At 46.4% G+C, this 57671-nt stretch carries 65 protein-coding genes (2 of these 65 cut by a window edge); 63 read left to right on the top strand and 2 right to left on the bottom strand.

Annotated elements, in window-relative coordinates; translation table 11 throughout:
• The 15 genes from ACW5MY_RS10685 to fni form a co-directional block, all read left to right on the top strand.
• Positions 1–293 carry the 3' portion of a CPBP family intramembrane glutamic endopeptidase gene (locus ACW5MY_RS10685; RefSeq protein ID WP_193350362.1) on the top strand. It extends 295 nt beyond the left edge of the window, so 293 of the gene's 588 nt are visible here — the last part of the coding sequence; its start codon lies off the left edge, out of view; the stop codon is at positions 291–293.
• Positions 271–1047: a LysM peptidoglycan-binding domain-containing protein gene (locus ACW5MY_RS10680; RefSeq protein ID WP_193350361.1), complete on the top strand. Its 777-nt coding sequence runs from the start codon at positions 271–273 to the stop codon at positions 1045–1047. Before ACW5MY_RS10685 ends, ACW5MY_RS10680 begins: the two co-directional genes overlap by 23 nt.
• Before the next feature lie 63 nt (positions 1048–1110).
• Positions 1111–1569, top strand: a complete 459-nt coding sequence (locus tag ACW5MY_RS10675; RefSeq protein ID WP_013352708.1) for a YpbF family protein — start codon at positions 1111–1113, stop codon at positions 1567–1569.
• 86 nt (positions 1570–1655) lie between these two features.
• Positions 1656–2504 carry a metallophosphoesterase gene (locus ACW5MY_RS10670; RefSeq protein ID WP_289393697.1) on the top strand — a complete coding sequence of 283 codons (849 nt, stop codon included), beginning with the start codon at positions 1656–1658 and terminating at the stop codon, positions 2502–2504.
• 87 nt (positions 2505–2591) lie between these two features.
• Entirely contained in the window at positions 2592–3176 is a 585-nt protein-coding gene (locus tag ACW5MY_RS10665; protein WP_013352706.1) for a genetic competence negative regulator, read from the top strand.
• A gap of 161 nt (positions 3177–3337) precedes the next feature.
• Complete coding sequence (gene gudB, locus ACW5MY_RS10660; protein ID WP_013352705.1) at positions 3338–4612, top strand: NAD-specific glutamate dehydrogenase; 1275 nt, start codon at positions 3338–3340, stop codon at positions 4610–4612.
• Positions 4613–4717: 105 nt separating this feature from the next.
• Positions 4718–5701 (top strand): YpdA family putative bacillithiol disulfide reductase, encoded by a 984-nt coding sequence (locus tag ACW5MY_RS10655; protein WP_193350359.1) that lies wholly within the window; start codon positions 4718–4720, stop codon positions 5699–5701.
• Positions 5702–5796: 95 nt separating this feature from the next.
• Positions 5797–6453: a glutamic-type intramembrane protease PrsW gene (gene prsW / locus ACW5MY_RS10650; RefSeq protein WP_014470043.1), complete on the top strand. Its 657-nt coding sequence runs from the start codon at positions 5797–5799 to the stop codon at positions 6451–6453.
• A 130-nt stretch (positions 6454–6583) separates the two neighbouring features.
• A complete protein-coding gene (gene sleB / locus ACW5MY_RS10645) occupies positions 6584–7453 on the top strand; it encodes a spore cortex-lytic enzyme (RefSeq protein WP_289393695.1) in 870 nt (289 codons plus the stop codon).
• Positions 7454–7477: 24 nt separating this feature from the next.
• Positions 7478–8827, top strand: coding sequence for a germination protein YpeB (gene ypeB, locus ACW5MY_RS10640; RefSeq protein ID WP_193350358.1), 1350 nt, complete (start codon positions 7478–7480; stop codon positions 8825–8827).
• A gap of 87 nt (positions 8828–8914) precedes the next feature.
• Positions 8915–9571, top strand: a complete 657-nt coding sequence (locus tag ACW5MY_RS10635; RefSeq protein WP_193350357.1) for a flagellar brake protein — start codon at positions 8915–8917, stop codon at positions 9569–9571.
• 46 nt (positions 9572–9617) lie between these two features.
• The gene (locus ACW5MY_RS10630; protein ID WP_013352699.1) at positions 9618–9794 is read left to right on the top strand and encodes a YpfB family protein; all 177 of its coding nucleotides are present in this window, start codon (positions 9618–9620) and stop codon (positions 9792–9794) included.
• 79 nt (positions 9795–9873) lie between these two features.
• Complete coding sequence (cmk, locus tag ACW5MY_RS10625; RefSeq protein WP_013352698.1) at positions 9874–10548, top strand: (d)CMP kinase; 675 nt, start codon at positions 9874–9876, stop codon at positions 10546–10548.
• Positions 10549–10775: 227 nt separating this feature from the next.
• A complete protein-coding gene (rpsA, locus tag ACW5MY_RS10620; RefSeq protein WP_013352697.1) occupies positions 10776–11924 on the top strand; it encodes a 30S ribosomal protein S1 in 1149 nt (382 codons plus the stop codon).
• 14 nt (positions 11925–11938) lie between these two features.
• A complete protein-coding gene (fni, locus tag ACW5MY_RS10615; protein WP_013352696.1) occupies positions 11939–12988 on the top strand; it encodes a type 2 isopentenyl-diphosphate Delta-isomerase in 1050 nt (349 codons plus the stop codon).
• Between the two features lie 33 nt (positions 12989–13021).
• On the opposite strand, the gene ACW5MY_RS10610 is transcribed toward fni, so the two are convergent.
• On the bottom strand, positions 13022–13153 hold the full coding sequence (locus ACW5MY_RS10610) for a YpzI family protein (RefSeq protein ID WP_013352695.1): 132 nt from the start codon (positions 13151–13153) through the stop codon (positions 13022–13024).
• Positions 13154–13228: 75 nt separating this feature from the next.
• Between ACW5MY_RS10610 and ACW5MY_RS10605 the strand changes: the two genes are divergently transcribed.
• The 35 genes from ACW5MY_RS10605 (at position 13229) to ACW5MY_RS10435 (ending at position 45102) form a co-directional block, all read left to right on the top strand.
• Entirely contained in the window at positions 13229–13831 is a 603-nt protein-coding gene (locus tag ACW5MY_RS10605; protein WP_013352694.1) for a YphA family membrane protein, read from the top strand.
• 191 nt (positions 13832–14022) lie between these two features.
• Entirely contained in the window at positions 14023–15333 is a 1311-nt protein-coding gene (gene der, locus ACW5MY_RS10600; protein ID WP_013352693.1) for a ribosome biogenesis GTPase Der, read from the top strand.
• 17 nt (positions 15334–15350) lie between these two features.
• Positions 15351–16388, top strand: a complete 1038-nt coding sequence (locus tag ACW5MY_RS10595; protein WP_013352692.1) for an NAD(P)H-dependent glycerol-3-phosphate dehydrogenase — start codon at positions 15351–15353, stop codon at positions 16386–16388.
• Positions 16389–16706: 318 nt separating this feature from the next.
• Positions 16707–16910, top strand: coding sequence for a DUF2768 domain-containing protein (locus ACW5MY_RS10590; RefSeq protein WP_014470045.1), 204 nt, complete (start codon positions 16707–16709; stop codon positions 16908–16910).
• Between the two features lie 21 nt (positions 16911–16931).
• Positions 16932–17666 (top strand): hypothetical protein, encoded by a 735-nt coding sequence (locus tag ACW5MY_RS10585; protein ID WP_013352690.1) that lies wholly within the window; start codon positions 16932–16934, stop codon positions 17664–17666.
• 185 nt (positions 17667–17851) lie between these two features.
• The gene (spoIVA, locus tag ACW5MY_RS10580) at positions 17852–19330 is read left to right on the top strand and encodes a stage IV sporulation protein A (protein WP_003153438.1); all 1479 of its coding nucleotides are present in this window, start codon (positions 17852–17854) and stop codon (positions 19328–19330) included.
• 375 nt (positions 19331–19705) lie between these two features.
• Positions 19706–19984, top strand: a complete 279-nt coding sequence (hbs, locus tag ACW5MY_RS10575) for a non-specific DNA-binding protein Hbs (RefSeq protein ID WP_003153447.1) — start codon at positions 19706–19708, stop codon at positions 19982–19984.
• A 186-nt stretch (positions 19985–20170) separates the two neighbouring features.
• Positions 20171–20743 (top strand): GTP cyclohydrolase I FolE, encoded by a 573-nt coding sequence (folE, locus tag ACW5MY_RS10570; RefSeq protein WP_003153448.1) that lies wholly within the window; start codon positions 20171–20173, stop codon positions 20741–20743.
• A gap of 20 nt (positions 20744–20763) precedes the next feature.
• The gene (gene mtrB / locus ACW5MY_RS10565) at positions 20764–20991 is read left to right on the top strand and encodes a trp RNA-binding attenuation protein MtrB (protein WP_003153449.1); all 228 of its coding nucleotides are present in this window, start codon (positions 20764–20766) and stop codon (positions 20989–20991) included.
• 156 nt (positions 20992–21147) lie between these two features.
• The gene (gene hepS / locus ACW5MY_RS10560) at positions 21148–21903 is read left to right on the top strand and encodes a heptaprenyl diphosphate synthase component 1 (RefSeq protein WP_014470046.1); all 756 of its coding nucleotides are present in this window, start codon (positions 21148–21150) and stop codon (positions 21901–21903) included.
• A gap of 5 nt (positions 21904–21908) precedes the next feature.
• Positions 21909–22610, top strand: a complete 702-nt coding sequence (gene menG, locus ACW5MY_RS10555; RefSeq protein WP_013352687.1) for a demethylmenaquinone methyltransferase — start codon at positions 21909–21911, stop codon at positions 22608–22610.
• 28 nt (positions 22611–22638) lie between these two features.
• On the top strand, positions 22639–23601 hold the full coding sequence (hepT, locus tag ACW5MY_RS10550; protein ID WP_013352686.1) for a heptaprenyl diphosphate synthase component II: 963 nt from the start codon (positions 22639–22641) through the stop codon (positions 23599–23601).
• A 120-nt stretch (positions 23602–23721) separates the two neighbouring features.
• Positions 23722–24168: a nucleoside-diphosphate kinase gene (gene ndk, locus ACW5MY_RS10545; RefSeq protein ID WP_013352685.1), complete on the top strand. Its 447-nt coding sequence runs from the start codon at positions 23722–23724 to the stop codon at positions 24166–24168.
• 189 nt (positions 24169–24357) lie between these two features.
• On the top strand, positions 24358–25128 hold the full coding sequence (locus ACW5MY_RS10540; protein WP_014470048.1) for a protein-glutamate O-methyltransferase: 771 nt from the start codon (positions 24358–24360) through the stop codon (positions 25126–25128).
• Positions 25129–25199: 71 nt separating this feature from the next.
• Positions 25200–26372: a chorismate synthase gene (gene aroC, locus ACW5MY_RS10535; protein ID WP_013352683.1), complete on the top strand. Its 1173-nt coding sequence runs from the start codon at positions 25200–25202 to the stop codon at positions 26370–26372.
• Positions 26372–27460 (top strand): 3-dehydroquinate synthase, encoded by a 1089-nt coding sequence (gene aroB / locus ACW5MY_RS10530; protein WP_013352682.1) that lies wholly within the window; start codon positions 26372–26374, stop codon positions 27458–27460. The genes aroC and aroB overlap by 1 nt, the downstream gene beginning before the upstream one ends.
• The gene (gene aroH, locus ACW5MY_RS10525; RefSeq protein ID WP_013352681.1) at positions 27457–27840 is read left to right on the top strand and encodes a chorismate mutase; all 384 of its coding nucleotides are present in this window, start codon (positions 27457–27459) and stop codon (positions 27838–27840) included. Before aroB ends, aroH begins: the two co-directional genes overlap by 4 nt.
• 223 nt (positions 27841–28063) lie before the next feature.
• Positions 28064–29611 carry an anthranilate synthase component I gene (gene trpE / locus ACW5MY_RS10520; RefSeq protein ID WP_013352680.1) on the top strand — a complete coding sequence of 516 codons (1548 nt, stop codon included), beginning with the start codon at positions 28064–28066 and terminating at the stop codon, positions 29609–29611.
• The gene (trpD, locus tag ACW5MY_RS10515) at positions 29583–30599 is read left to right on the top strand and encodes an anthranilate phosphoribosyltransferase (protein WP_013352679.1); all 1017 of its coding nucleotides are present in this window, start codon (positions 29583–29585) and stop codon (positions 30597–30599) included. Before trpE ends, trpD begins: the two co-directional genes overlap by 29 nt.
• Positions 30592–31344, top strand: a complete 753-nt coding sequence (gene trpC / locus ACW5MY_RS10510; RefSeq protein WP_013352678.1) for an indole-3-glycerol phosphate synthase TrpC — start codon at positions 30592–30594, stop codon at positions 31342–31344. Before trpD ends, trpC begins: the two co-directional genes overlap by 8 nt.
• A 4-nt stretch (positions 31345–31348) precedes the next feature.
• A complete protein-coding gene (locus ACW5MY_RS10505; RefSeq protein ID WP_013352677.1) occupies positions 31349–32002 on the top strand; it encodes a phosphoribosylanthranilate isomerase in 654 nt (217 codons plus the stop codon).
• Positions 31983–33185 carry a tryptophan synthase subunit beta gene (gene trpB / locus ACW5MY_RS10500; RefSeq protein WP_013352676.1) on the top strand — a complete coding sequence of 401 codons (1203 nt, stop codon included), beginning with the start codon at positions 31983–31985 and terminating at the stop codon, positions 33183–33185. Before ACW5MY_RS10505 ends, trpB begins: the two co-directional genes overlap by 20 nt.
• A complete protein-coding gene (trpA, locus tag ACW5MY_RS10495; protein WP_013352675.1) occupies positions 33178–33975 on the top strand; it encodes a tryptophan synthase subunit alpha in 798 nt (265 codons plus the stop codon). Before trpB ends, trpA begins: the two co-directional genes overlap by 8 nt.
• 11 nt (positions 33976–33986) lie before the next feature.
• Positions 33987–35069 carry a histidinol-phosphate transaminase gene (gene hisC / locus ACW5MY_RS10490; RefSeq protein WP_013352674.1) on the top strand — a complete coding sequence of 361 codons (1083 nt, stop codon included), beginning with the start codon at positions 33987–33989 and terminating at the stop codon, positions 35067–35069.
• A gap of 51 nt (positions 35070–35120) precedes the next feature.
• On the top strand, positions 35121–36236 hold the full coding sequence (locus ACW5MY_RS10485) for a prephenate dehydrogenase (protein WP_038463260.1): 1116 nt from the start codon (positions 35121–35123) through the stop codon (positions 36234–36236).
• Between the two features lie 11 nt (positions 36237–36247).
• Positions 36248–37534 (top strand): 3-phosphoshikimate 1-carboxyvinyltransferase, encoded by a 1287-nt coding sequence (aroA, locus tag ACW5MY_RS10480; protein WP_014470050.1) that lies wholly within the window; start codon positions 36248–36250, stop codon positions 37532–37534.
• Between the two features lie 308 nt (positions 37535–37842).
• Entirely contained in the window at positions 37843–39114 is a 1272-nt protein-coding gene (locus ACW5MY_RS10475; protein WP_014470051.1) for a tetratricopeptide repeat protein, read from the top strand.
• Positions 39115–39187: 73 nt separating this feature from the next.
• A complete protein-coding gene (locus ACW5MY_RS10470; protein ID WP_013352670.1) occupies positions 39188–39727 on the top strand; it encodes a ReoY family proteolytic degradation factor in 540 nt (179 codons plus the stop codon).
• Between the two features lie 54 nt (positions 39728–39781).
• On the top strand, positions 39782–40228 hold the full coding sequence (locus ACW5MY_RS10465) for a DUF2487 family protein (protein WP_013352669.1): 447 nt from the start codon (positions 39782–39784) through the stop codon (positions 40226–40228).
• Between the two features lie 137 nt (positions 40229–40365).
• Positions 40366–40869 (top strand): ubiquinol-cytochrome c reductase iron-sulfur subunit, encoded by a 504-nt coding sequence (locus ACW5MY_RS10460; RefSeq protein ID WP_013352668.1) that lies wholly within the window; start codon positions 40366–40368, stop codon positions 40867–40869.
• A gap of 1 nt (position 40870) precedes the next feature.
• A complete protein-coding gene (qcrB, locus tag ACW5MY_RS10455) occupies positions 40871–41545 on the top strand; it encodes a menaquinol-cytochrome c reductase cytochrome b subunit (protein WP_003153485.1) in 675 nt (224 codons plus the stop codon).
• 31 nt (positions 41546–41576) lie between these two features.
• Positions 41577–42344: a menaquinol-cytochrome c reductase cytochrome b/c subunit gene (locus ACW5MY_RS10450; RefSeq protein ID WP_013352667.1), complete on the top strand. Its 768-nt coding sequence runs from the start codon at positions 41577–41579 to the stop codon at positions 42342–42344.
• Between the two features lie 107 nt (positions 42345–42451).
• On the top strand, positions 42452–43045 hold the full coding sequence (gene lhaT, locus ACW5MY_RS10445) for a lipoprotein heptaprenylglyceryl N-acetyltransferase LhaT (protein ID WP_014470053.1): 594 nt from the start codon (positions 42452–42454) through the stop codon (positions 43043–43045).
• 68 nt (positions 43046–43113) lie between these two features.
• Positions 43114–43896: a sporulation protein YpjB gene (gene ypjB, locus ACW5MY_RS10440; protein WP_013352665.1), complete on the top strand. Its 783-nt coding sequence runs from the start codon at positions 43114–43116 to the stop codon at positions 43894–43896.
• A 30-nt stretch (positions 43897–43926) separates the two neighbouring features.
• Entirely contained in the window at positions 43927–45102 is a 1176-nt protein-coding gene (locus ACW5MY_RS10435) for an oxalate decarboxylase family bicupin (RefSeq protein ID WP_289393690.1), read from the top strand.
• Positions 45103–45123: 21 nt separating this feature from the next.
• On the opposite strand, the gene ACW5MY_RS10430 is transcribed toward ACW5MY_RS10435, so the two are convergent.
• The gene (locus ACW5MY_RS10430) at positions 45124–45996 is read right to left on the bottom strand and encodes a YitT family protein (protein ID WP_013352663.1); all 873 of its coding nucleotides are present in this window, start codon (positions 45994–45996) and stop codon (positions 45124–45126) included.
• A 142-nt stretch (positions 45997–46138) separates the two neighbouring features.
• On the opposite strand from ACW5MY_RS10430, the gene ACW5MY_RS10425 reads away from it, so the two are divergent.
• The 13 genes from ACW5MY_RS10425 to tseB all read left to right on the top strand — a co-directional run.
• Positions 46139–46474: a nucleotide pyrophosphohydrolase gene (locus ACW5MY_RS10425; RefSeq protein WP_003153495.1), complete on the top strand. Its 336-nt coding sequence runs from the start codon at positions 46139–46141 to the stop codon at positions 46472–46474.
• A gap of 8 nt (positions 46475–46482) precedes the next feature.
• Positions 46483–47286: a 4-hydroxy-tetrahydrodipicolinate reductase gene (gene dapB / locus ACW5MY_RS10420; RefSeq protein ID WP_013352662.1), complete on the top strand. Its 804-nt coding sequence runs from the start codon at positions 46483–46485 to the stop codon at positions 47284–47286.
• Positions 47287–47309: 23 nt separating this feature from the next.
• Positions 47310–47723 carry a methylglyoxal synthase gene (mgsA, locus tag ACW5MY_RS10415; RefSeq protein WP_013352661.1) on the top strand — a complete coding sequence of 138 codons (414 nt, stop codon included), beginning with the start codon at positions 47310–47312 and terminating at the stop codon, positions 47721–47723.
• Positions 47716–48429, top strand: a complete 714-nt coding sequence (gene bshB1 / locus ACW5MY_RS10410; RefSeq protein WP_013352660.1) for a bacillithiol biosynthesis deacetylase BshB1 — start codon at positions 47716–47718, stop codon at positions 48427–48429. Before mgsA ends, bshB1 begins: the two co-directional genes overlap by 8 nt.
• Entirely contained in the window at positions 48426–49559 is a 1134-nt protein-coding gene (gene bshA, locus ACW5MY_RS10405) for an N-acetyl-alpha-D-glucosaminyl L-malate synthase BshA (protein WP_014470055.1), read from the top strand. The genes bshB1 and bshA overlap by 4 nt, the downstream gene beginning before the upstream one ends.
• Before the next feature lie 4 nt (positions 49560–49563).
• On the top strand, positions 49564–50754 hold the full coding sequence (locus ACW5MY_RS10400; protein WP_289394463.1) for a CCA tRNA nucleotidyltransferase: 1191 nt from the start codon (positions 49564–49566) through the stop codon (positions 50752–50754).
• On the top strand, positions 50739–51716 hold the full coding sequence (locus ACW5MY_RS10395; protein WP_193350337.1) for a biotin--[acetyl-CoA-carboxylase] ligase: 978 nt from the start codon (positions 50739–50741) through the stop codon (positions 51714–51716). Before ACW5MY_RS10400 ends, ACW5MY_RS10395 begins: the two co-directional genes overlap by 16 nt.
• 244 nt (positions 51717–51960) lie before the next feature.
• Positions 51961–52797, top strand: coding sequence for a 3-methyl-2-oxobutanoate hydroxymethyltransferase (panB, locus tag ACW5MY_RS10390; RefSeq protein WP_289393688.1), 837 nt, complete (start codon positions 51961–51963; stop codon positions 52795–52797).
• A 3-nt stretch (positions 52798–52800) separates the two neighbouring features.
• Positions 52801–53661, top strand: coding sequence for a pantoate--beta-alanine ligase (panC, locus tag ACW5MY_RS10385; RefSeq protein ID WP_013352655.1), 861 nt, complete (start codon positions 52801–52803; stop codon positions 53659–53661).
• A gap of 1 nt (position 53662) precedes the next feature.
• Entirely contained in the window at positions 53663–54046 is a 384-nt protein-coding gene (panD, locus tag ACW5MY_RS10380) for an aspartate 1-decarboxylase (protein ID WP_065522871.1), read from the top strand.
• 121 nt (positions 54047–54167) lie between these two features.
• The gene (dinG, locus tag ACW5MY_RS10375) at positions 54168–56954 is read left to right on the top strand and encodes an ATP-dependent DNA helicase DinG (RefSeq protein WP_289393687.1); all 2787 of its coding nucleotides are present in this window, start codon (positions 54168–54170) and stop codon (positions 56952–56954) included.
• Between the two features lie 147 nt (positions 56955–57101).
• Entirely contained in the window at positions 57102–57272 is a 171-nt protein-coding gene (locus ACW5MY_RS10370) for a YpmA family protein (RefSeq protein WP_003153512.1), read from the top strand.
• A 10-nt stretch (positions 57273–57282) separates the two neighbouring features.
• Positions 57283–57671: the 5' portion of a cell wall elongation/penicillin-binding protein regulator TseB gene (gene tseB, locus ACW5MY_RS10365; protein WP_289393686.1), read on the top strand. Its footprint extends 97 nt past the window's final position; 389 of the gene's 486 nt are visible here — the first part of the coding sequence; the start codon lies at positions 57283–57285; its stop codon lies off the right edge, out of view.

The raw sequence follows: 57671 nt of genomic DNA, 5'->3' as shown, positions 1-57671 counted from the left end.
CGCTTCTCATTGCGTTCAGCGAAGAGATTTTATTCAGAGGCGTTCTGCAGACACATATCGGCTTATTGGCGGCCAGCTTTATTTTTACCGTGCTTCATTTCAGATACTTGGCGAAATGGCTTCTGTTTATTATGGTTGCGGGCATCAGTCTTTTGCTGGGGCTTATCTATGAATGGACCGGCAATTTATTCGTTCCGGTTACAGCACATTTTATTATTGATGCGGTATTTGCCTGTCAGGTCCGTTTTCAATATGTTAGGAGGGGTTTGCATGACGGAAATGTCAAGAGTTGAAAGAAAAAAAGCTCAGCAGCTGCGTGCCGAGCAGCAGATTGCCGCGGCCGCGGATGAACAAATTGAATATCTTGAAGACAGCCTCCCGACAAGACAATCTGTAAAAGAGGAGCGTAAAAAAAAGGAAGAGCAGGAGAAGGAAAAAACCAAAACAAAAACGCCGCTGTTCACTTTTCTGACCGTCCTGTTTATTGTTGTGACAATCGGTGTCTTTTTCGGTCTTCTGTATATGACAAACAGCAGCAGATTTGACCCGAAGGATTATGAAGATGTCTTTATAGACCACAGTGAAAGCGCGCCTGCCGTAATTCCGAAAGGGGATGTGCAGAAAGAAACATCAGAAACCGCTCTTTTAAAAAAGCCGGAAAAAAAGTCTGAGGACAAAGAAAAGAAAGAAGCGGCTACATCTGAAAAAACGAAAGAAAAACCGAGTGAAAAAACACCGAAAAAAACGGAAACAGCTTCAGAAAAACAGGTAAAGCCGACAGAAACCGAATACGCGGAGACAAAACAGCAGTCTCCGCCGGCTGTCCGTGAAAAGCAAGTTCCGGCTGCCGGCAGTGATCAAGAGGAGACCGTCCAGCAAAAAGTGCGGACCGTCCAGCATACTGTCCAGCCGAAAGAAACGCTTTACCGCATTTCAATGAAATATTATAAAAGCCGTGCAGGCGAAGAAAAAATCCGCAGTTACAATGGGTTAAACGGAAACGATGTGTATACAGGCCAGGTTCTGAACATCCCGCTTTCCGAATAAATACATATTTTCACCGCGGCTTTCATATAGTGTACCAATGAAAACGGACAAGGTGTGAAGCGAATGGATTCTTTATGGAAGCAATTAGACCGATTTGCTGACGGACCGACGAAACAAATGCTTCAGGCGCTGGTTAAACGGAAATTAAAATACGAAAATTATGCCAAGCAATGCCGAAGATGGCAGTGGGCGTCCCTCGTTTGCTTTTCCCTGATGTGCGTACTGCTGATTTTTAAAAGCTTCAATGCCCCTCAAGCTTCTCCGCAGCTGATTCTGCAGGAAATATTAGGCCATACGGTTTATTTGTGCTGGATTATGGCTTCCGCTTTTGCGTACTGCACTTCTTATTATTTTAAAAAAAAGGAAGAAAAAGCCGAGGGTGAATTTCATAAGCTGAGATGTGAAATTATCCAAAAAAGCACGGATTTATGGCCACAGCCGGAAAAATGGGGGGCGAGAGAATCTGTTTTTCACCTGATGAAACATCGGTATGATATCAATCTTTATTTTGAAAGCAAATAAAAAGAGGCGTTTTCCGGAAAGGATAGAAACGTCTTTTTTTGTTTGTCCGTCTAATGTAAGACAATGACAGAATGGAGAGTGCGTTTATGAAGCTTACAGCGGGAATTCTTGGCTCATTGGCGGGAGCGGCTGCGGTGATGGCGGCCGTCATGTACAAAACGGCAAACGGCAGCCACCTGAAAACACATACATTTACGCTTGATAAAATGAAAGGGATGAAGCCGCTCACCATCTTTTTTATATCTGACGTGCACCGCCGTTTAATTGATGAAAAGCTTCTCCGGGAAGCATCAGTTTATAAGCCGGATGCCGTTTTGCTCGGCGGTGATTTGGCCGAAGGCGGAGTTCCATACGCCAGAATCGAGGAAAACATCAAACGTCTGACTGCTCTTGCGCCTGTTATTTATGTGTGGGGAAATAATGATTACGAGGTCAGCCAGCAAAAATTGCTTTCTCTTTTTCAGGCATATAAAGTGATCCCGCTGAGAAATGTATCGGTTCAGTTTGCTTATAAAGGGGAGACCGTTACGATCTGCGGGGTGGATGATATCAGAATGATGATGGATGATTACGAATCTGCAATCAGACATACGGACGAAAACAAAGTAAACCTTCTGCTATGCCATAACCCGGACATTCATGAGCAGATGAATGAGTCTGACGGTATTGACGCTGTGTTCAGCGGCCATACGCACGGCGGCCAAATCCGTTTCGGCCGGTTCGGGCCGTATGAATTGGGCGGGACGGGAACGGTAAAGAAAGCGCATTACCTGATCAGCAACGGCTACGGGACGACAAAAGTTCCGCTGAGGCTCGGAGCGAAACCTGAGACGCATATCATCACCCTTTGCGGACCGAGCCGTTTTCCTGAAACAAATCCGGCCGAGGCGATAAAAAACGGCATTCTGCTTGTCTTCCCGCTGTACACGGTGTAAACTGATAACAAATTAAGAACCTATGACTCATTTATTCATATACTGTGTTATATGATTTGTGTGCAAGAAGAGGCAGGAGGGAACATTATGCGGCTTGAGCGTCTGAACTATAATAAGATTAAAATCTTTTTAACCCTCGACGATCTGACTGATCGGGGACTGACAAAAGAAGACCTCTGGAAGGACTCGTTTAAAGTCCACCAGTTATTTAAAGATATGATGAATGAAGCAAATACAGAGCTCGGCTTTGAAGCGAATGGTCCGATCGCGGTGGAAGTATATTCTCTTCAGGCACAAGGCATGGTTGTGATTGTAACGAAAAATCATGACGCGGACGCAGAAGACGACGAATATGACGACGATTATATCGAGATGCAGGTCAAACTTGACGAAAGCCCGGATATTATTTATCAGTTCCATTCGTTTGAAGATATCATTCAGCTTGCCGGGAGCCTTCATCGCATCGGGATTACCGGCGGAACCGTCTACCACTATGAGGACCAGTACTATGTAAGTCTTGAAGACCTCGGCTCCCGTTCTGCAGAAGGCGTTGTCGCGGTGCTGGCCGAATACGGGCACCCTGCGACGATTACGATTTACAGGCTCCATGAGTACGGAAAACTCATCATGGACGGCAATGCTGTGGAGACCATCGAGAGACATTTTTCATAAAAAAAGAAACGAAACGGCAGCTGTTTTCAGCGGCCGTCTTTTTTTAAGCGAAATAATGGAAAAATCATTGTCTTTCTTCTATGCACGGAGATATTGAAGGTGTATACTAGTCACTGAAAGGGAGCATGAGAGAAACAGAAGATTTTAGGAGGTTAACTCAAATGGAAGCCGATCGATTCACCGGTCATAATGAAGAAGACAAACATGATGTATTAAAATCAACCCAAACCGTAATACATAAAGCTCTGGAAAAATTGGGGTATCCAGAAGAAGTGTATGAACTGCTGAAAGAGCCGCTCAGATTATTAACGGTTAAAATTCCGGTTCGGATGGATGACGGGTCTGTGAAAATATTTACAGGCTATCGTGCGCAGCACAATGATTCCGTAGGTCCGACAAAAGGCGGTATTCGTTTTCACCCGAATGTAACTGAAAAAGAGGTGAAAGCACTTTCTATCTGGATGAGTTTAAAATGCGGAATTATTGATCTTCCTTATGGCGGTGGTAAAGGCGGAATTGTTTGTGATCCGAGAAATATGTCATTCAGAGAGCTTGAAAGACTGAGCAGAGGATACGTCAGAGCAATCAGTCAGATTGTCGGACCGACTAAAGATGTCCCGGCGCCTGACGTATTTACAAACTCGCAGATTATGGCTTGGATGATGGATGAATATTCAAGAATTGATGAATTTAACTCACCCGGCTTTATTACGGGAAAACCGCTTGTACTGGGCGGATCCCACGGCAGGGAATCAGCTACAGCAAAAGGCGTCACCATCTGCATAAAAGAAGCGGCCAAGAAAAAAGGTCTTGATATTCAGAACGCGCGCGTCGTCGTACAAGGTTTCGGAAACGCGGGCAGCTATCTGGCTAAGTTTATGCATGACGCCGGCGCGAAAGTTGTCGGAATTTCTGACGCGTACGGAGGTCTTTACGATCCGGACGGTCTTGATATTGATTATCTGCTTGACCGCAGAGACAGCTTTGGAACAGTGACGAAGCTTTTCAATGACACCATTACGAATCAGGAGCTGCTTGAGCTTGACTGTGATATACTTGTCCCGGCAGCGATAGAAAACCAAATTACAGATGAAAACGCTGACCGCATTAAAGCGAAAATCGTGGTAGAGGCGGCAAACGGACCGACGACACTGGAAGGAACGAAAATCCTGACAGATAAAGGAACGCTGCTTGTTCCCGATGTTTTGGCGAGCGCCGGCGGTGTAACGGTTTCTTATTTCGAATGGGTTCAAAATAACCAGGGCTTCTACTGGAGTGAAGAAGAAGTCGAAGAAAAACTGGAAAATATGATGGTAAAATCGTTTAATAATATTTATGAAATGTCCCAAAACCGCCGGATTGACATGAGGCTTGCGGCTTACATGGTCGGCGTGCGGAAAATGGCGGAGGCTTCGCGCTTCAGAGGCTGGATATAAACCAATCGTTTGCATAAACAAAAAAAATCTCCTATGATGATATAGGAGATTTTTTATATGAGTGGAAACTTATGATGGAAATGCCAATCGCAGGAGTTGAAGGACATGACAGAAGAAAAAGCAATTATAATAGGCGGAGGTCCTTGCGGATTATCGGCGGCTATACATCTGAAGCAAATTGGCGTGAACGCCCTTGTGATCGAAAAAGGAAATGTCGTAAACAGCATTTATAACTATCCGACACACCAAACGTTTTTCAGTTCAAGTGAAAAATTAGAAATCGGCGATGTCGCCTTTATTACGGAAAACAGAAAACCGGTCAGAATTCAGGCTCTCTCGTACTACAGAGAGGTTGTCAGAAGAAAAGAGCTGCGCGTAAACGCCTTTGAAACGGTGGAGCGCGTGACAAAACAGGAAGACGGCCGTTTTCTTGTAGAAACGTCAAAAGACCGCTATCTTACTCCGTATTGTATTATTGCGACAGGATATTATGATCATCCGAATTATATGAACATACCGGGTGAAGAGCTTCCTAAGGTGTTTCATTACTTTAAAGAAGGCCATCCTTATTTTGATAAAGATGTTGCCGTAATCGGCGGGAAAAATTCAAGTGTGGACGCGGCTTTGGAACTGGTGAAGTCCGGCGCGCGCGTCACGGTGCTTTACAGAGGGAATGAATACTCCCCGAGCATCAAGCCGTGGATTCTGCCCGAGTTTGAGGCCCTCGTCAGAAACGGCACGATCCGGATGGAATTCGGCGCTTGTCTTGAAGAAGTGACGGAAGATGAGATCATTTTCCGCTCAGGCCGAGATGAGACGGTCAGGCTGAAAAACGATTTTGTATTTGCCATGACGGGATATCATCCGGATCACGGTTTTCTCGAAAAAATCGGTGTCCAGATTGATGCAGAATCAGGCAGGCCGTTTTTCCGGGAAGAAACGATGGAAACAAATGTTGACGGTGTTTTTATTGCCGGAGTCATTGCGGCAGGAAATAACGCCAATGAAATTTTTATCGAAAACGGCCGTTTTCACGGCGGCTTGATCGCAAAAGAAATTTCAAAACGGCTGGGTGCAGAGAGCATATGATCATTCATATGCTCTTTTTTTAGAAATTGAAAGATGTAAAAATATGAACAACATGGTACGATAGATATAGGAATATAAAGGAAAGAGGTTGCCTGATGTTTGCAATCATCTCTGCAGGAATCGCTCCCGGCATTGCGCTGTTAAGCTATTTTTATTTAAAAGATCAGTATGACAATGAACCCGTACATATGGTGCTGAGGTCTTTTTTTCTCGGAGTTGTACTTGTGTTTCCGACCATGTTTATCCAATATGTTCTTGAAAAAGAGCATGTAGGGGGAGGAAGCTTTTTCGTTTCCTTTTTGTCTTCGGGTTTTTTGGAAGAATCGGTGAAATGGTTTGTTCTGATGATCAGTGTGTACCCGCATGCTCATTTTGATGAGCATTATGACGGAATCGTTTACGGGGCCAGTGTGTCGTTAGGCTTTGCCACGCTTGAAAATATTCTCTATTTATTCGGCCACGGTGTTGAGCATGCTTTCATCCGGGCTCTTCTGCCGGTCTCCTGCCACGCGCTGATCGGGGTGATTATGGGCTTTTATCTCGGAAAAGCCCGCTTTTCACAGAAAAAAGCCCGCGTCAAGTGGCTTGTGATTTCGCTGATCGTGCCTTCATGTCTGCACGGTTCTTACGATTTTATTCTGACCGCCCTCAATCATTGGGTATATTATATGCTGCCGTTTATGCTGTTTTTATGGTGGTTCGGACTGCGGAAGGCAAAAAAAGCACGTTCCGTCAATATGATTCAAGTGTGAAGAAACTGCGCATCGCGTGCGGTTTCTTTTTTTATGCCTTAGCGGGGGATAAGAGGAAACGGTGTATAAAAATAACCGCGTGACAGACAATACGGGTACAGTTTAAATTTTGCTGAGGAGGCTTGAAAAGATGAAGTGCAAAGGAGCGTTTATGGCATGTCTCATTCTATTTTCTTTCGCTGCCGCTTTCTTCGAACATGAAACGGCCCATGCGTTTTCAAATCAAGTGATTCAAAGAGGCGCGACTGGTGATGATGTTATAGAATTGCAGGCACGTCTTCAATATAACGGATTTTATAACGGGAAAATCGACGGTGTTTACGGGTGGACCACATACTGGGCCGTACGAAATTTTCAGGAGAAATTCGGCATGAAGGCGGTTGACGGTCTAGTCGGTGCAAAAACCAAACAGGTGCTGATTTCAAAATCAAAATATTACCGCGAATATGTAATGGAGCAGATTCAAAAAGGGAATACGTTCACCCATTACGGCAACGTCCCTTTAAAAAACCAGACGAAACCGTCAGCTGGCGCACAGAAGCCGGCGGCGGGAACGAATAAGCCTGCTCAAAAACCGCAAAACAATACAGGCGGTCAGTCAGAACAAAAGCAAAACACGACAGCGGCTAATATGCCGGGCGGTTTCTCAAACAACGATATCAATCTTCTGGCGCAGGCTGTGTACGGGGAAGCCCGCGGTGAGCCGTTTGAAGGACAGGTTGCCATCGCCGCGGTTATTTTAAACCGTATTAAAAGCCCGTTATTTCCGAATACGGTGGCCGGCGTCATTTTCGAACCGTTCGCTTTTACCGCCGTTGCGGACGGGCAAATATATATGCAGCCGAATGAAAGAGCAAAAGAAGCGGTTCTTGATGCGATTAACGGCTGGGACCCTTCTGAAAACGCGCTTTATTATTTTAATCCTGATACGGCGACAAGCAAATGGATTTGGGGACGGCCGCAGATTAAAAGAATCGGAAAACACATTTTCTGTGAGTAAAAGTACGAAAAATGAGGTGTTAACATGATTAGAGGAATTATTATCGCTGTTCTCGGTGTAGTGATCGCCGCAACCGGATACTGGGGTTATAAAGAGCATCAGGAAAAGGATGCGGTCCTTCTGCACGCGGAAAATAATTATCAGAGGGCTTTTCATGAACTGACTTACCATGTTGATCAGCTTCACGACAAAATCGGGACGACGCTTGCCATGAACAGTAAAAAATCTCTGTCTCCGGCGCTCATTGATGTATGGAGAATAACATCTGAAGCTCATAACAATGTGAGCCAGCTGCCGCTGACACTTATGCCTTTTAATAAGACGGAGGAGTTTTTATCCAATATAGGAGATTTCAGCTATAAAACATCCGTCAGGGATTTAGATCAAAAACCGCTTGATAAGAAAGAATATACGACATTGAACAGCCTGTATAAACAGGCGGAGAACATTCAAAACCAGCTCCGCAGCGTTCAGCATCTTGTCATGAGCAAAAATTTACGGTGGATGGATGTTGAAATGGCGCTCGCTTCTGACAAAAAACAAAGTGATAACACGATCGTCAACAGCTTTAAAACAGTCGAAAAAAACGTAGGCGCTTTTTCTGAAGACAACACTAGCCCCACGTTTACGGCAACAAATACAGAACGAAAAGGTTTTACACATTTGAAAGGCAAACAAATTACAGAAAAAGAAGCGGTAAAAATCGCGGAACGGTTTGCGCCTGATCATAATTATTCCATTAAAGTGGTCAAGAGCGGCCGGAAGACGAATCGGGATGTGTACAGCATCCGCATGAATGATGCCGATCACAAATCGTTGATCTATATGGATATTACCCAAAAAGGCGGACATCCGGTATATTTAATTCAAAAGCGGGCCGTGAGGAAACAAAAGATCAGCCTTAATGAAGCATCTAACCGGGCCGTCGCGTTTTTAAAGAAAAACGGTTATGAAACAAAAGGCCTCGAAATTGATGAAAGCGCGCAATATAATAACATCGGCGTCTTCTCTTTTATTCCCGTTGAGAAAAACGTCCGCATATATCCGGAAGCCATCCGAATGAAAGTGGCGCTGGATGACGGTGAAGTCGTCGGTTTTTCCGCGCGTGATTACCTGGCCGCGCATCACACGAGAACGATTCCGACTCCGGCTTTATCGGCTGATGAAGCAAAAGCGAAGCTGAATAAAAATGTTGAAGTGCGGGAGACGCGGCAGGCACTGATCACGAATGAACTCGGTCAGGAAGTGCTTTGCTACGAAATACTCGGGACCATCGGGAAAGACACGTATCAAATGTTCATAAATGCGGACGATGGAAAAGAGGAAAAAATAGAAAAATTAAAAAGTGCAGAACCTATATATAAAGACCTATAAAAATAAAGGAGGAAAGGACTAAAAGTCTTTTCCTTTTTTTCATTACATGCTTTAATAAAAGCATAAATAATGAAAGAGTGAAGGCCCATGATAGCTGTCGGAGATTATATTTGGATTGAATACATAGAGAACAATGAGCCAAAAAAAGCGAGGAGCAAGGCTGTCAGCGTTGAAAACGGCGAACTGCACATCTCATATCCCGTCGATCTGGATTCGGGACGGACGGTCTTTTTGCACAAAGGGCTGGAGATAACAGCGGAATTTATGGGGAATGGCCAAGTGCCGTATCAATTTAAAAGCATAATCAAAGGAAAGAAAAAAGATCCTATCCCGATGATCGGATTGGATATCCCTCCTAAAAAGGAAATGAAGCGGATTCAAAGACGCCGGTACGTCCGTGCAGACGCTGTATTGAATGTATCCGTCAAAATAGAAGCGAAAAAAACCGCCTTTCAAACGGTTTCCTCTAATATCAGCGCCGGCGGAATCGCAGTTGTGGTGCCTGAGCATATTTCCGTGGAACCGGGTGAAAAGCTGTATGTCTCATTCTCTCTTCCGGGTAAGGAGAATACAGACGATATATCAGCTGAAGCGGTTACCCAGCGGTTTTTTTATGATGAAAAGGCGGATAAACAAAAAATGACGCTTGAATTTACAGAAATCGATGCCGGATCGCAGCAGCAATTACTCCAATACTGTATGCGCGCGCAGCTGCAGCAGAGAAGAAACAGTCGGCCGGAATAAACAGCAGCGTACTTTTCCATACTAATCCTAATGGAGGTGCGCGTGTATGAAAACGTTTGAACGTCTGCTGGTCAAATTGGTCTGCATTCAGCTCGTGATTTTGGGCGCGGTACAATTTTTGCTTCATTATCAGCCTATTGAACCTTATATTTCGAAAGCCGTAAAATATGAGGGAGTTGATAAAATGGATAAAAAAGAATGGATTGAAACGGTAAAGCGGTAAGTCAGCTCAATTTTTTTCGCCCTTTTTCGGGCAGTTCATGATACAATCCATAGAGGAGTAAAGAGCAAGGAGAGAGATTATGGACAAGAAATTATCAATTGCGATCGACGGTCCGGCGGCTGCCGGAAAAAGCACCGTTGCTAAAATAGTAGCTGAGAAGAAATCATATGTGTACATTGATACAGGAGCGATGTATCGTGCCATTACATATACGGCGCTCAGGCAAAATGCCGAATTAACGGATGAAGCCGCGCTCACAGAGCTGTTAAAGCATACGAAGATTGAGCTTGTATCCGCTCCGGAAGGACAAATCGTTCTGGTAAACGGAGAAGATGTGACAGAAGAAATCAGAAAAGACGAAGTCAGCAACCAAGTATCCATCGCCGCCAAGCATAAAGGCGTCAGAGAAGAAATGGTGAAAAGACAGCAGCAGCTCGGAGAAAAAGGCGGCGTCGTCATGGACGGCCGTGATATTGGTACTCACGTGCTGCCTGATGCGGAAGTGAAAATTTTCCTGCTGGCGTCCGTAGAGGAAAGAGCGAAGCGCCGGTTTGAGGAGAATAAGAAAAAAGGCTATGACGTGAATTACGAAACGCTCATTGAAGAAATTGCAAGACGCGACAAACTCGATTCAGAAAGGGAATTTTCCCCGCTGCGCAAAGCGGAGGACGCGATTGAAATCGATACGACGTCACTCAGCATTGCCGAAGTCGCAGGAAAAATTCTGGAGATCGTTGAACAGAAATCACGTTAACTTGGCCGGAGCGCATTTTAAATTTTTTTCATAAGAACAAGATGTTATTGCTTGACAAACCAGTCCTTTTATTAGAAGTTAATACTAATAAAACTTTTTATTGATCATTCAAAATATTTTTGGATGATTCTTTAATACATATTCGGCTGAAAAGCGGACATTCACATGTTCAGCTTTCAAACCGTTTTAATTAAGCTGTGTAGGTTTGGACCAAGGAGGTTATTCAAATGACAGAGGAAATGAATCAAATTGATGTTCAAGTGCCAGAGGTTGGAGATGTAGTAAAAGGGATTGTGACAAAGGTAGAGGACAAGCATGTAGATGTCGAAATTATCAATGTCAAACAGTCCGGAATCATTCCAATCAGTGAATTATCAAGTCTTCATGTAGAGAAAGCATCGGATGTCGTAAATGTTGACGACGAGCTTGACCTGAAAGTAACAAAAGTGGAAGACGATGCTTTGATTTTATCTAAACGTGCCGTTGATGCTGACCGCGCTTGGGAAGACCTTGAAAAAAAATTCGAAACAAAAGAAGTGTTTGAAGCTGAAGTGAAAGATGTGGTGAAAGGCGGTCTCGTCGTTGATATCGGCGTTCGCGGCTTCATTCCCGCATCACTTGTCGAAGCTCATTTCGTCGAGGATTTCACTGACTATAAAGGGAAAACCCTCTCTCTTATCGTCGTTGAACTTGACCGTGATAAAAACCGGGTGATTCTGTCACACCGTGCTGTAGTGGAAAAAGAACAGACTGCCAAAAAACATGATTTTCTCCAAACGCTTGAGGTTGGAAGCGTTCTTGAAGGAAAAGTACAGCGCCTGACTGATTTCGGCGCATTTGTCGACATCGGCGGAATTGACGGACTCGTTCATATTTCGCAGCTGTCTCATTCACACGTCGAAAAACCGTCAGACGTGGTGGAAGAAGGTCAGGACGTAAAAGTGAAAGTATTGTCCGTAGACCGTGATAACGAGCGTATTTCTTTATCTATTAAAGAAACGCTGCCGGGACCTTGGAGCCAGATCGGCGAAAAGGTAAAGCAGGGAGATGTGCTTGAAGGAAAAGTGCAGCGCCTTGTAAGCTTCGGCGCCTTCGTTGAAATTCTTCCGGGCGTGGAAGGTCTTGTGCACATTTCACAAATCTCCAATAAACATATCGGAACGCCGCATGAAGTGCTGGAAGAAGGACAGACTGTTAAAGTGAAAGTCCTTGACGTGAACGAAAGCGAAGAACGCATCTCCTTAAGCATGCGTGAGCTTGAGGAAGCGCCGAAAGCCGATCAGGAGGACTTCCGTCAATACCAGGCGAAAGAAGAGCCGAGCACCGGCTTCCAGCTTGGCGATTTAATCGGGGACAAGCTCAATAAATTAAAATAAATTGGTGATAAAACGTGACACGAGCAGAACGAAAAAGAGAACATATAAATCATGCGCTGTCTACCGGCCAAAACCGGGAAACGGGGCTTGATGATATTACGTTTGTTCATGTCAGCCTGCCAGACCTTGCATTGGAAAAAGTGGATATCTCAACGGAAATCGGCGGACTCACAAGCAGTTCGCCGATTTTTATCAATGCGATGACAGGCGGCGGCGGACAGCTTACATACGAAATTAACAGGTCACTGGCAAGAGCCGCGCGCAAAGCCGGCATGCCGCTTGCTGTCGGTTCGCAAATGTCAGCCTTAAAAGATCCCTCTGAACGGTATTCTTACGAGATCGTCAGAAAAGAGAATCCGAACGGGTTAATATTTGCGAATTTAGGGAGCGAGGCGGACGCCGAGCAGGCGAAAAGGGCGGTTGATATGATTGAGGCGGACGCCCTGCAGATTCATTTAAATGTGATTCAGGAGATCGTCATGCCTGAAGGCGACAGAAGTTTTACGGGCGCTCTCCGCCGTATTGAGCAGATTGTAGATGAAGCGGGAGTGCCCGTTTTCGTTAAAGAAGTCGGCTTCGGCATGAGCAGGGAATCGGCACGGCAGTTATTTGATGCTGGGGCGGCGGCTGTTGATGCCGGCGGGTACGGCGGGACAAATTTTTCTAAAATTGAAAATATGCGCAGAGAGAAGGCGCTTCAATTTTTTAATACGTGGGGAATTTCCACTGCAGCCAGCTTAGCGGAAATCCATTCGCTTTCTGTTGATCAATCAATTATCGCATCCGGAGGGCTGCAAAGTGCGCTTGATGTCGCTAAAACGATTGCCCTCGGCGCTTCTTCTGCGGGAATGGCGGGCATTTTCCTGAAAGCTCTCACCTCAAAAGGAGAAGAGGGTCTGTTTGACGAGATGACGGCGCTGTTGGAAGAGCTGAAAATGATTATGACCGTTCTCGGCTGTCAATCGGTTGCCCAATTGCAAAAGGCGCCTTTGGTCATAAAAGGTGACACACATCACTGGCTTTCTGAACGGGGAATTGACACATCCCGTTTCAGCAGACGTTAAAAGGCATGCGTACCCGCATGCCTTTTTTTCTGTTTACGATTTTCTTTTTCGGAATTCCCCGTTTTGCTCGAGGCTTGTCGCACCTTTATGGTGAATCGATTCATCGCGATCCGATTCCACCCGGCGGGAGGCTTTCAGTTTTTTCTCCTGTCTGTCTTTACCCATCTTCATCTGCTCCTTTCAGCTTTATTGGTTTAAAAAGTACGTTACCGCTCCATACTGGTCAGAGGAGGAGCGATTATGGAACCGTTTTATTATTACTGGTCGATGTGGTTTTTATGGATACTTGCGACTTTTATTTTTGCCAAAACGAAAAGCCGTTTTTACGTATCAGTCTTTATTTTGACTAATATGATGGCAAGCATACATCAGATGACGGCTTATTTTACGCTGAACGCGGCATATGTCATGTTTTTTGCTGCGGCATTTGTTTACGCGGGGAGTCTCGGCATGCATAAACGGCTTCGTTATATTGTGATTCATCTGACGGCTTCGGCAGCGTACGGCTTTATTTTTCTTTTTGCATTATATGACCCTGTTTGGTTTATCATAAAACCTGAGTGGGCGGCGGTCATACTGCTTACCGTGATTACGGTCTCTGTTGAGGGGCGATTTCCTGAAAGGCTTTGTCTTTTTGTTCTCGGCATGTGCCAAGGAGAGCTATTGTATTCGGCGGTCATTCACAAAATTGCGGGTGCGGCAGCCGTCGGCGGCTATCAATGGCTTTCAGGCTGCTCGGCGGGAGTGATCCTGCTGGTCGGGCTGACTACATATGAACAGCTCGCCGCACGCATCAGCCAAAAAAGCAAAAAGCAGGGCAAAGGGGCGACAAAAATGTCTTGAAAACGGACGGAGACTGTTACATGAATGCGAAACATTTTGAAGAATACATTGTGATCTCAGTGAAAACTGATATAATAAATGAGTTAAGCCCTTCTGTTTGAAGGGTTCTTTTCATAGCGAAGATGATTTTTAATAACCGGTTGAACAATTTTTGTGAAAATGTAAGCGGCTGGATTGAAAGGAAGGGTACTATGGGTAAACCTGTCGTAGCCATTGTCGGAAGACCGAATGTGGGAAAATCCACAATCTTTAACCGGATTGCGGGTGAAAGAATTTCAATAGTAGAAGATACCCCCGGAGTGACGCGGGACCGGATATACAGTTCGGCGGAATGGCTGAATTATGATTTTAACCTGATTGACACGGGCGGAATTGATATCGGAGACGAACCGTTTCTGACACAGATCCGCCAGCAGGCTGAAATTGCCATGGACGAGGCTGATGTGATCATCTTTATGGTGAACGGCCGTGAAGGTGTGACGTCTGCGGATGAAGAAGTGGCAAAAATACTGTACCGGACGAAAAAACCGGTCGTATTAGCCGTTAATAAATTAGATAATACCGAAATGAGAGCGAACATCTATGATTTTTATGCGCTCGGCTTTGGAGAGCCGTACCCTATTTCGGGTACTCACGGTTTGGGATTAGGAGATTTGCTCGATGCATGTGCCGAGCATTTTAAAAACATTCCGGAAACAAAGTATAATGATGATGTCGTTCAATTCTGTCTGATCGGCCGCCCGAATGTCGGGAAATCCTCCCTTGTCAATGCGATGCTCGGAGAAGAGCGGGTTATCGTGAGCAACGTGGCGGGTACGACAAGAGACGCTGTGGATACGGCATTCACCTATAACCAGCAGGAATTCGTGATCGTCGACACGGCGGGAATGAGAAAAAAGGGAAAAGTATATGAAACAACAGAAAAATACAGCGTGCTTCGGGCGTTAAAAGCCATTGACCGCTCAGACGTCGTCGGCGTTGTGCTGAATGCAGAAGAAGGCATCCTCGAACAGGACAAGCGGATCGCCGGATACGCCCATGAAGCCGGAAAAGCCGTCGTCATTATCGTAAACAAATGGGATGCCGTTGATAAAGACGAAAGCACGATGAAAGAATTTGAACAGAATATACGCGAGCATTTCCAATTTCTCGATTATGCGCCGGTGCTGTTTATGTCGGCACTGACGACAAAGCGGATTCATACACTCATGCCTGCGATTATTAAAGCGAGTGAAAACCACTCTCTCCGCGTACAGACAAATGTCTTAAATGACGTCATCATGGATGCGGTCGCCATGAATCCGACTCCGACGCACAACGGCTCACGCCTGAAGATTTATTATGCGACTCAAGTCGCTGTTAAGCCACCGAGCTTCGTTGTTTTTGTCAATGATCCGGAACTGATGCATTTTTCTTATGAACGCTTTTTAGAAAACCGAATCCGGGATGCTTTCGGATTTGAAGGTACGCCAATTAAAATATTTGCAAGAGCAAGAAAATAAAAAGGTGTGATACAGAGATGAAAAAAGTGGCAATGCTTGGAGCGGGAAGCTGGGGCACTGCACTTTCTTTAGTGCTGGCTGATAACGGACATCAAGTCATGATGTGGGGACATCGTGCCGAATTGATCGATCAAATCAACGAACTGCATGAAAACAAAGATTATCTGCCCGGGGTGGAGCTATCAAGTTCTATCATCGGAACAGCTGATGTAAGCGAGGCTTTAAATGGAGCTGACTTCATCATTGTGGCGGTTCCGACAAAAGCCATTCGGGAAGTGCTGAAAAAGGCTCTGCCTTACATCCCGAAGAAATCAATTTTTGTTCATGTCAGCAAAGGGATTGAGCCGGATTCGCTTCTCCGCATTTCAGAATTAATGGAGGAGGAGCTGCCTGAGGAGTACAGAAAAGACATCGTCGTGCTTTCAGGACCGAGCCACGCTGAGGAAGTCGGATTAAGACACCCGACGACCGTTACATCATCTTCAAAAAATATCGAGGCTGCAGAAGCGGTTCAGGATTTATTTATGAACCAGCATTTCCGCGTGTATACCAATCCGGATATGATCGGTGTTGAGATAGGGGGAGCGCTAAAGAACATCATCGCTCTGGCAGCGGGAATTACAGACGGATTGGGATACGGAGATAATGCAAAAGCGGCCTTAATCACCCGCGGTCTTGCTGAAATCGCCAGACTCGGAACAAAGATGGGCGGAAATCCTCTTACTTTTTCCGGCCTGACAGGCGTAGGCGATTTAATTGTGACGTGTACAAGCGTTCATTCACGGAACTGGCGCGCCGGCAACCTGCTTGGAAAAGGGTATAAGCTTGAAGAAGTCCTTGACCAGATGGGAATGGTTGTTGAAGGTGTGCGGACGACGAAAGCGGCATATCAGCTGTCTCAAAAATATCAAGTGAAAATGCCGATTACAGAGGCGCTTCACCAAGTGTTATTTAACGGGCAGAAGGTAGAAACGGCCGTAGAATCCTTAATGGCCAGAGTGAAAACCCATGAGATGGAAGACTTGGTCAACACATTCGAAAACCGGGTAAAGTGACAATAACATGCCGTCAGCATATTCTGAAGTGACGAAAGTCCAAAACGCGGAACTCTCCGGCTGAAATCGCTCAAAACATTTGCTGATTTAGGCAGAAGAGGATGCAGACGTACGCATCTACGCATACTATAGCATCGAAGTCCAAGAGAGTGTATCTCAGGCGTATAGGTGAATATAGTCAACTTGACTGAAGCAAAGTCCCCCTCTTTGCTTCAGTTTTTTGTTTTTTTCAATAGATGGAAAACCTGTTGATCTTTTCAACATTTGTATATTAAAATGAAATATAACGCTTACAATGATTGGACGGGGGGCACGGACGTGAGTGTGGCATTGATGAAAATGTGGTTTGCGCTTGGTGCTATGGGATTAATGTTTGTGGCGGTGGCCTCTATTTATGTCAGCAGGTACAAAGTTAAAAACAGGCTGATAAAAGCAGCAGTTTCTTCACTCGCTTATGCCTGTATGGTCATCTCGGGATTGATCGTGTTAATGGTCGTTTTCAGCGGACCTGTCAATGAATAAAGCAAAAAAAGGGGGCGCGGAATGCATAAGTTAAAAATGGCCGTCATAACGGCAATTGCGGTGCTTCTGCTGTCCGGCTGTCTGTATCCTGAAGCGGAAAAAACTGAAAATAAAGTATCTTACAAGCATCAGCTTCAGCAGGTTCAAGCGGCGGTGGATGAATTTAAAAAGGCGAACGGCGGACTTCTGCCGATTCAGACAAAAGATATGAAAACACCGATCTATCAAAAATATCCGATAGATTTTAAGCGGCTCGCGCCCAGATATATAGAGGAGCCGCCGTCCTCTGCTTTTGAAAGCGGAGGAATGTACCAATACGTGCTTGTCGATGTGGAAAATAAGCCGACTGTGAAGCTGATCGATCTCCAAATGGCGGAGGCAATCCGCGACATAAAGCTGCGTGTCAAAATGTATCAGGAAAAGCATACATATCCACCCTATGAGGACGCCGTTTCAAAAGGGCTGTTCACTTTAAATAAAAAAAAGCTCGGCATGAAAGACTCTCCTTCTGTCGAAAGTCCGGTTTCAGGCGCGTCTCTGCCGCTTTTAATCGGAGCTGATGGAGAAATCTATGCCGACTATCGCGTCGATCTCGCCCGCTGTCTGAAAGAAAACAAAAAGAAAATCAAACCGGGCGCGGAAATTCAGGATATTTTATGGGAAGAGACTCCTTTCGTCCCGGCCTTTTCAGTCAAATACACCGTAAATGAAAAACAGGAACCCGTTTTTTTAGAAAGTAAAACGAAACAGGAATGAACCTTTCTCCCGCGCATACAAATAGGGAGAAAGGTTTTTTTGATTCCGATAGAAAAGATTGCCTGAAAATTTTCTAAAGATGTCATATTGAAATGGGACAACGTCATACACATATAGTGTCCTGTATTTGATTGAAGAATGGTGAATGAAAAATGATAAGGATAGGAAGTCCGGGAGGGGATCACTTGGAAAAGGTCGATATTTTCAAGGATATCGCTGAACGAACAGGAGGCGATATATACTTAGGAGTCGTCGGCGCTGTCCGTACAGGGAAATCTACATTCATTAAAAAATTTATGGAGCTCGTGGTGCTCCCGAATATCAGCAATGAAGCCGACCGAGCGCGGGCGCAGGATGAGCTTCCGCAAAGCGCAGCAGGAAAAACGATTATGACCACAGAACCAAAATTTGTGCCGAATCAAGCCATGTCCGTACATGTGGCGGAAGGACTTGATGTCAATATCCGCCTTGTGGATTGTGTGGGATACACTGTTCCCGGGGCGAAGGGATATGAAGATGAAAACGGTCCGAGAATGATCAATACACCATGGTACGAAGAACCGATTCCCTTTCATGAAGCAGCGGAAATCGGTACGAGAAAAGTCATCCAGGAACATTCCACAATCGGGGTCGTCATTACGACAGACGGTTCAATCGGCGATATTGCGCGGGGCGATTACGTAGAAGCGGAAGAAAGAGTCATTGACGAGCTGAAGGAAGTCGGCAAACCGTTTATTATGGTCATCAACTCGGTGAAGCCGTATCACCCGGAAACAGAAGCGCTCAGGGCTGAATTAAGCGCGAAATATGATATTCCTGTCCTCGCCATGAGTGTTGAAAGCATGCGGGAAACAGATGTGTTAAGCGTCCTCAGAGAAGCGCTTTACGAGTTCCCTGTGCTGGAAGTGAATGTCAACCTTCCGAGCTGGGTCATGGTGCTGAAAGAAAATCACTGGCTCAGAGAGAGTTACCAGGAATCAGTGAAAGAAACCGTAAAAGATATCAAACGCCTGCGTGACGTCGACCGGGTTGTCGGCCACTTCAGTGAATTTGAGTTTATTGAAAGCGCAGGCTTGGCCGGAATTGAACTTGGCCAGGGTGTCGCGGAAATTGATTTATACGCGCCGGATCATTTATATGACCAGATTTTAAAAGAAGTGGTCGGCGTCGAGATCCGCGGAAAAGACCATCTGCTTGAATTAATGCAGGACTTCGCCCACGCGAAAAAGGAATATGATCAGGTATCAGACGCGCTGAAAATGGTGAAACAGACCGGCTATGGCATCGCCGCTCCGGCCTTAACGGATATGAGCCTTGATGAACCGGAAATCATCAGACAGGGATCAAGGTTCGGGGTAAGGCTGAAAGCGGTCGCCCCGTCCATTCACATGATCAAAGTGGATGTGGAAAGTGAATTCGCTCCGATCATCGGGACGGAAAAACAAAGTGAAGAGCTTGTCCGCTACTTAATGCAGGACTTTGAGGATGATCCGCTTTCTATCTGGAACTCTGATATTTTCGGAAGATCATTGAGCTCGATTGTGAGAGAAGGAATCTCGGCAAAACTGTCGCTCATGCCTGAAAATGCGAGATATAAACTGAAAGAAACGCTGGAGAGAATTATAAACGAAGGCTCAGGCGGCCTGATCGCAATTATTTTGTAAGCTGAAGGACCTCTTCCTGATACGGGGGGTCTTTTTTTATGTCTATTTAGATACTGGAAATCAATCAAGGATTAGGAGGAAAAAAGCAAAAAAAGGAATATTTGTTCGGGAAAACACGTGAAAACCTTGACGAGCAAGGGATTGGGGCTTTAAAATGCTTGATATGGCTTTTTATATGTGTTACTCTACTTACAGAAAATCTTCACTTTGTTGGACAAACATTCCTCGAAGTGTCTGTTTTCTTATGAAAAGCCGTTTACTTGTCTGTTCTTCCCTGGATTGATTTTTTATCAGACAGGTTTAGAATCAGACTGAACTGTGAAGAAATGATAATAAACTGCTGAATTGATACCCTTTTGGGAGGAGGTGAAAGGCATGAACAAGACAGAACTAATCAATGCGGTTGCAGAAGCAAGCGAATTGTCTAAAAAAGACGCTACAAAAGCAGTTGATTCTGTTTTTGATACGATTTTAGATGCACTTAAAAATGGTGATAAAATCCAACTGATCGGTTTCGGTAACTTTGAGGTGCGCGAGCGTTCTGCACGTAAAGGACGTAACCCGCAAACAGGTGAAGAAATCGAAATCCCTGCAAGCAAAGTACCTGCTTTCAAACCAGGTAAAGCTCTTAAAGACGCTGTTGCAGGAAAATAATTGTGAATATAGATCGTGTATGCATCTGATACATACACTTTGTTTCTTCACAGAAAAGCCCCTTGATAAAGGGGCTTTTCATATTTAAGCAGCCTCGGTCTCCGGGCAGGACTTTCGTTTTGCTTTTGGCGCGGCAAATGTGCTAGAATCGAAATTAAATGTATTCAATGGTGGAGGACACAGACAATGAAAGAAGTTAATAAAGAACAGATTGAACAGGCAGTTCGCCAGATTTTAGAGGCGATTGGAGAAGACCCGGACCGGGAAGGGCTTTTAGATACGCCGAAACGCGTAGCAAAAATGTACGCTGAAGTATTCTCGGGATTAAACGAAGACCCGAAAGAGCATTTTAAAACCGTTTTCGGCGAGGATCATGAGGAGCTTGTTCTTGTAAAAGATATCGCGTTTCATTCTATGTGTGAACATCATCTTGTTCCTTTTTACGGAAAAGCGCATATTGCCTACATTCCGCGCGGCGGTAAAGTGACGGGCCTGAGTAAACTGGCGCGTGCGGTGGAAGCCGTCTCAAAACGCCCGCAGCTGCAGGAGCGCATTACGTCAACGATTGCAGAAAGCATCGTAGAAACCTTAGATCCCCACGGCGTCATGGTTGTCGTCGAAGCTGAGCATATGTGCATGACGATGAGAGGCGTTAGAAAGCCGGGGGCAAAAACAGTAACTTCCGCCGTAAGAGGTATTTTTAAAGATGACGCAGCGGCGCGTTCTGAAGTGTTAGAACATATTAAACGTGCGGATTAATAATGATAGAGGGTGCAGATATGAATTCAAAGCATTCAAGTGATTTTGTCGTCATTAAAGCGGTCGAGGACGGTGTGAACGTCATCGGTTTAACGAGAGGAACGGATACGAAATTCCACCATTCCGAAAAACTGGACAAGGGTGAAGTGATTATCGCTCAGTTTACAGAGCATACATCCGCCATCAAAGTGAGAGGCAACGCCCTCATCCAGACCGCTTACGGAGAAATGAACAGCGAAAAAAAATAAGCCGGCTGTTTCCCGCTTTTGCTGATTGCCCGCAAACGGCGGGAGAATACAGCCAATTTCTTTTTTTTATGCTATAATGATACCTGCGTATAATAATGACGAATAAATCTCATACATATTAGAATAAATGTGAATTTGGGGACAAGGGTGATATTTTTGCAAGACATCTACGGAACTTTAGCGAATTTAAATACGAAATTAAAACAAAAGCTGTCTCATCCTTATTTAGCGAAACATATTTCTGCGCCGAAAATCGATGAGGATAAGCTGCTTCTTTTTCACGCTTTGTTTGAAGAAGCTGACATTAAGAACAACGACAGAGAAAATTACATAGTAACTGCGATGCTTGTCCAAAGCGCCCTTGATACCCACGATGAAGTGACAACAGCCAGAGCGTTAAAGCGAGACGAAAATAAAAACCGGCAGCTCACCGTGCTTGCCGGCGACTATTTCAGCGGACTGTACTATTCGCTTTTATCTGAAATGAAGGATATCTATATGATTCGGACGCTCGCTACGGCAATTAAAGAAATCAATGAACATAAAATCCGTCTGTACGATCGGTCTGTCAATGACTTGAATCAATTGATTGAAAGCATGGCGATTGTGGAAGCGGCCCTGTTTCACAGAGTGTCAGACCACTTCAATCTTCCGCGCTGGAAAGAGCTGGCGAGTGATTTTTTTGTATATAAGCGGCTGATGAACGGCAATGCTATATTTCTCGATGTCATCGGCAATATTGTAAAGTCAGGAAAATCAAAGGCTGACATACTGGAAGAAAGCTTCCGGAAGGCGAAGCAAAGCATTGAAACGCTGCTGCCGCTCAATTCACCAATCCAAAATCTAATGCTGAACCGGCTTCAAGCGATCAGCCAAGACAAAACATATCATCAGAAAGTGGAAGAAGGGTAATCAACATGCAGGAGTCAAAAGAACAGCGCGTACACGGCGTATTTGAAAAAATCTACAAAAATTATGACCAAATGAACTCTGTCATCAGTTTTCAGCAGCATAAAAAATGGCGCGACAAAACGATGCAGATCATGAATGTGAAAGAAGGCGCAAAAGCGCTTGACGTCTGCTGCGGAACGGCTGACTGGACGATTGCCCTCGCAGAAGCGGCCGGTAAAAGCGGCGAAATCAAAGGACTGGATTTCAGCAAAAATATGCTGAGCATCGGCGAGAAAAAAGTAAAAGAGGGCGGTTACAGCCAAATTGAGCTTTTACACGGGAATGCGATGGAACTTCCTTTCGATGATAATTCTTTTGATTTTGTCACCATCGGCTTCGGACTGCGGAACGTTCCCGACTACCTGACCGTGCTGAAAGAAATGCGGCGGGTCGTCAAACCGGGCGGGCAGGTCGTATGCCTGGAAACATCCCAGCCGGAAATGTTCGGTTTCAGACAGGCATATTTCCTCTATTTTAAATACATCATGCCTTTCTTCGGAAAAATGTTTGCAAAGAGCTATAAAGAATATTCCTGGCTGCAAGAATCAGCAAGAGAATTTCCCGGTATGAAAGAGCTTGCGCGTCTGTTTGAAGAAGCGGGCCTGACGAATGTCAAATACCATTCGTTTACCGGCGGAGTGGCCGCTACGCATATCGGTTGGAAATGATGAATATACAGATGTTTGGGTGAATGATATGAAATTTAAAATGGCCTATTCTTTTTTAAATGACGATATTGATGTGATCGAAAGGGAGCTTGAGCAGACGGTGCGGTCTGACTATCCCTTGCTGAGCGAAGCGGGGCTCCATCTGCTTCAGGCGGGAGGCAAGCGCATCCGCCCTGTTTTCGTATTGCTTTCCGGCATGTTCGGTGACTATGACATTAATAAAATAAAATATGTAGCGGTGACGCTGGAAATGATTCATATGGCATCCCTCGTGCATGACGACGTCATCGATGACGCCGAGCTGCGGAGAGGAAAGCCGACCATTAAAGCCAAATGGGACAACCGCATTGCCATGTATACCGGTGATTATATGCTTGCGGGCTCGCTTGAGATGATGACGAGACTCGATGAGCCGAAAGCCCACCGGATCCTGTCCAAAACCATCGTAGAAGTTTGCCTCGGAGAAATTGAACAGATCAGAGATAAATACAATATGGAACAAAACCTCAGAACCTATTTGCGCCGCATCAAACGGAAAACGGCTCTTCTCATCGCCGTCAGCTGCCAGCTCGGCGCCATCGCTTCGGGAGCTGATGAGAAGATTCATAAAGCATTATATTGGTTCGGCTATTACGTTGGCATGTCCTATCAAATTATTGATGACATTCTTGATTTCACTTCCACTGAAGAGGAACTGGGAAAACCTGTCGGAGGAGATCTGCTGCAAGGAAATGTCACTCTGCCCGTTTTGTACGCGTTGCGTCAGCCTGAATTGAGAAATCAGCTGAAATTAATTAACAGTGAAACAACACAGGAGCAGCTTGCCCCCATTATTAAAAATATAAAACGCACAGACGCGATTGAAAAATCAATGGCCGTCAGTGACAGGTACTTAAAAAAAGCGTTTGAAAAGCTGAATACACTGCCGAGAGGCCGTGCGCGCTCATCATTGGCCGCAATCGCGAAATATATCGGCAAACGAAAATTTTAACCCCCTTTTACGAACAAGATGTGAACATTCTCCGCCCTGGATTGATTAATTGTCAGAAAGATGTTACGATTTCGGTGTGCAACTTGAAAGCCTATACATAATGATGGGGTGGAGAATCTTATGGAAAAAACTTTTATCATGGTAAAACCGGACGGCGTACAGCGCCAGCTGATCGGAGAGATTTTATCAAGATTTGAACGTAAGGGCTTACAATTGGCAGGAGCCAAGCTAATGCAAGTTTCAGAACAGATGGCTGAAAACCATTATGCTGAACATAAAGGGAAACCGTTTTTCGGCGAGCTTGTGGAATTCATTACATCAGGACCCGTATTTGCAATGGTATGGGAAGGGGAAAATGTAGTAGAGATCACAAGACAGCTGATCGGAAAAACAAACCCGAAAGACGCACTGCCGGGCACGATTCGCGGTGATTACGGCATGTTTGTCGGCAAAAATATCATTCACGGTTCAGACTCCTTAGAAAGCGCTGAGCGGGAAATTCAGATTTTCTTTAAACAGGAAGAGCTTGTACCGTATCAAAAATTAATGGCCGACTGGGTGTACTAAGCCGTCAGCCTTTCTTTTTCTCGTATTATGAAAGGGTTTACATCGTTTAAGAAAGACAGAGGCCTTGCTGTCCTGTCTTTTCATTTCTCACAAATCAGCCTGCGGGCTGATTTTTTTATTGAAATCGTACAATTTAGAAAGAAAACAGGCTATACTAGGACAAAAGACAGCGAGATTGGGAGAGAAGCAATGGAGCCTTACGAAATTTTTATCACGAAGTGGAAAAAAATAACCGGCGTTGATTTATCTTTATACAAAGAAGCACAGATGAAAAGGCGGCTGACGTCCCTTTATGAAAAAAAGGGATTCAGGGATTTTCAGGAATTTGCGGCCGCTTTGGAAAAAGACAAGCTATTATTAAATGAAACATTGGACAGAATGACGATCAATGTTTCTGAATTTTACCGAAATTATAAACGGTGGGAAGTTCTTGAAACTTCCATTCTTCCGTTATTAAACCATAACAAACCGTTAAAAATATGGAGCGCGGCCTGTTCAACGGGGGAAGAACCCTATACCTTGGCGATGATTCTCAACCAGCAGGCGGGACTGGCCGGATTTGATATATTGGCGACAGATATTGATGAAAAGGCGCTCAGCAAAGCCAAGCGGGGCATCTATCAGGAGCGCTCGCTGCAAGAGGTGCCGGCTTCCGTAAAAAGCCGCTTTTTCACCAAGCAGGACGACAACAGCTATCAAGTAAAGCAAGAGATACAGAAAAACATCCGCTTTAAGCGGCACAACCTGCTTGCTGACAGCTATGAACAGGATTTTGACCTGATCGTCTGCCGCAACGTTTTTATTTATTTTACTGAAAAAGCGAAAGAAGAGCTGTATGTGAAAATGGCGGGCAGCCTGAAAAAGAACGGAATTCTGTTTGTCGGAAGCACAGAACAGATTTTCAGCCCGGAAAAATTCGGCCTTGAAAGCACCGATACATTTTTTTATCAAAAAAGATAGAAGACATTTTATGAAAACTTGTGTTATAGTTTTACTTAAAAGCGTTAATGCGATGAAGGGAGAAGAAAGAAATGAGATACTTAACAGCCGGAGAATCACACGGTCCGCAGCTGACGACGATTATAGAAGGTGTGCCAGCGGGGCTTTATATAACTGAGGAAGACATTAATTTTGAGCTTGCCAGACGTCAAAAAGGGCACGGCCGCGGACGCCGCATGCAGATTGAAACGGACAGGGCAAAGATCACGAGCGGCGTGCGGCATGCACGGACACTCGGTTCACCCATCGCGCTCGTTGTGGAAAATAAAGACTGGACCCACTGGACAAAAATCATGGGCGCAGCACCGATTACAGAAGAAGAAGAAAGTGAAATGAAACGCCAGATTTCAAGACCGAGACCTGGGCACGCAGATTTAAACGGGGCCATTAAGTATAATCACCGCGATATGAGAAATGTGTTAGAACGATCTTCCGCGCGTGAGACAACGGTTCGCGTGGCTGCCGGAGCCGTCGCTAAAAAGATTTTAGCGGAGCTCGGCATTAAAGTCGCCGGACATGTTCTGCAAATCGGCGGGGTAAAAGCCGAGAAAACCGATTACACATCTATTGAAGATCTCAAGCGGGTAACTGAGGAATCACCGGTCAGATGCTACGACGAAGAAGCAGGCCGTCAAATGATGGCAGCCATTGATGAAGCGAAGGCAAACGGCGACTCAATCGGCGGAATCGTTGAAGTGATTGTCGAAGGCATGCCCGTCGGTGTCGGAAGCTATGTCCATTATGACCGTAAACTTGACAGCAAGCTCGCCGCTGCCGTTCTGTCGATTAACGCGTTTAAAGGCGTAGAGTTTGGCATCGGTTTTGAAGCGGCCGGCAAAAACGGCAGTGATGTCCATGATGAAATCGTGTGGGATGAAGAGAAAGGCTATACACGCGCGACAAACAGGCTCGGAGGATTAGAAGGCGGTATGACGACAGGAATGCCGATCGTCGTACGCGGTGTTATGAAGCCGATCCCGACTTTATACAAGCCGCTTAAAAGCGTCGACATTGAAACGAAAGAACCGTTTTCAGCGAGTATTGAACGTTCAGACAGCTGCGCCGTTCCTGCAGCAAGCGTAGTGGCAGAAGCAGCAGTGGCCTGGGAAATCGCAAATGCCGTCGTAGAACAATTCGGCCTCGACCAGATCGACCGCATTAAAGAAAATGTAGAAAATATGAGAAAATTATCGAGGGAATTCTGATGAAGGAGCTTGAGGTTCGGACAGCTTCCTCCGCATATCCCGTGTATATCGGTGAAGGCATTAGGAAACAGGCCGCTGCACTTTTGGCTTCGCTGAACAGGCCGCTGACAAAAATTCTGCTCGTTATCGACGCTGAAGTCGACCGGCTTTACGGTGATGAAATGTTCACGCTTTTAAACGAAACATGGGACGTGAAAAAAGTGATCGTTCCAAGCGGAGAAGAAGCGAAGTCATTGGAAGAGTATGAACGGATTCAAACGGAAGCGATCGCTTTCCATATGGACCGTTCCTCATGTATGATCGCGTTCGGAGGCGGCGTGACGGGTGATTTGGCCGGCTTTTGCGCAGCGACTTTTATGCGCGGAATTGATTTCATCCAAATGCCGACGACGCTGCTGGCCCATGACAGCGCGGTCGGCGGCAAGGTGGCTGTCAATCACAAACTCGGAAAGAACTTAATCGGCGCGTTTTATCAGCCAAAAGCGGTGATTTATGATACAGAGCTTCTGAAAACCCTGCCGGAACAAGAGCTGAGATCGGGCATGGCTGAAGTGATCAAACATGCGTTTATTGCAGATCACGCTTTTTTAGAAAAGCTGCTCACGTTTGATACGTTACACGGACTGACAAGCGCTGAGCTGAATGAAATGATTTATAAAGGAATTTCAATAAAATCGGCCGTCGTGCGTGAGGACGAAAAGGAAGAGGGGATAAGAGCTTTCCTGAATTTCGGCCATACGCTCGGCCACGCCGTTGAGGCGGAATACGGCTACGGCCGGATTACACATGGAGATGCAGTCGCCCTCGGCATGCAGTTTGCTCTTTACGTAAGTGAACAGGTTGCGGGATGCAAGATGAACAGAAAAGAACTCACGCAATGGCTGAGAGGACTCGGCTACCCGGGAAGCATCAGACAGGATATTGAAACGCCGGTTCTCTCCGCCAGAATGATGAATGATAAAAAAACGCGCGGAGGCATGACTCAGTTCATCGTATTGAAGGAATTAGGCGAAGCACAGGACTGTATGCTTTCAAAAGATGAGCTTGAAAACTTGCTGAACAAATGGCGAATGGAGGAAACAGCATGATGATACGCGGCATTCGCGGAGCAACAACGGTGGAGCAAGACACCGAACAAGAAATTTTAGAAAAAACACAGCAGCTGCTTGAAAAAATCATTGAACAAAATGGATGCAAACCGGAAGACGTTGTGCAGATCCTGTTATCCGCCACGCCTGATATCCATTCCGTATTTCCGGCAAAAGCGGTCCGCAGCCTTTCCGGATGGCAGTACGTCCCGGTGACGTGCATGCAGGAAATGGATGTCGCCGGCGCTCTGAAAAAGTGTGTCCGCGTCCTGATGACGGTTCAGACGGATACGCCTCAGGATGAAATCAAACATGTTTATCTAGAAAAAGCCGTTGTGTTAAGACCGGATTTATCATTGACAAAAAATACTGACATGTAATACGATAAACAAAGCTTAGAAATACACAAGAGTGTGTATAAAGCTGATAAGCAAGATATTGAACAGTTGAGTTTAGAATAGGGTAGCAGAGAATGAGTTTAGCTGAGCTGAGATAAACACGTTTTTATTCTGCCCAAAAGAAGCCTTTCTTTTGGGTTTATTTCTTATACGCAACACTCCTCTCACTCTTCATCTCATTCTCCTTACCGCAAGGAGGAGAATCATGAATTTACAATCGGATGTTTCTTTATTTTTAAAGGACAGTCTGACACACCGCACCATTCCAATCGCAGAGACTTTTACAGTCGACACGATCACACCCATTCAGATGGTTGAAAAACTGGACAGAAACATTACGTATCTGCTGGAAAGCAAGGATGAGTCGTCAAGCTGGTCAAGATATTCTTTTATCGGCCTCGATCCTTTTATCACGATTAAAGAGAGTCATAACACATTCGCTGCTGCTGATCCGAAAGGGCATACGCTGTTTGAAGCCGGAGAATTAAGAGCGGTGCTTGACTGGATGAATGAAAGCTTCCGCATTAAAACGCCCGAGCTTGATATTCCATTTTCGGGAGGGGCAGTCGGCTACCTGAGCTATGATATGATTCCTCTGATCGAGCCTTCTGTGCGAAGGCATGCGAAAGAAACAGATCTAGAAAAATGCATGCTGTTTGTCTGCCGGAAAATCATTGCGTACGACCATGAAACGAAACAAGTGCATTTTATTCAATATGCAACGCTTAACGGCCGGGAGACGGAAGAAGAAAAACGGGCCGTTTTTAAAGAAAATTGTGCGGAACTTCGGGAGCTTATCGGTATTTTAACAGAACCGAAGGATATAAAAGAGCCGTTTTTTTCAAAGGCAACGTTTGACACGCCGAGCTTTGCCAATGTGACATCTAATTATACGAAAGAAGGGTTTATGGCCGGCGTCAATAAACTGAAAGAATTTATAAAAGCGGGAGACATTTTTCAAGGGGTGCTGTCGCAAAAGTTTGATATTCCGGTATCCAGAAATTCATTTGAGCTGTACAGGGTGCTTCGCATCGTCAACCCTTCACCTTATATGTACTATATCAAACTGCCGGACAGAGACATTGTCGGCAGTTCGCCAGAGCGGCTGATCCGTGTGCATGACAGGCATCTGGAAATTCATCCGATTGCCGGAACGAGAAGAAGGGGCGCCGGAAAAAAAGAAGACGAACGCCTGAAAAAAGAGCTGATGAATGACGAAAAAGAAAAAGCTGAACATTACATGCTCGTCGATCTGGCGCGCAATGACATCGGCAGAGTCGCGGAGTATGGTTCCGTAACCGTTCCTGAATTCACAAAGGTCGTTTCTTTTTCACATGTGATGCACATCATCTCCGTTGTAACCGGCCGTTTAAAACAGGGCGTCCATCCCGTTGACGCGCTGATGTCGGCATTCCCGGCAGGAACACTCACGGGCGCTCCGAAAATCCGCGCGATGCAGCTTTTAAATGAATTAGAACCGACTTCAAGAGAGACCTACGGCGGATGTATCGCTTATATCGGATTTGACGGTTCGATTGATTCGTGTATTACCATCCGGACCATGAGTGTCAAAAACGGTACGGCGTCGGTTCAGGCGGGGGCGGGAATAGTCGCTGATTCCGTCCCGGAAGCTGAATATGAAGAGAGCTGCAGCAAAGCGGGGGCGCTTTTAAAAACGATTCAAATTGCAGAAGACATCTTTTCTGACGGGGAGGAGAAGACTGATGAACAAATTTCTGCAATTGTGCGTTAATGGCCGCACGCTGAAAACCGGAGAAGCCGAAAAGCTGATGGAGATGATGATGAACGGAGATATGTCGCAGTGTGAAATCGGCGGTATTTTATCAATATTAGCCCATCGGGGTGAAACGGCGGAGGAGCTTGCCGGATTTGTGAAAGTGATGCGGGCGCGTGCACAAGCTGCAGATGGCCTCGAGGATGTCGTTGATACGTGCGGGACAGGCGGAGACGGGATTTCTACGTTTAACATATCAACGGCAGCGGCAATTACAGCCTCTGCCGCCGGAGCTAAAGTTGCCAAGCACGGAAATCGTTCCGTTTCGTCTAAAAGCGGCAGCGCGGATGTGCTGGAGAAACTGGGGGTTTCCATTCAAGCCACTCCGGACAGCGTCAAACGCAGCATTGAAACGAAGCAAATGGGGTTTTTGTTTGCGCCGCTGTTTCATTCGTCAATGAAGCATGTCGCTGCCGCGAGAAAAGAGCTTGGCTTCCGAACCGTATTTAACCTGCTCGGCCCGCTCAGCAACCCGCTGCAGGCGAAGCGGCAGGTGATCGGCGTCTATTCATCTGAAAAAGCGCGCCTGATGGCAAGCGCACTGGAACAATTTGATGTCAGGCACGTCATGCTTGTATCGGCGCGTGACGGATTAGATGAACTGTCCATCACAGCACCGACCGATGTCATTGAGCTGAAAAACGGGGAACGTCTGGAATATTCCGTGTCACCCGAACAATTCGGTTTTGCAGAAGGTTCACTGAAGGATATTCAGGTGAGTTCAGCGGAAGAAAGCGCGCTCCTCATTCAGAATATTTTTGCAAATGAAGCCCCGTCATCCGCTCTGCATATTACCGCTTTAAATGCGGGCGCGGCCATTTATACGGCAGGTCTTGCAAAAGATCTGGGAGAAGGAACAAAAACAGCTTTAGAAACCATTCAAAACGGAGATGCCAAAAAGCAGCTCGAACGTCTGAAACAGAAAGAGGAAGAAATATATGCTTGATCAAATCATTCAGCAGAAAAAAGAAGAAATCAAATCCATCGTGCTGCCGGAAAACCGTCAAATTGAACGGAGATCCTTTAGAGAAGCGATCCTGAACCCGAACCGTTTTATCGGACTGATTGCCGAAGTAAAAAAAGCTTCGCCGTCTAAAGGACTGATTAAAGAGCATTTTGTTCCCGAAAAGATTGCGGCGGATTATGAAGCTGCCAAAGCGGATGCCATCTCTGTTCTGACGGATACCCGTTTTTTTCAGGGAAGAAATCAATTTTTGACAGATGTGAAACAAACCGTTTCTCTTCCCGTGCTGAGAAAGGATTTTATTATTGATTCCCTGCAGGTGGAGGAATCGTACCGGATCGGCGCCGATGCGATTTTGCTGATCGGGGAAGCGTTGGAACCCTCAAAGCTTCATGAGCTTTATCTGGAGGCCCGTGAGAAGGATATGGACGTTCTCGTGGAAGTCCATGATGAAACCGTCCTTGAACGGATTTTACAGGTGTTTCAGCCGGAAATTCTCGGCATAAACAACCGGGATTTAAAAACGTTCCGTACTTCTGTTTCACAAACGGAAAAAATGGCGGATCTTGTGCCGGACGGCTGTCTGCTGGTCAGCGAAAGCGGCATCGGTTCTTTGGCTGACCTGAAATTCGTCAATAAGCACGGGGCGCGGGCTGTATTGATCGGAGAATCTTTAATGAGAGAGGATTCGCAGCAAAAGGCGATCCGCGGGCTGTTCGGGGAGTGAGGGCATGAAAAAGCCTGAAATAAAGTACTGCGGCATCTGCTCAAAGCGTGATTATGAGCTTGCGGCAGCCTCAGAAGCGGATTATTTGGGATTCATTTTTGCCGCAAGCAAACGGAAGGTCACGCCGTATGAAGTACGGAAATGGAAACAGGAAATCCGGACAGATAAGAAACATGTCGGAGTATTTGTAAATGAAACGATAGAAAACATTGCGCAAATCGCTTCTGAATTGTCCCTTGACGTCATCCAGCTGCACGGTGATGAATCGCCTGAGGATGCCCTCCGTCTCCGTCCGCTTGTGCGCTCGGAGATATGGAAAGCGCTCCGTCACGGGGAAGGGACGCTCCGTCAGATGGATCAATTTGCACCCGCCGTCGACGGCTATGTCATTGATTCTTCAGTGAAAGGAATGAGAGGCGGCACGGGAATCGCGTTTTCATGGACCCGTGTCCCCTTGTACCGGAAGCGGGCTCAAAATGCAAACAAGCGCTGTTTTATCGCGGGCGGCGTTAATCCTGAAACGATTACTGATTTACTCAAGTCGGGCCCGTGCGGTATAGATCTTGCCAGCGGGATTGAAAAAAACGGACAAAAGGATCAAACACTGATCCGGCTTTTAGAAGAAAGGATGAACCATTATGTATCCATATCCAAATGAAATCGGAAGATACGGCGAATTCGGAGGCAAATTTGTCCCTGAAACATTGATGCGGCCTCTCGAAGAAATCGAAACGGCTTTCAAAGAATTAAAGAATGATCCCGTATTTCATGCAGAATATAAAAAACTATTGTTTGATTACTCCGGAAGACCGACTGCATTGACGTTTGCAGACAGGGTGTCGGATGATTTGGGCGGGGCGAAAATCTATTTGAAAAGGGAAGATTTAAACCATACCGGTTCTCATAAAATCAACAACGCGTTAGGACAGATTCTGCTTGCCAAAAAGATGGGCAAAACGAAAATCATCGCCGAAACCGGTGCGGGGCAGCACGGCGTTGCAGCCGCGACAGCCGCCGCAAAATTCGGTTTTGAGTGTACGGTTTTTATGGGTGAAGAGGACGTTGCGCGCCAGTCGCTGAACGTATTCCGAATGAAACTGCTCGGCGCGGAGGTCGTGCCGGTCTCTAGCGGCAACGGCACACTGAAAGATGCGACGAATGAAGCGATCAGATATTGGGTTCAGCATTGTGAAGACCATTTTTACCTGATCGGTTCTGTCGTAGGTCCGCACCCGTATCCGTACATTGTGCGCGAGTTTCAGAAAATCATCGGCGAGGAAGCGAAAGAACAGCTCCTCAGGGTCGAAGGGACGCTCCCGGACAAGGTTGTTGCATGTGTCGGCGGCGGAAGCAATGCGATGGGCATATTTCAGGCCTTTTTAGACGAAGATACTGAGCTGATCGGCGTCGAGGCGGCCGGAAAAGGAATTGATACGCCTCTGCATGCGGCGACGATAGCAAAAGGGACGCTCGGGGTGATTCACGGCTCAATGACCTATTTAATACAAGATGCATACGGACAGATTATCGAACCGTATTCCATTTCAGCAGGCCTCGATTACCCGGGGATCGGGCCTGAGCATGCCTATCTGCATAAAAGCGGCCGTGTAACATATGAAAGTGTGACAGACGAAGAAGCGATTGCCGCGTTGCGTCTGCTTTCTGAAACAGAAGGCATTCTTCCGGCTATTGAATCTGCACACGCCTTGGCAAAAGCATTTGAAATGGCGAAAGACATGGATAAAGACAAAATCATTCTCGTCAGTCTGTCGGGAAGAGGAGATAAAGATGTTCATACGCTGATGAATGTTTTGGAAAACGGGGTGAAGACACATGTTTAATCTGCATGACTCTGAAAAATTATTTATCCCTTTTATTACGGCGGGCGATCCGCTTCCTGAAATTTCTGTTGAACTGGCAAAATCTTTGCAGAATGCAGGCGCTTCAGCTCTTGAAATCGGCGTCCCCTACACAGATCCGCTCGCGGATGGCCCCGTCATACAGCGGGCTTCAAAACGGGCTCTGGAAAACGGAATGAATATCGTAAAAGCCATTGAACTTGGCGGCAAAATGAAAAAAAACGGCGTTCATATTCCAATTATCCTCTTTACGTATTATAATCCTGTGTTACAATTAGAAAAAGAATGCTTTTTCGCTTTACTGCGGGAAAACGACATAGACGGTCTGCTTGTACCGGATCTTCCGTTAGAGGAAAGCGCCCTTTTGCAAAAGACATGCAAAAAGGAGAACATCGCTTATATCTCGCTGGTCGCGCCGACAAGTGAAAACCGTTTGAAAATAATTACTGAACAGGCCGGCGGCTTTGTGTATTGTGTATCTTCTTTAGGAGTGACGGGCGTACGCAGCGAATTCGATCCGTCTGTATACTCTTTCATCCGTAAAGTGAAAGAATTCAGCTCGGTTCCGGTTGCGGTCGGTTTTGGCATTTCAAGCCGCAAACAGGTTGACGAGATGAATGAAATATCAGATGGTGTCGTTGTCGGAAGCGCGCTTGTCAGAAAGGTTGAAGAGCTTAAAACAAAGCTTGTGAATTCCGGCACAAGAGCCGATGCGCTTCTTGAATTTGAGGAATACGCAAAGACGTTCGGACAACTGTACAGTGTAAAATGAGGTGACTGGATTTGCAGATTAAAGAACAGCTGCGGCAGCTGAAACCGTATCAGCCGGGCAAACCAATAGAAGAAGTGAAAATGGAGTACGGGCTTGAGAAAGTAGTAAAGCTCGCATCTAACGAAAATCCGTTCGGCTGTTCACAGGCCGCTAAAGATGCGCTGCATCAGGAGATTGAGCAGCTTGCGCTGTATCCCGACGGTTACAGTGCCGCTTTGAGAACGCGGCTCAGTGAACATCTGCAGGTCAGTGAATCTTCGATCATTTTCGGAAACGGCTCTGATGAGCTTGTGCAGATTATCTGCCGTTCTTTATTAAATGATCAGGCAAACACGATTACCGCTGCTCCGACTTTCCCGCAATACAGACACAATGCGGTGATTGAAGGCGCTGAAGTGCGCGAGGTGCCGCTCCGCAGTGACGGCGCTCATGATTTGGACCGGATGCTTGAAGCCATTGACAGCAAGACGAAAGTCATATGGGTATGTAATCCGAATAATCCGACGGGGACGTATACTTCTGAACAAGAGTTAATTGCCTTTTTAGACAGAGTTCCCGAGCATATTCTCGTTGTACTTGATGAAGCGTACTACGAGTATGTCACAGCGGAAGATTACCCTGAAAGTATTCCGCTTTTAAAGCAATATCCGAATATCATGATCCTCCGCACATTTTCTAAAGCATACGGACTTGCCGCGCTTCGCGTCGGTTACGGTATTGCGAATGAAGCGCTGATCCGCCAGATTGAACCGGCGAGAGAGCCGTTCAATACGAGCAGAATCGGCCAGGCTTCGGCACTGGCTGCGCTTGACGACCAGTCGTTTATTAAGGAATGTGTCAAAAAAAATACAGCGGGTCTTAAGCAGTATTATGATTTTGCCGAAACCCATGGTTTAACTTGTTATCCTTCACAAACAAACTTTGTGCTCATTGAATTTAACCGCCCTGCGGATGAACTGTTCCAAGCCCTGCTGGAAAAAGGGTATATCGTCCGCTCAGGACAGGCGCTCGGATTTCCTGCTGCACTGAGGATTACGGTTGGTACGAAAGAGCAGAATGAGGAAATTCTGACAATTTTAGCTGAAATATTATAAGAGGTGATCAAGCGTCACCTCTTTACTCTATTAAACTAGATGAAAAAGGAAATGAGTGAAATGAAGGACACAATATTGCTTGCGGGAATCGGGCTGATCGGCGGGTCGATTGCATTGGCCATTAAAAAAGAGCATCCGCATAAACGGATTATCGGTGTAGATATTTCGGAAGAACAGCTTACTGCCGCGCTGAAGCTCGGGATTATTGACGAACGGGCCGGCTCATTTACGGAAGGGGCGCAGCAGGCGTCAGTTGTCATTATCGCCACGCCTGTCGCGCAAACGCTGAAAATGCTTGATATGCTTGCCGCATCGGGCATTACCCATGAACTCTTGATTACAGATGTGGGGAGCACAAAGCAGAAAGTCGTCAGCTATGCTGACAAAGTGCTACCGGCTCACTATCAATTTGTCGGCGGCCATCCGATGGCGGGGTCTCATAAATCCGGGGCTGCTGCCGCGAAAGAATTTTTATTCGAAAACGCGTTTTACATTTTAACACCGGGAAAATCAACTTCTAAAGAGTCAGTATCGCATTTGAAGGAACTTCTGAAAGCGGCAAACGCCCACTTTGTGGAGATGACTCCCGAGGAGCATGACGGCGTAACGAGCGTCATCAGCCATTTCCCTCATATCGTTGCCGCAAGCCTCGTACATCAGGCTCACCAATCTGAAGAAGATTATCCGTTTTTGCAGCGTTTTGCAGCCGGCGGTTTTCGGGACATCACAAGGATAGCCTCAAGCAGTCCGGCGATGTGGAGGGACATACTCCTTCATAACAAAGATAAACTGCTTGACCGCTTCAAAGAATGGAAACGGGAGATTGACACGATTGAATCTTATGTAGAAAATGAAGATGCGGACAACCTGTTCGGTTACTTTAAAAAAGCGAAGGATTATCGCGACGGCCTGCCGCTCCGTCAAAAAGGGGCGATCCCGTCCTTTTATGACCTTTATGTCGATGTTCCCGATCATCCGGGGGTCATTTCGGAAATTACGGCGATTTTGGCTGATGAAAAAATCAGTATCACCAACATCCGCATTATCGAAACAAGAGAAGATATTAACGGAATTCTGAGAATCAGTTTCCAGACTGATGATGACCGCAAGCGGGCGGAAACCTGCATTCAATCCCGCGCCAAATATGAAACATTTTACGCTGACTGAGGTGGAGAACATTGAAAAGAGAAAAAGTGACGTCTTTAAACGGTGAAATTCATATTCCGGGAGATAAATCCATCTCCCACCGTTCTGTTATGTTCGGAGCGCTTGCAGAAGGAACCACTACGGTAAAAAACTTTTTGCCCGGAGCCGATTGCCTGAGCACCATTGCCTGCTTCAGAAAAATGGGTGTCTCCATTGAACAGAACGGAAGTGATGTAACGATACACGGGAACGGCATTGACGCACTTTGTGAGCCTGACAGCCTTCTTGATGTCGGAAATTCCGGCACGACCATCCGCCTGATGCTAGGCATTTTAGCCGGACGCCCATTTCACAGTACGGTAGCGGGCGACGAAAGTATTGCAAAGCGCCCGATGAAGAGGGTAACGGAGCCTTTAAAACAGATGGGAGCCGTGATTGACGGAAGAGCGGACGGAGAATTTACGCCATTATCCGTAAGAGGCGGACAATTAAAAGGCATTGATTACGTTTCCCCCGTCGCAAGCGCGCAGATCAAATCTGCCGTGCTGCTTGCCGGATTGCAGGCAGAAGGAACGACGACAGTGACAGAGCCCCATAAATCAAGAGACCATACAGAACGGATGCTGAATGCTTTTGGCGCTGAGCTTGCGGAAACAGAGACGAGCGCTTCTGTAACGGGCGGTCAGAAGCTTCGGGCAGCTGATATTTTCGTGCCCGGCGATATTTCTTCAGCGGCCTTTTTCCTTGCGGCAGGCGCTGTCGTTCCCGGAAGCCGGATTGTGCTGAAAAATGTCGGCCTGAACCCGACACGCACGGGAATTATTGATGTCTTAAAGCAAATGGGGGCTTCACTTGAAGTGATTCTGTCAAAAGCGGACAGCGCGGAGCCTTACGGTGATCTGGTTATCGAAACTTCAGCTTTGAAAGCGGCAGAAATCGGCGGAGAAATCATTCCCCGTTTAATTGACGAGATTCCGATTATCGCTCTTTTGGCCACGCAGGCTGAAGGCACAACTGTCATTAAAGACGCGGCAGAGCTGAAAGTGAAGGAAACGAATCGGATCGATACCGTCGTATCAGAGCTCCGGAAAATCGGCGCAGACATTGAAGCGACTGAAGACGGCATGAAAATACACGGCAAAAAAACGCTTGCTGGCGGCGCGGGTGTATCAAGCCACGGCGACCACCGCATCGGCATGATGCTCGGTATCGCTTCATGTCTGACGGAAGAGCCGATTGAGATCCATGATACAGATGCGATCCGCGTTTCATATCCGACATTTTTTGAGCATTTAGATCAATTATCCAAAAAAGCCTGAAGATGATTCTTCGGGTTTTTCTTCATGTGTCATAAAGTCTTGGGCTTTGACATAGCTTGTCTTAAACGAAAAGGAAGGGGGGATGCGTTTTCGTTACAGAAACAGCCGGAATCAATCGCGCTGTTTGCGTATAAAGATGCCGTCCCCTTTTTTGTCGTTTTCCTCTTAACAATTTTTTGATAAACTATAATGCCGGGTGAAGCATCTTATTTGCGGGCAGCTCCTGTCTGAATTATGATAAGAATAACCCGAATAAAAACCCTTTTCATTGGTTGATGAGGTATAGGAAAAGAAAGGACCGGTCTGATTTGAATACATTGATTCAAGAAGCCATAAAATTAGTTGAAGCAGGTGAAACCGAAAAGGGACTCAAAGCGCTTTCAAAAGCTGAAACACAGCTTCATGACGAAGACAAAGCCATTGCAGCCCAGCTCTACTATGAATGGGGAAACGCAGAAAAAGCGTTAACGCTGATCAGTGATCTGCATGACCTTTATCCTGAGGAGTCTGAGCTGACGAATTTTTACGCCGAATTGTTAATAGATATTGATGAAGAAGAAAAAGCTCTCGAGGTGCTGGAGACGATTTCTCCGGAAGACCCGTCTTACGCGGAAAGCCTTCTTTTAATGGCTGATCTGTATCAGATGCAGGGCTTATTCGAAGTAAGTGAGCAAAAGCTGTTACAGGCGAAAGCGATGTTAAAAGATGAGCCTGTTATTGATTTCGCTCTGGGGGAATTATACTTCACACAGGGAGCATACGCGAAAGCCGTTCCGTATTACGAAGAGACGGCAAAAGAGCGGAACGAAATCGGCGGCGTAAATGTTCATCAGAGGCTGGCTGAGTCATTGAGCGCGGCGGGGGAATTTGAAGAAGCGCTTTCATGGTATGAAAAAGCGGCTGCAGAACATACAGAACCGAATACGATTTTCGGATACGGGTTCACAGCCTATCAGGCGGGAATGCTCAAAACCGCCATCAAGCAGCTGTCTGATTTAAAAGGGCTTGATCCTTCTTATTCATCGCTTTATATGCCGCTTGCAAAAAGCTTCGAAGCAGAAGGCATGTATGAGGATGCATTAAAAACCGCTAAAGAAGGTATTACTTACGATGAATACAATAAAGAGCTTTTTCTCTATGCGGGGAAAATGGCGTTAAAGCTCGGGAACGAAGACGAAGGCAAAAAGCTTCTTCAGGAAGCGCTGGCGCTCGATCCGGGTTATGTGGAAGCGCTCCATACGCTTTTAGCCGTCTATCATAAAGAAGAAAGCTTTGAAGAGATTATTGATCTGATTCAGGAAGTCCGCGGTTACGGAGAGGAAGATCCGAAATACAATTGGTATTTGGCAAGTGCCTATACGGGTCTCGAGCAGTATGCGGAAGCGAAAAAAAGCTTCGAAGCTGCGTATCTCCATTATCAGGAGGATCGGGACTTCTTGTATGAATACGCTCACTTCTTATTGGAAGAAGGCCTTCAGAAAGAAGCGCTGCCGCTTTTAAAACAAGTGCTTTCAATGGATGGAACAAACGAAGAGCTTGAAGAAACAATCTTACGGATAGAGGATGAATTTTTGAGATAAGCAGGATTTTGGACCATGCTTGCTGAATGTATAAGTGATGTCAGATTATACGATCGATAGAGGAGGGAATTACATGCAGACCCCTGTTTCTGTCAATGAAAAAAAGGATTTTATCCGTTGGTTTTTAAATCATTATCAGCTTAAACGCCGGGAGTGCGTCTGGATTTTAAATTATTTAATGAGTCATGATACATTAATGGAAAAAGTCCATTTTGTAGAACAAGCCGAATTTTGCCCGAGAGGCATCATCATGTCTACTCATTGCGTTGATGAGGTGCCGTTTAGGTTTTACAAAGAAAATGTCATGACCACGGACGCGGAAAAATCTTTTCACGACATCCGGCTGAATAAACAGCAGGATTTATTTATCCAGCTGAATTTCCGTTCGGCTTACAGCTCGCCTGAATATGCTGCTGTTCTTGAATCAAATCCGCATCTGCCGAAAGACCTGTTTGAAAATAAACAGGATCAGGGGATGGCTGAAAAAATATTAGAACACGCCATTTCCACTTTCCAGCGGGAAAAGCTGCTTAGAGATATCGACGAGGCGCTGGACCGCCACGACAAAGAAACATTTGAAAAGCTTTCCCGCCAGTTGAATCAGCTCACATAAATGACAGCCTTGCAGAATATGCAAGGCTTGTTGCGTAAAGAGGAGGAACCAGACATGAGATGGAGGGCCGCTGATGCCGAGGTCTATTTACAATCTGTAGATTACATTGATACCGCTATCATTCCGTTAATTTCCATATCATCTTCAGGAGGCTTAAAAGAAGCCGTTGAGCAGGGGGAAAGCACCCAATTGCTTTCTGAAGAGCTTGAGCGCCAATTGAAGGGACGGGTATATTTATTCCCCTCTTATACATATGTTGATATAGATCAATTACAGATCGCCCTGCTTCAAAAACTCAAAGAAGAGGTGATGATCAATTTCCGGCACGCCTTGTTTCTGACGGCAGACGAAAAATGGAAGGACTCTGAAATAGGCTCTGATGTCATCTGCATACCTGCCGTTCCGTTTGAACATATGAAAGACTCTTTAAAGAGAAAAATAGCGGATGACAAGTGCGGAGAAATTTTGAACGTTTTGTTACAGAAGTGGAACAATTCTTAAAAACTCCGCACATCCCGCAAAACAGCCGTTTTGCCTCTGTTGACCTTGCTGAAAGATTCATATATTATGAGGGTGTCAAATCTCAGAATTATTTTCTATTTTAGTTAATTTTTGGTCAATCTTTAGGGGGGGAAGAGATGGGCGGAAAACAAGATATATCAAGAAGGCAATTTTTAAACTATGCGCTCACCGGCGTGGGGGGATTTATGGCCGCCAGTGCGCTTATGCCTATGGTCCGTTTTGCGCTGGACCCGGTATTAAAACCGACGGGAAATCAAAAAATGGTGCAGGTTGTCAGCGTGGATGAGCTGACGAAGGAGCCGAAGCGTTTTGACTTTAAAATTCATCAAGTCGACGCCTGGCACAAATCGGAAGAATCCAGATCAGCCTGGGTCTACAAGCATGGGGATGAAATTATAGCGCTTTCGCCTATCTGCAAACATTTAGGCTGCACCGTAAACTGGAACAATGATCCTAAAAATCCGAACAAATTCTTTTGTCCCTGCCATTACGGGCTGTATGAAAAAGACGGCACGAACGTTCCGGGCACGCCGCCGCTCGCGCCTCTTGACCGTTATGAGCATAAAGTAAAGGACGGCTTTTTGTATCTTGGAAAAGCAAAGCCTAGGGGGGAAGGGTGACATGCTGAACAAAATATATGACTGGGTGGATGAACGTCTCGATATTACGCCGATGTGGCGGGATATCGCTGACCATGAAGTGCCGGAACATGTGAATCCAGCTCACCATTTCTCAGCTTTTGTCTATTGTTTCGGCGGATTGACGTTTTTTGTAACCGTTATCCAAGTGCTGTCCGGGATGTTCTTAACCATGTATTATGTGCCGGATATTAAAAACGCGTGGGAATCTGTGTATTATTTGCAGAATGAAGTCGCTTTCGGACAGATTGTAAGAGGAATGCATCATTGGGGCGCAAGTTTAGTTATCGTAATGATGTTTTTACATACACTGCGGGTTTTCTTTCAGGGAGCCTATAAAAAGCCTCGGGAATTGAACTGGATCGTCGGTGTTCTAATCTTCTTTGTGATGCTCGGTCTCGGTTTTACAGGGTACCTGCTTCCGTGGGATATGAAGGCGCTGTTTGCGACAAAGGTAGGCCTTCAGATTGCGGAAGCGACGCCATTGATCGGAGCGCAGGTGAAAACCCTTCTTGCCGGCCACCACGATATTGTCGGGGCCCAAACACTGACGAGATTCTTTGCGATTCACGTGTTTTTTCTCCCTGCCGCTTTGTTTGCGCTCATGGGCGCCCACTTTGTCATGATCCGCAAGCAGGGAATTTCAGGACCGCTTTAATACAGATCTGATATAAAAGGGAGGGGATGACATGCATCGGGGGAAAGGAATGAAGTTTGTAGGAGATTCAAGGATACCGGCTGAAAAAAAACCGAATATACCGAAAGACTATTCAGAGTATCCGGGAAAGACGGAGGCGTTTTGGCCGAACTTCCTGCTGAAAGAATGGATGGTCGGAGCCGTTTTCCTCGTCGGATTTCTCGTTTTAACGATTGTGCACGAGCCGCCTTTGGAACGGGTTGCGGACCCGACGGATACGGGGTATATTCCGCTGCCGGATTGGTATTTTCTATTTTTATACCAGCTTTTAAAATATGAATATGCCGCAGGGAGCTACACCGTAATCGGCGCGATGATAATACCGGGGCTTGCTTTCGGGTCGCTGCTTTTGGCTCCGTTTCTCGACCGGGGTTCTGAAAGAAGGCCGTGGAAGCGTCCGGTTGCGGTCGGCATGATGCTTTTGGCGCTTTGCGCTACGATCTTTTTAACGTGGCAGTCAGTCGCGACGCATGACTGGGCGAAGGCGGAGGAGCAAGGGAAAATTAAAAAAGAAGCCGCTATTGATACAGAATCAGACGGTTATAAAGTATTTAAAGAACAAGGCTGTATATCCTGTCACGGGGATAATCTTCAAGGCGGAGGCGCCGGTCCGTCTCTGATAGATAACGGGCTGAGCCCGGAAGAAATAAAAAAGATCGCCGTCAAAGGAAAAGGGCAGATGCCTGCCGGTGTTTTTAAAGGGAATGACAAACAGCTTGATCAGCTGGCGAAGTTCATTTCTGAAACAACATCGAAATAACGTATTGTGAAGCAGACAATAGCAGGATATACTTTTATGAAAAGAGCTGACCAGATGTCAGCTTTTTTTGTATGATACATATCTTTTAAGGACTGAGAGTTGATGGTATGAGGTGGATTTCTTATCTTTTAGGGCGGCGCGGCATGCTTCTGCTTGCTCTTGCAGTTAATTTTATCGGTACGGTATACGGCTATTATTGGTATTTGCCGCAGCTTGCGGACACGCCGCTGCGTTTTCTGGTGTTTGTGCCTGACAGCCCGACGGCGACGTTTTTCTTCCTGTTTGTGCTTTTGGCATTTCTCATCGGAAGAAACGCGCCGCTGTTTGAAGCGCTTGCGCTTGTAACCCTTGTGAAATACGGGCTGTGGGCGGTCGGAATGAATATCTTTGTGCTGATCAAAATGGGCCAGATGCCTTGGGAAGGGTACATGCTGATTGCTTCACATTTCGCCATGGCCGTTCAAGGCGTTTTATACAGCCCGTATTTTCGGTTCCGGTTATGGCATCTCATCCTTGCCGCTGTTTGGACGCTTCATAATGACGTCATTGATTATCTTTTCGGCATGATGCCCCGCTACTCAATGCTTAGTGCCTATATGCAAGAGATCGGCTATGCCACATTCTGGCTGAGCATTTGTTCTCTCGGTCTTGCATACTTTTTGGTGATTTCCAAAAGGCGGATAAAGCTTGACTTACACTGATAGAATCTTGGTCTAACCTTGTCCCGCTCCTCATATTCTGTAAAAGAGAAGGAGTGGGAGGGACCTCTATGAAACGAAAGCTGACGATCTGTCTTTTGCTTGCTCTTATGTGTTTCATCACAACTGCCAAAGCTGAAGGTGAGGGGGGTCTCAAGGAACTGAACGACCTTTCGGATACCGTTTTCCAAATGACGCGGCATTCGCAGTATGATGAGGCCCTGCAAGTGCTTGGCTACTTTAAGAAAAAAATGACACACGTAAACTCACTGACCGGCGCCGAAGTCAGGCAGGTGACTCTGGGCTACAATGATTTAGTGCGGGTCTTGAAACAGGCAGATGCCTCAAATACCGAAAAAATACGGGCAGCCGCCCAGTTCAGGCTGGTAATGGATGCGATGGAAGATCACTCCGATCCGCTGTGGGGTTCGCTTGAACGACCGATTATGGCTACATTCAGCGCCTTAAAAGAAGATGTCAGCGGGAACGGAAGTGAGAATTTCAATGAAAAGTGGAATGAATTTATATCATTATATGATTTAATTTATCCCAGCCTGACAATGGATGTGTCGGCCGGCCAGCTTGATACGGTGGCGAAACATATCGAGGTGATTGAGCAGGAAGGGTTTCAGCAGATGACAAAAGGAACAAAGCTTGAACGGCTGACGCTTCTCCAGAAGGATTTAAAAAAGGTATTTGACAAGGTAGAACGGGATGACGCTGATCCTTCGCTGCTCTGGGTCATTCTGACAACAGGCGGTATCATTATTACTGCGCTGACATATGTCGGCTACCGAAAATACAGAGCGGAAAAAAAGAAAGAGAAAAAGCGTGAATATCCTAAGTCTAAATAAACACAAATTGCTGTAAAGGAGCTAAAGAAGGTGAAAAAACTCATCCAGCAATTGGCTTCAAAACACCTCCCGCAGCCGATCAGAGGCAGAAAAGGGGCGACTGATGAAGGACCGCGAAACCTCGCTCGTGACTTCCAGAATCCTGACATGCTCGTTCCGCCCTCAACGGATGCAGGAACGGTTCAAAACTTAAAATTCTCTTTTTCTGATACGCATATGAGGCTTGAAGACGGCGGATGGTCAAGAGAGGTGACGGTCAGAGAACTGCCGGTGTCCAAAAACATCGCGGCGGTGAACATGAGACTGAAACCGGGAGCGGTGCGGGAGCTTCATTGGCATAAAGAAGCCGAATGGGGATATGTGATAAGCGGAGAAGTCCGTTTAACCGCGGTCGACCAAAATGGGCGGAATTTTATTGATAACGTCAGTGAGGGCGATCTGTGGTACTTTCCTTCGGGCATTCCTCACTCCATTCAAGGAATGGAGCAGGGCAGTGAGTTTTTGCTTGTCTTTGATGACGGCTCTTTTTCAGAGAACAGCACCTTTTCAGTAACGGACTGGTTTGCTCATACTCCGCGCAGCGTGCTGCAGGCGAATTTCGGTGTTTCGGGATATGATTTGGCTTACATCCCTGCAAAAGAGCGTTACATGTTCCAGCTGGAACCGCCTCCCCCTATTGAACAGGCAGCAGTTTCTTCCCCGGAAGGCACCGTTTTGGAACCGTTCAGCTACAAGCTTTCACTGCAGGAACCTCTTGTTACCAGCGGAGGAAAAGTAAAGATCGTCGATTCAAAAACGTTTAAGGTGTCAAAAACGATTGCCGCCGCTCTTGTGGAAGTCGAGCCCGGAGGCATGAGGGAATTGCATTGGCATCCGAATACGGACGAGTGGCAGTATTATCTTTCAGAAGAAGCAAAAATGACGGTGTTTGCGGCGGAGGGAAGAGCGCGGACATTTAACTATCAAGCGGGTGACGTAGGATATGTTCCTTTTGCGATGGGTCATTATGTCCAGAATACCGGTGACACCGTGCTTCGCTTTCTGGAAATTTTCAAAAGCGACCGTTTCGAGGACATCTCCTTAAACCAATGGCTGGCGCTGACGCCGCAGCGCTTTGTCGAGCAGACGCTCAATGTCAGCCCGGCATTCGCCCGCCGGTTGAGAAAGAAAAAATCACCGGTTGTCAAATGGAAACACGAGGAGTAGGCGGCAAGAGCCGCCTTTTTATTATCGTCTGATCGGATTTTTATTTTCATCAAGCGTAAATCCTTCGCCGAGCACATCATGGACATCGCTTACAGCAACAAAAGCATGCGGGTCAACAGAAGTAATGACGCTTTTCAAAAGCACAATTTCGTTTTTCGGAACGACGCAGTAAAGAACGTCTCTGTCTTCCTTTGTATATGATCCTTGTCCTTTTAAAACGGTGACGCCGCGCTCCATCTCTTCAATGATCTTTTGCTGGATCAAATCGTTCTTCGAAGAAATAATCGTTGCGCCTTTTGCCGCATAACCGCCTTCCTGTATAAAATCAATCAATCTCGCAGCGACAAAAACGGCTACAAGCGTGTACATCGCTTCCTTGTAAGAAAGATACGTAAACAAAGAAAGCAGAATGACGCAGGCATCAAAGGCAAACATCGTCCGGCCCATCGGGATGCCGAAAAATTTATTGATCAGCCTGGCGATGATATCGACTCCGCCCGTCGTGCCTCCGTATTTAAAAATAATGCCGAGACCCGCGCCGATAAATACACCCGCGAACAAGGCCGCCAGAGCTAAATCATGCGACAGCGGCATATGAATTTCGTAACGCTGAAAAATACTCAGAAAAACGGAAAGAGAGACGGTGCCGATCAGGGTATAGACAAACATCGTCCGGCCGAGCATGCGCCAGCCGATGAAAAAGATAGGAATGTTTAATACCAGGTTGGAAATAGAAGGGCTGATGTGGAATAACGCATATAAGAGCAGCGTAATGCCGGTAAATCCGCCTTCCGCCAAATTGTTCTGCATATTAAAGTGAACCAGTCCGAATGAAAAAACAGCGGCGCCGATTAAAATAAAGCAAATATTTTTGATTCTGATTTCTCCAAGCATTGCATCAAACCCCTTTTCCTTCCATTAGATTGCGTAAATATTATAGTGGATACAAAAGAAAACAGCAAACTGCCGTTTTTAACATTTGTCAAATGTACTTGAATTAGCTAACATGGAAGAGATGACAGGAGGTATTCGCACAGTGAGTGACAAAACGATGAAAGACTTACAAGCTGAGGTCGATGAATATATCGGCCAATTCAAAGAAGGCTATTTCAGCCCGCTTGCCATGATGGCCCGTCTCACCGAAGAACTGGGCGAACTCGCAAGAGAAGTCAACCATTACTATGGGGAAAAGCCGAAGAAAACGACGGAAAATGAGAAAAGCATGGAAGAGGAAATGGGCGACGTGCTGTTCGTCCTGATCTGCCTCGCCAACTCCCTTGATATTTCATTGGAGGAAGCTCATAACCGCGTGATGCATAAATTTAATACACGGGATAAAGACCGCTGGACGAGAAAAGAAGAAGGAAAGTAGGAGAAACCATGTCAAATGAAACCATTAAAGTCGTCATTGCCGGACCGAGAGGCAGAATGGGCCAGGAGGCCGTAAAACTTGCTGTCCGCACGCCTCATTTTGAGCTTGTCGGCGCCATTGACCATACATACGATCAGCAAACATTGCGGGAAGTGATGTCAGCTGATTCAGACGCTCTTATCTATACGGATATCCGCGCATGTTTCCAGGAAACAAAACCGGATGTGCTGATCGATTTGACAACGCCTGAAATCGGCAAAAAACATACGAAAGCCGCTCTTGAACACGGCGTTCGCCCTGTTGTGGGAACGACTGGATTTTCTGAAGCGGATTTACAGGAACTTCACGCTCTCACCGAAGAAAAAGGGATCGGCGCTATCATCGCCCCGAATTTTGCGTTAGGCGCGGTGCTGATGATGAAATTCTCACAAATGGCCGCCAACTATTTTGAAGATGTAGAGATCATTGAGCTCCATCATGATCAAAAACTGGATGCACCGAGCGGAACGGCGCTGAAAACTGCGGAAATGATCTCAAATGTCCGTTCAGAAAAGCAGCAGGGTCATCCAGATGAAAAAGAAATTCTGCCAGGCGCCCGCGGTGCCGAATTAAACGGAATCCGCCTTCACAGTGTGCGTCTCCCGGGCCTTATCGCCCATCAGGAAGTCATGTTCGGCATGGACGGCCAGACGCTGAAGCTGCGCCACGACTCCTATAACCGGGCTTCCTTTATGTCAGGAGTGAAGCTGTCAGTAGAGCAAGTGATGAAAATCGACCAGCTTGTATACGGACTCGAAAATATTATCGACTGAATCGGCAAGGGGGAGAACATCAAATGAAAATCGCTTTAATTGCTCACGATAAAAAAAAGCAGGATATGGTTCAGTTTACGACCGCATATAAAGATATATTGAGCCATCATGAGTTATACGCGACGGGTACGACAGGCTTGAAAATCCAGGAAGCGACCGGATTGTCCATTGAACGTTTTCAATCCGGCCCGCTCGGCGGAGATCAGCAAATCGGCGCATTAATTGCGGCAAATGCCTTGGATCTCGTCATTTTTCTGCGCGACCCGTTAACTGCGCAGCCTCATGAACCGGATGTCTCGGCGCTGATCCGGCTGTGTGACGTATACGCGATCCCGCTCGCCACAAATATGGGAACAGCGGAAATCCTCGTCCGTACGCTGGACGGCGGGGCGTTTGATTTCCGCAATCTTGTGCGCGGAGGAGAGCCGAATGCCTGAACACGTTGATATTCTTGCGTTCGGCGCTCATAGCGATGATGTCGAGATCGGTATGGGCGGCACGATCGCAAAATTTACGGCACAAGGAAAAACCGCGGTGATATGCGACCTGACCGAGGCTGAATTATCATCTAACGGGACGGTAAGTATAAGAAAAGAAGAAGCGGCGGAGGCGGCCCGAATTCTCGGCGTAAAAGAGAGAATCCAGCTTACGCTTCCCGACCGCGGGCTTTTGAAAAGTGAAGATGCCATTTGCAGGATTGTCAGTGTCATCAGAGCCTGCCGGCCGAAAGCCGTTTTCATGCCTTATCCGAAAGACCGCCACCCAGACCACGGCAATGCTGCGGCATTGGTCGAAGAGGCGGTGTTCTCAGCGGGAATTCATAAATACAAAGACCATCAGCAACTTCCGGCTCACAAAGCTCAGAAAGTATACTATTATATGATCAATGGATTTCACCGTCCGGACTTTGTAATCGACATAACGGAAACCATCGATCTGAAAAAGGAAAGCCTGAATGCCTATCAAAGCCAGTTTATTTCTACGGCGCAGTCAGTGAACACACCGCTGACAAACGGTTATATCGAAATGGTGGAAGCGCGGGAAAGACTGTATGGCAAAGAAGCCGGGACGGGGTACGCCGAAGGTTTCTTTTCAAAACAGCTTCCCGTTTTGAATGATGATGTTTTTGGGGGCGGACAATGAGACCATTAAAAATAGGGATTACATGCTACCCGAGTGTCGGAGGCTCGGGTATTATTGCGACGGAACTCGGCAAGCTGCTTGCGGAAAAAGGGCACCAGGTTCATTTCATTACATCAAGCATCCCGTTCAGATTAAATACATATCATCCGAATATTCATTTTCATGAAGTGGAGGTCAACCAATACGCGGTATTTAAATATCCGCCGTATGACCTTTCGCTGGCGAGCAAAATCGCCGAGGTTGCCGCAAGGGAAAACCTTGATATCATCCACGCGCACTACGCGCTGCCGCATGCGGTATGCGCTTATCTCGCCAAACAGATGCTCAAGCGCGACATCGGGATCGTTACGACGCTTCACGGTACGGACATCACCGTTTTAGGATATGATCCGTCACTAAAAGATTTAATCCGTTTTGCCATCGAATCGTCCGATAGAGTGACGGCGGTATCAACCGCGCTTGCCGGTGAAACATATGACTTAATTAAGCCGAATAAAAAAATTGAGACCATTTACAACTTTATTGATGAACGTGTTTATCTTAAGAAAAATACAGAGAGTATAAAAGAGAAACACGGTATTTTGCCGGATGAGAAAGTCGTCATTCATGTTTCAAACTTCAGGAAGGTAAAACGCGTGAAGGATGTCATCCGTGTTTTCCGTAATATTGCAGCTAAAACAAAGGCAAAGCTTCTGCTTGTCGGCGATGGACCGGAAAAGTGCGTCGCTTGGCAGCTTGTCGAGAAATACGGTCTGCAGGATCAAGTGCTGCTCCTAGGAAATCAGGACAGGGTGGAAGAGCTGTATTCCATCAGCGACCTTAAGCTTCTTCTGTCTGAAAAAGAAAGTTTCGGACTCGTTCTCCTTGAGGCGATGGCCTGCGGCGTGCCGTGCATCGGAACTAATATCGGCGGGATACCGGAAGTGATTAAAGATCAAGTAAGCGGTTTTCTGGTGGAAGTCGGCGATATTCAGGCGGCTTCTGAAAAAGCGCTTGCGATTTTAGAAGACAAACAGCTCAGCAAACGTTTGACTGACCATGCGCTCAAAATGGTGGAGACCGCCTTTTCTTCGCAAAGAATCGTCAGTCAATATGAACGGATTTATGACGAATTGGCAGGACCGGAGTGATTTTATGGAACAGGAATTTGTCAAAGCCCTCCCCATTCTTCACCATCTGATGAAGGCTGGCCATCAGGCGTACTTTGTCGGGGGAGCCGTCAGAGACAGCTATATGAAACGAAAAATAGGTGATGTGGACATCGCGACCAGCGCTTCGCCGAATGAGGTGGAGCGCCTCTTTGAGCGGACCGTCGATGTAGGAAAGGAACACGGCACCGTAATTGTCTTATGGAAAGATGAAACCTATGAAGTTACCACCTTCCGTGCCGAATCAGAATATAAGGATTATCGGCGCCCTGAAGCTGTACGGTTCATTACTTCTTTATCAGAAGACTTAAAGCGGAGAGACTTAACGATTAATGCGATGGCGATGTCTGCCGAAGGAGAGCTGCTTGATTATTTCGGAGGCGCTCACGATATCGGGAAAAAGCTGATCCGTACGGTGGGAAACCCTGAAGACCGTTTTCGGGAAGACGCTCTGCGGATGATGAGAGCCGTCCGTTTTATGAGCCAGCTCGGCTTTGTGTTAGAGGAAAAAACAAAAAAGGCCGTCATAAAAGACAGGGAGCTTTTGGCGCACGTATCAGTAGAACGAAAGACCGTCGAGTTTGAAAAGCTTCTCCTTGGCACATCCTCAAATGAAGCGATTCAAACGATGGTGCAGACGGGACTGATACAGCAGCTGCCCGGTCTTTCCGGTTATGAGCAGCAAATGCTCGAAGCAAGTGAATTTTCGTTTTCTTCCTTGGATGCGCGCGAAGAACGCTGGGCAGCGCTGTTATTATTTCTCGGTCTTAGTCCGAAAAACGCCGAGCCGTTTTTAAAACAATGGAAACTGCCGGGAAAAGTCATAAAAGGAGCGGTGCGGATCATAAGCGTGTATCCGGCGCAGCTGGAAGCAGAAGCGATGTACCGCGCGGGAGAGGCGCTGTTTTCAGCTGTTAAAATCGGAATGCTGAAAAAGCATAAGACGATTGATGAACAAAAGCTGAAAGAGGTTCAGAGACTCTATGAGCAGCTGCCGATCAAAAGTCTCCGTGACCTCGACATTTCAGGCGCTGATCTGATGGAGCTCAGAAACCGCCGCGCAGGTAAATGGGTGGCCGAAGAACTGCGCCGGATTGAAGAAGCGGTATTAGCAGGAAAGCTCCCCAACCGAAAACATGACATAAAGGAGTGGCTCGCATCATGGGATCAACATTAAGAACCCAATTAATTGATTTATTTTCTGAGGCGGGTGACGGCTTTATCTCCGGGCAGAAAATAAGTGACGCGCTCGGCTGTTCGAGAACTGCCGTTTGGAAACATATAGAAGAGCTCCGCAAAGAGGGCTATGAGGTTGAGGCGGTCAGGCGGAAAGGATACAGGCTCATCAAAAAGCCGGGAAAACTCAGTGAGTCCGAAATCCGTTTCGGCCTGAAAACAGAGGTTTTGGGCAAACAGCTGTATTACCGGGACGTCCTGCCGTCCACCCAAAAAACGGCCCATGAACTTGCCAATGACGGCGCGCCGGAAGGGACGCTCGTAGTCGCCGATAAACAAACGGCAGGCAGAGGAAGAATGTCCAGAGTGTGGCATTCACAGGAAGGAAACGGGATATGGATGAGCCTCATCCTGAGACCGGACGTTCCGTTGCAAAAAACGCCGCAGCTTACCCTGTTATCTGCCGTTGCGGTCGTACAGGCTATTGAGGCCTTTACCGGTGTACAGCCCGCCATTAAATGGCCGAATGACTTAATGATTCACGGTAAAAAAGCCGTCGGGATTTTAACTGAGCTTCAGGCGGAAGAAGACCGTGTCCGTTCGGTTATTCTCGGGATCGGTATCAACGTGAACCAGCAGGAAACCGATTTTCCCGGCGAGCTTCAGGAAATAGCGACAAGTCTCAGCCTGGAGGCCGGCGAAAAAATTGACAGAGCGGGTCTGATACAAGAGATTCTGCAGACTTTTGAAAAACGCTATCAAGATTATTTGAAGCACGGCTTTACACCGATCAAGCTGTTATGGGAAAGCTACGCGGTCGGACTGGGGAACGAGCTCAGAGCGAGAACGCTGCAAGGGACGTTTTACGGAAAATCGCTCGGCATTGATGATGAAGGAGTTCTTCTCTTGGAAACGAAAGACGGCATAAAGAAAATATATTCTGCTGATATTGAGCTCAATTAATCTTAGTTGGTACAAGTCTTGCGAATTTGGTATACTTCCTATGGGCAGTATCATAATGAACTGCACCTGATCAGCAGAACAGAGACTACGAAAAGTCTGCCTTGATCCAAAAAAGGACTGGGACAGAGGGATGACATTCGCCGAACGTTAAACAAGTGGGAATCCTTCTTATTTTACAGAAGGCTTTTTTGCTTGCAAAGAATTGGCGGCTCATCTCCTCACCGTTTAGAGGAGGAGAATCAGAATGAAAACAAAACTGGATTTTATGAAAATGAAGGAAAACGGAGAGCCGATCGTGATGCTGACCGCTTACGATTATCCGCAGGCCAAGCTCGCGGAACAGGCTGGAGTCGACATGATTTTAGTCGGGGATTCGCTCGGAATGGTCGTGCTCGGGCTCGATTCAACTGTCGGCGTAACGGTCAGTGACATGATTCATCATACAAAAGCGGTCAAACGCGGTGCGAAAAATACGTTTGTCGTAACTGATATGCCGTTTATGTCTTACCACCTTTCAAAAGAGGATACATTGAAAAACGCCGCGGCCATTATTCAGGAAAGCGGCGCTGACGCGTTAAAGCTTGAAGGCGGAGACGGCGTTTTTGAATCCATCCGCGCGCTGACTCTCGGCGGCATTCCTGTTGTCAGCCATTTAGGGCTTACACCGCAGTCTGTCGGAGTATTAGGCGGATATAAGGTACAGGGAAAAGATGAGCAAAGCGCGAAAAAGCTCATTGAAGACAGCATCAAATGCGAACAGGCGGGAGCGATGATGCTGGTCCTTGAATGTGTGCCTGCTGAACTGACAGCTAAAATAAAAGAAGAAGTATCCATTCCCGTTATTGGAATCGGAGCCGGTTCAAAAGCGGACGGCCAAGTCCTTGTTTACCATGACGTCGTCGGCCACGGCGTGGAGAGAACACCGAAGTTCGTGAAGCAATACGCCAAAATCGACGGGACGATTGAGTCCGCGCTCAGCGGTTACGTCCGTGACGTGAAAGAACGGGTTTTCCCGGAAGAAAAGCACTCCTTTCAGCTGAATCAAACTGTGCTGCAAGGCTTGTACGGCGGAGGAAAGTAAGCGATGAAACAAGTGACAGAAATTCAACAGCTGAAAGAACTGATTGCACAATACCGCTCAGAAGGCCGGACGATCGGATTCGTCCCGACGATGGGTTTTCTTCATGAAGGGCATCTGACGCTGGTTGAAAAAGCGACCAAAGAAAACGATATTGTCGTGATGAGCATCTTTGTCAATCCGACTCAATTCGGACCGGGCGAGGATTTTGAAGCATATCCGCGTGATTTAAACCGCGATGCCCGGCTTGCGGAACAGGCGGGGGCAGATGTATTGTTTACGCCGTCTGCCAGTGACATGTATAAGGGTGAGCAAAATGTTGCCGTGCATGTAAAAAGAAGAACTGACGTGTTATGCGGCGCCTCCCGCATCGGCCATTTTGACGGAGTGGCTACTGTGCTGACGAAGTTTTTTAATCTCGTCAAACCGACCCGCGCCTACTTCGGCCTGAAAGATGCCCAGCAGGCGGCGGTTGTGGACGGATTGATTGAGGATTTCTTTATGGATATCGAATTGGTTGCGGTGGACACGGTCAGAGAAGAAGACGGGCTTGCTAAAAGCTCTCGCAACGTCTATCTGACTGAGCAGGAACGAAAAGAAGCGCCGATGATCTATAAAGCGCTGCAACAAGGCGCCGAGCTGATCAGAGACGGTGAAAGAAACCCGGAAAACGTCATAAAAGCCGTCACCGGCATCATCGAAAACACAAGCGGCGTCATTGATTATGCCGAATTGTACGCTTATCCGGAGCTGACTCCGCTTGAAACGTTAAACGGGAAGATCATTCTGGCCTGTGCCGTTCAATTTTCTAAAGCAAGACTGATTGATAATATCATTATTGATATTGATGAATGGGAGAGATCATAATATGTACCGTACTATGATGGCCGGAAAACTGCACCGCGCTACCGTGACAGAAGCCAATTTAAACTATGTCGGCAGCATTACGATTGACGAAGACCTTTTGGATGCCGTCGGAATGCTCGTTAATGAAAAAGTTCAAATTGTGAATAATAATAACGGAGCGAGACTTGAAACGTATATTATTCCCGGTAAACGGGGGAGCGGCGTCATCTGTTTAAACGGAGCCGCCGCCCGTCTCGTCCAAGAGGGAGATAAAGTTATTATTATTTCTTATCAAATGATGTCTGATCAGGAAGCACAAACCCATCAGCCGAAGGTGGCGGTGCTTGATGATCAGAATAAAATCGAGCAGATGCTGGGCCAGGAGCCGGCGCACACGATTTTGTAAAAGAGCCCCCTTCATGGGGGTTTTCTTTTAAGATTTAGGGGCAAAAGCTGTTTTTCCGCTCCATTTCTCAACAAAACGTGTTACACTTTTCTCGTATGCAAGAATTGAGGTGTCCATTTTAATGAACAAGCAACGGTTCGTTGTCATAGATGTCGAAACAACAGGAAATTCGCCGAAAAAGGGCGATAAAATCATTCAAATCGCAGCGGTTGTCATTGAAAATGGACAAATAACTGAGCGGTTTTCAAAATATATCAATCCGAATCAGGACATCCCGCCGTTTATTGAACAGCTGACCGGAATTTCAACCGGTATGGTTGAAAATGAACTGCCGTTTGAAGCGGTCGCAGAAGAGATTTTTCATCTGCTTGACGGCGCGTATTTTGTTGCGCACAATATTCATTTCGACCTCGGATTTGTCCGGCATGAACTGAGCGAAGCGGGTTATGAGCTGACGGATTGCGAAGTGCTTGATACGGTTGAGCTCTCGCGTATTGTTTTCCCGGGATTTGAAGGGTATAAGCTCGGTGAATTGTGCGCGGAGCTGAATATTGTTCATGACCGGCCTCACCGCGCAGACAGTGATGCGGAGGTTACGGGGCTGATCTTTTTAGACATTTTACATAAACTGAAACATCTGCCTTTGCCGACGTTAAAGCAGCTTAGAAGGCTTTCACAGCATTTTATCAGTGATTTGACGCTGCTTTTGGATTCTTTTATTCATGAAAACAGGCCGGCGGCAGAAGAGAGCTGCATTCCATATGCCTCTTTTTCAATTAAAGAGCCCGAGCAAATCCCGGCATCCCGGCCGGTGAACGCTGCCATTGACCTTGAAAAATGGAACGAAGAAAAAGAACGGCTCTTATCTGACATCATCCCCCGTTATGAAAAGCGGAAAGGGCAGCTTTCGATGATGGATGAAGTGCTTGGTGCCTTCCGCAATCGGGAGCATGCGCTTATTGAAGCGGCGACCGGCATCGGAAAAACGATCGGTTATCTCGTTCCGGCTGTTTTATTTGCCAAAGCGGAACAAACTCCTGTCATTATCAGTACGTACTCTACTCTTTTGCAGCAGCAGATCATGTCTAAAGATCTTCCGCTTTTGGAGCGTATGTTTCCTTGGCCGGTTCAGGCTGCTATTCTAAAAGGAAAATCGCATTATCTGTGCTTGCGCAAGTTTGAACATATTCTGCATGAGGAAGATGACAATTATGATGCGGTTCTGACAAAAGCGCAGCTTCTCATCTGGCTGACGGAGACTGAAACGGGCGACTCAGCTGAGCTGAATCTTCCTTCGGGCGGGAGGTTGCTGTGGGAGCGCATGTCTTATGATGAGGATTCTTTTTTGAAAAAAGGGAAGGAATCGGCCGCCGGATTTTATGAACGGGCTAAAGAAAAAGCGCAGGCCGCAGATCTGATTATCACAAACCATGCTTTGCTGTTTTCAGATCAAAGCAGTGAAACAAAAAAACTGCCTGCAAGCGGAACGGTCATCATTGATGAAGCGCATCATTTCGAACGCGCCGCCAGCGAGCATTTAGGACGCAGAGCTTCATACATCGGGTTGCACACAAAGCTCAGCCGAATCGGAACGTTGAAGGAACACGGGCTGTTAAAGCGGATGACAAAACTGTTTTATACGTATGATTTGCCGGCGGAAAGTTTTTTTGACGCCGATGAGTGGATGAAGCATATTCAATCTGAAAGCGACGCATTTTTCAGTTCAGTGCATTCTTTTGTCAAACGAAGAAAACCTAAAGACGATCTGAACCGTCTCGTCTATAGTCTGAATCATAAAAGCCAGGATAAAGGGCTTTTCATGATAACGGACGGAGCGGAGCGGCTTTGTGCGATGCTTGATCAGCTGCTCGACTTGTTTTCCGTACAGGAGAAAATGTTACATCAAAAGCTTGATGAGATGAAAAGCGGAGCGGCTTTTTTAGCGGCCGAATATGTAAAGTGTATCAGAGGGCTGAGAGAATACCGTGATACGTTCAGCCGGCTGCTGTTTGAAAATGATGAGAAAGAGGCCGTTTGGGTTGAAATTGATGCGAAAGGCGCAAAAAACGCCGTCAGCATCTATGCACAGCCCCTGGAGCCCGGTGAAATGCTGGCGGACCAGTTTTTCGCCCGCAAAAAAAGCGTTGTGCTCACATCAGCGACCTTAATGGTGGAGCAGTCTTTTCAATTTATGATTGAAAGGCTGGGACTTTCGGACTTTTATCCGCGCACCAAAAGCATCCCGTCTCCTTTTTCTTATGATGATCAGATGAACGTCATCATTCCGAAAGAAATGAAATCCGTCAAATATGACGGAGAGCGGGAAGTCATTGAGCATATTGCTAAGTATGCAGAAATCATGTCAAAGGGAAAACAGCCGAAGATCCTTATCCTGTTTACATCTCATGATATGCTGAAAAAAGTGTATCAGGAATTGAAACTCAGTATGGAGATCTCAGGCATTCAGCTTCTTGGCCAAGGCATCTCGGGCGGGAGTCCCGGTAAATTAATGAAAACCTTTAAAACGGCCAGCCGGGCGATTTTGCTCGGGACGAATCATTTCTGGGAAGGCGTTGATTTTCCGGGAGATGAATTGTCAACCGTCATGATCGCAAGGCTTCCTTTCCGGGCGCCTGATAACCCGCTTCATGCCGCAAAATGCGAATACGCTAAGAAGCAGGGGAAAAACCCGTTTCAGACCATTTCTCTGCCTGAGGCCGTATTAACGTTCAGACAGGGAATCGGGCGCCTGCTCCGTACGGCGGGAGACAAAGGAACGATCGTTCTGTTAGATCAGCGTGTCAAGACGGCTGGGTACGGACGGCTGTTTCTTGAAGCGCTCCCGACGTCATCCCTTTTGGAACTGACGGATGACGAACTCGCAGATTACGTCAGCCAAACGGAATAAAAGCCGCATAAACGCGGCTTTCGTGGTGTGGGATGAGGAATTGTTTATATAGTAAAAGCGGGTTCATGCCGCCTTGTGATTTTATTATGCCGCGCGTGTATCCCGTTATGACTAACAAAATTTGTTCGACCGATGGAGGGTATAAAAATGGAAAGCAAAATTGAGATTCTTTCTACGATTAATGTGGAGCATTCGGATGATTTATATAAAATCGTCGATACATTAAACCGGACTTTGAAAAGGGACAATCTGATGTTCGGACTTGCGCTTGACGAAGAAAATCAAAATGAAGCGGTCTTCACCATTTATCGCACATAGGTGAAAAAAGATGAGAAAAAAAGCATTAATATTTACAGCCGTATTTGGTATTATTTTTTTAGCAGTTCTTTTATATTCGGCCAGCATTTTTAAATCTGCAATGGCTCAAAAAGAAGAAGGCCACGAAACAGCTGCCGCTGCCGCTAAAGAAAAAACGAATCTGACAGATGCTGAGAAAGTGGAAACCTTTGTCGGTAAACAGAAGTATTACGTTGTTTCCGGAACGGATAAACAAGGAAAAGACATGTATGTATGGGTTCCGGCCGACAAAAAAGCAAAAATTCTCTCGAAAAAAGCCAGTGACGGCATTTCAAGCGGCAAGGCTGCCAAGATCGTTCAGGACGCAGGGCTTGTTTCCAAGCTGAATGACGTCCACCTGGCGAGAGAAAATGATGTCCT

Source organism: Bacillus sp. Bwzl_19 (genome assembly GCF_054900515.1).
The sequence above is the reverse complement of the archived record's forward strand: the minus strand, read 5'-3'. Positions and strand labels throughout refer to the sequence as shown.

Bases quoted from the DNA above. Each gene is read 5' to 3' on its own strand.
- ACW5MY_RS10680 (WP_193350361.1), top strand. From the start codon at position 271: ATGACGGAAATGTCAAGAGTTGAAAGAAAAAAAGCTCAGCAGCTGCGT.
- ACW5MY_RS10675 (WP_013352708.1), top strand. From the start codon at position 1,111: ATGGATTCTTTATGGAAGCAATTAGACCGATTTGCTGACGGACCGACG.
- ACW5MY_RS10670 (WP_289393697.1), top strand. From the start codon at position 1,656: ATGAAGCTTACAGCGGGAATTCTTGGCTCATTGGCGGGAGCGGCTGCG.
- ACW5MY_RS10665 (WP_013352706.1), top strand. From the start codon at position 2,592: ATGCGGCTTGAGCGTCTGAACTATAATAAGATTAAAATCTTTTTAACC.
- gudB (WP_013352705.1), top strand. From the start codon at position 3,338: ATGGAAGCCGATCGATTCACCGGTCATAATGAAGAAGACAAACATGAT.
- ACW5MY_RS10655 (WP_193350359.1), top strand. From the start codon at position 4,718: ATGACAGAAGAAAAAGCAATTATAATAGGCGGAGGTCCTTGCGGATTA.
- prsW (WP_014470043.1), top strand. From the start codon at position 5,797: ATGTTTGCAATCATCTCTGCAGGAATCGCTCCCGGCATTGCGCTGTTA.
- sleB (WP_289393695.1), top strand. From the start codon at position 6,584: ATGAAGTGCAAAGGAGCGTTTATGGCATGTCTCATTCTATTTTCTTTC.
- ypeB (WP_193350358.1), top strand. From the start codon at position 7,478: ATGATTAGAGGAATTATTATCGCTGTTCTCGGTGTAGTGATCGCCGCA.
- ACW5MY_RS10635 (WP_193350357.1), top strand. From the start codon at position 8,915: ATGATAGCTGTCGGAGATTATATTTGGATTGAATACATAGAGAACAAT.
- ACW5MY_RS10630 (WP_013352699.1), top strand. From the start codon at position 9,618: ATGAAAACGTTTGAACGTCTGCTGGTCAAATTGGTCTGCATTCAGCTC.
- cmk (WP_013352698.1), top strand. From the start codon at position 9,874: ATGGACAAGAAATTATCAATTGCGATCGACGGTCCGGCGGCTGCCGGA.
- rpsA (WP_013352697.1), top strand. From the start codon at position 10,776: ATGACAGAGGAAATGAATCAAATTGATGTTCAAGTGCCAGAGGTTGGA.
- ACW5MY_RS10610 (WP_013352695.1), bottom strand. From the start codon at position 13,153: ATGGGTAAAGACAGACAGGAGAAAAAACTGAAAGCCTCCCGCCGGGTG.
- ACW5MY_RS10605 (WP_013352694.1), top strand. From the start codon at position 13,229: ATGGAACCGTTTTATTATTACTGGTCGATGTGGTTTTTATGGATACTT.
- der (WP_013352693.1), top strand. From the start codon at position 14,023: ATGGGTAAACCTGTCGTAGCCATTGTCGGAAGACCGAATGTGGGAAAA.
- ACW5MY_RS10595 (WP_013352692.1), top strand. From the start codon at position 15,351: ATGAAAAAAGTGGCAATGCTTGGAGCGGGAAGCTGGGGCACTGCACTT.
- ACW5MY_RS10585 (WP_013352690.1), top strand. From the start codon at position 16,932: ATGCATAAGTTAAAAATGGCCGTCATAACGGCAATTGCGGTGCTTCTG.
- hbs (WP_003153447.1), top strand. From the start codon at position 19,706: ATGAACAAGACAGAACTAATCAATGCGGTTGCAGAAGCAAGCGAATTG.
- folE (WP_003153448.1), top strand. From the start codon at position 20,171: ATGAAAGAAGTTAATAAAGAACAGATTGAACAGGCAGTTCGCCAGATT.
- mtrB (WP_003153449.1), top strand. From the start codon at position 20,764: ATGAATTCAAAGCATTCAAGTGATTTTGTCGTCATTAAAGCGGTCGAG.
- menG (WP_013352687.1), top strand. From the start codon at position 21,909: ATGCAGGAGTCAAAAGAACAGCGCGTACACGGCGTATTTGAAAAAATC.
- hepT (WP_013352686.1), top strand. From the start codon at position 22,639: ATGAAATTTAAAATGGCCTATTCTTTTTTAAATGACGATATTGATGTG.
- ndk (WP_013352685.1), top strand. From the start codon at position 23,722: ATGGAAAAAACTTTTATCATGGTAAAACCGGACGGCGTACAGCGCCAG.
- ACW5MY_RS10540 (WP_014470048.1), top strand. From the start codon at position 24,358: ATGGAGCCTTACGAAATTTTTATCACGAAGTGGAAAAAAATAACCGGC.
- aroC (WP_013352683.1), top strand. From the start codon at position 25,200: ATGAGATACTTAACAGCCGGAGAATCACACGGTCCGCAGCTGACGACG.
- aroB (WP_013352682.1), top strand. From the start codon at position 26,372: ATGAAGGAGCTTGAGGTTCGGACAGCTTCCTCCGCATATCCCGTGTAT.
- aroH (WP_013352681.1), top strand. From the start codon at position 27,457: ATGATGATACGCGGCATTCGCGGAGCAACAACGGTGGAGCAAGACACC.
- trpE (WP_013352680.1), top strand. From the start codon at position 28,064: ATGAATTTACAATCGGATGTTTCTTTATTTTTAAAGGACAGTCTGACA.
- trpD (WP_013352679.1), top strand. From the start codon at position 29,583: ATGAACAAATTTCTGCAATTGTGCGTTAATGGCCGCACGCTGAAAACC.
- trpC (WP_013352678.1), top strand. From the start codon at position 30,592: ATGCTTGATCAAATCATTCAGCAGAAAAAAGAAGAAATCAAATCCATC.
- ACW5MY_RS10505 (WP_013352677.1), top strand. From the start codon at position 31,349: ATGAAAAAGCCTGAAATAAAGTACTGCGGCATCTGCTCAAAGCGTGAT.
- trpB (WP_013352676.1), top strand. From the start codon at position 31,983: ATGTATCCATATCCAAATGAAATCGGAAGATACGGCGAATTCGGAGGC.
- trpA (WP_013352675.1), top strand. From the start codon at position 33,178: ATGTTTAATCTGCATGACTCTGAAAAATTATTTATCCCTTTTATTACG.
- ACW5MY_RS10485 (WP_038463260.1), top strand. From the start codon at position 35,121: ATGAGTGAAATGAAGGACACAATATTGCTTGCGGGAATCGGGCTGATC.
- ACW5MY_RS10470 (WP_013352670.1), top strand. From the start codon at position 39,188: ATGCAGACCCCTGTTTCTGTCAATGAAAAAAAGGATTTTATCCGTTGG.
- ACW5MY_RS10465 (WP_013352669.1), top strand. From the start codon at position 39,782: ATGAGATGGAGGGCCGCTGATGCCGAGGTCTATTTACAATCTGTAGAT.
- ACW5MY_RS10460 (WP_013352668.1), top strand. From the start codon at position 40,366: ATGGGCGGAAAACAAGATATATCAAGAAGGCAATTTTTAAACTATGCG.
- qcrB (WP_003153485.1), top strand. From the start codon at position 40,871: ATGCTGAACAAAATATATGACTGGGTGGATGAACGTCTCGATATTACG.
- ACW5MY_RS10450 (WP_013352667.1), top strand. From the start codon at position 41,577: ATGCATCGGGGGAAAGGAATGAAGTTTGTAGGAGATTCAAGGATACCG.
- lhaT (WP_014470053.1), top strand. From the start codon at position 42,452: ATGAGGTGGATTTCTTATCTTTTAGGGCGGCGCGGCATGCTTCTGCTT.
- ypjB (WP_013352665.1), top strand. From the start codon at position 43,114: ATGAAACGAAAGCTGACGATCTGTCTTTTGCTTGCTCTTATGTGTTTC.
- ACW5MY_RS10430 (WP_013352663.1), bottom strand. From the start codon at position 45,996: ATGCTTGGAGAAATCAGAATCAAAAATATTTGCTTTATTTTAATCGGC.
- dapB (WP_013352662.1), top strand. From the start codon at position 46,483: ATGTCAAATGAAACCATTAAAGTCGTCATTGCCGGACCGAGAGGCAGA.
- mgsA (WP_013352661.1), top strand. From the start codon at position 47,310: ATGAAAATCGCTTTAATTGCTCACGATAAAAAAAAGCAGGATATGGTT.
- bshB1 (WP_013352660.1), top strand. From the start codon at position 47,716: ATGCCTGAACACGTTGATATTCTTGCGTTCGGCGCTCATAGCGATGAT.
- bshA (WP_014470055.1), top strand. From the start codon at position 48,426: ATGAGACCATTAAAAATAGGGATTACATGCTACCCGAGTGTCGGAGGC.
- ACW5MY_RS10400 (WP_289394463.1), top strand. From the start codon at position 49,564: ATGGAACAGGAATTTGTCAAAGCCCTCCCCATTCTTCACCATCTGATG.
- ACW5MY_RS10395 (WP_193350337.1), top strand. From the start codon at position 50,739: ATGGGATCAACATTAAGAACCCAATTAATTGATTTATTTTCTGAGGCG.
- panB (WP_289393688.1), top strand. From the start codon at position 51,961: ATGAAAACAAAACTGGATTTTATGAAAATGAAGGAAAACGGAGAGCCG.
- panC (WP_013352655.1), top strand. From the start codon at position 52,801: ATGAAACAAGTGACAGAAATTCAACAGCTGAAAGAACTGATTGCACAA.
- panD (WP_065522871.1), top strand. From the start codon at position 53,663: ATGTACCGTACTATGATGGCCGGAAAACTGCACCGCGCTACCGTGACA.
- dinG (WP_289393687.1), top strand. From the start codon at position 54,168: ATGAACAAGCAACGGTTCGTTGTCATAGATGTCGAAACAACAGGAAAT.
- ACW5MY_RS10370 (WP_003153512.1), top strand. From the start codon at position 57,102: ATGGAAAGCAAAATTGAGATTCTTTCTACGATTAATGTGGAGCATTCG.